At 68.8% G+C, this 57671-nt stretch carries 47 protein-coding genes and 5 pseudogenes (2 of these 52 running past the window's edge); 28 read left to right on the top strand and 24 right to left on the bottom strand.

Going from position 1 to position 57671, the window contains the following annotated elements:
• Positions 1-519, bottom strand: the 5' portion of a protein-coding gene (locus BIV24_RS08740; protein ID WP_071365620.1) for a hypothetical protein. The gene continues 324 nt to the left of window position 1, outside the view; 519 of the gene's 843 nt are visible here — the first part of the coding sequence; it begins with the start codon at positions 517-519; its stop codon lies off the left edge, out of view.
• A 137-nt stretch (positions 520-656) separates the two neighbouring features.
• Between BIV24_RS08740 and BIV24_RS08735 the strand changes: the two genes are divergently transcribed.
• Positions 657-1562 (top strand): oxygenase MpaB family protein, encoded by a 906-nt coding sequence (locus tag BIV24_RS08735; RefSeq protein ID WP_071365619.1) that lies wholly within the window; start codon positions 657-659, stop codon positions 1560-1562.
• Between the two features lie 86 nt (positions 1563-1648).
• On the opposite strand, the gene BIV24_RS08730 is transcribed toward BIV24_RS08735, so the two are convergent.
• Complete coding sequence (locus tag BIV24_RS08730) at positions 1649-2248, bottom strand: class I SAM-dependent methyltransferase (protein WP_071365618.1); 600 nt, start codon at positions 2246-2248, stop codon at positions 1649-1651.
• Between the two features lie 152 nt (positions 2249-2400).
• Here BIV24_RS08730 and BIV24_RS08725 point away from each other — a divergent pair, with 152 nt between their 5' ends.
• The 5 genes from BIV24_RS08725 (at position 2401) to BIV24_RS08705 (ending at position 7404) form a co-directional block, all read left to right on the top strand.
• Complete coding sequence (locus BIV24_RS08725; protein ID WP_071365617.1) at positions 2401-3174, top strand: MHYT domain-containing protein; 774 nt, start codon at positions 2401-2403, stop codon at positions 3172-3174.
• 46 nt (positions 3175-3220) lie between these two features.
• Positions 3221-5737, top strand: a complete 2517-nt coding sequence (locus tag BIV24_RS08720; RefSeq protein ID WP_071365616.1) for a sensor histidine kinase — start codon at positions 3221-3223, stop codon at positions 5735-5737.
• Positions 5734-6171, top strand: a complete 438-nt coding sequence (locus BIV24_RS08715) for a roadblock/LC7 domain-containing protein (protein ID WP_071365615.1) — start codon at positions 5734-5736, stop codon at positions 6169-6171. Before BIV24_RS08720 ends, BIV24_RS08715 begins: the two co-directional genes overlap by 4 nt.
• 19 nt (positions 6172-6190) lie before the next feature.
• The gene (locus BIV24_RS08710) at positions 6191-6604 is read left to right on the top strand and encodes a DUF742 domain-containing protein (RefSeq protein ID WP_071365614.1); all 414 of its coding nucleotides are present in this window, start codon (positions 6191-6193) and stop codon (positions 6602-6604) included.
• Between the two features lie 194 nt (positions 6605-6798).
• Complete coding sequence (locus BIV24_RS08705; protein ID WP_071365613.1) at positions 6799-7404, top strand: GTP-binding protein; 606 nt, start codon at positions 6799-6801, stop codon at positions 7402-7404.
• A 4-nt stretch (positions 7405-7408) separates the two neighbouring features.
• On the opposite strand, the gene BIV24_RS08700 is transcribed toward BIV24_RS08705, so the two are convergent.
• On the bottom strand, positions 7409-7837 hold the full coding sequence (locus BIV24_RS08700) for a PPOX class F420-dependent oxidoreductase (RefSeq protein ID WP_071365612.1): 429 nt from the start codon (positions 7835-7837) through the stop codon (positions 7409-7411).
• A gap of 114 nt (positions 7838-7951) precedes the next feature.
• Here BIV24_RS08700 and BIV24_RS08695 point away from each other — a divergent pair, with 114 nt between their 5' ends.
• On the top strand, positions 7952-8365 hold the full coding sequence (locus BIV24_RS08695) for a roadblock/LC7 domain-containing protein (protein ID WP_071365611.1): 414 nt from the start codon (positions 7952-7954) through the stop codon (positions 8363-8365).
• Between the two features lie 147 nt (positions 8366-8512).
• Positions 8513-8890 (top strand): annotated as a pseudogene (locus tag BIV24_RS35130) (DUF6397 family protein); the annotation flags it as partial.
• A gap of 300 nt (positions 8891-9190) precedes the next feature.
• On the opposite strand, the pseudogene BIV24_RS35125 reads toward BIV24_RS35130, so the two are convergent.
• From BIV24_RS35125 to BIV24_RS08675, 4 genes and pseudogenes are all read right to left on the bottom strand, one after another.
• Positions 9191-9295 (bottom strand): annotated as a pseudogene (locus BIV24_RS35125) (acyl-CoA thioesterase II); the annotation flags it as partial.
• 212 nt (positions 9296-9507) lie between these two features.
• The gene (locus tag BIV24_RS08685; protein WP_079168088.1) at positions 9508-10773 is read right to left on the bottom strand and encodes an RICIN domain-containing protein; all 1266 of its coding nucleotides are present in this window, start codon (positions 10771-10773) and stop codon (positions 9508-9510) included.
• A 309-nt stretch (positions 10774-11082) separates the two neighbouring features.
• Positions 11083-11676, bottom strand: a complete 594-nt coding sequence (locus BIV24_RS08680; protein WP_245766709.1) for a hypothetical protein — start codon at positions 11674-11676, stop codon at positions 11083-11085.
• 256 nt (positions 11677-11932) lie between these two features.
• Positions 11933-12526: a TetR/AcrR family transcriptional regulator gene (locus BIV24_RS08675; RefSeq protein ID WP_071365609.1), complete on the bottom strand. Its 594-nt coding sequence runs from the start codon at positions 12524-12526 to the stop codon at positions 11933-11935.
• Positions 12527-12974: 448 nt separating this feature from the next.
• On the opposite strand from BIV24_RS08675, the gene BIV24_RS08670 reads away from it, so the two are divergent.
• The 5 genes from BIV24_RS08670 to BIV24_RS08655 all read left to right on the top strand — a co-directional run bounded on the left by BIV24_RS08670 (position 12975) and on the right by BIV24_RS08655 (position 16673).
• Positions 12975-13715 carry an SDR family NAD(P)-dependent oxidoreductase gene (locus BIV24_RS08670; protein WP_071365608.1) on the top strand — a complete coding sequence of 247 codons (741 nt, stop codon included), beginning with the start codon at positions 12975-12977 and terminating at the stop codon, positions 13713-13715.
• The gene (locus BIV24_RS08665; protein WP_071365607.1) at positions 13712-14740 is read left to right on the top strand and encodes an FAD-dependent oxidoreductase; all 1029 of its coding nucleotides are present in this window, start codon (positions 13712-13714) and stop codon (positions 14738-14740) included. Before BIV24_RS08670 ends, BIV24_RS08665 begins: the two co-directional genes overlap by 4 nt.
• Before the next feature lie 338 nt (positions 14741-15078).
• The gene (locus BIV24_RS34225; protein WP_071365606.1) at positions 15079-15801 is read left to right on the top strand and encodes a DUF6461 domain-containing protein; all 723 of its coding nucleotides are present in this window, start codon (positions 15079-15081) and stop codon (positions 15799-15801) included.
• A 216-nt stretch (positions 15802-16017) separates the two neighbouring features.
• Positions 16018-16182 (top strand): hypothetical protein, encoded by a 165-nt coding sequence (locus BIV24_RS31485; protein WP_425442547.1) that lies wholly within the window; start codon positions 16018-16020, stop codon positions 16180-16182.
• A 305-nt stretch (positions 16183-16487) separates the two neighbouring features.
• Positions 16488-16673: a hypothetical protein gene (locus tag BIV24_RS08655; protein WP_143064574.1), complete on the top strand. Its 186-nt coding sequence runs from the start codon at positions 16488-16490 to the stop codon at positions 16671-16673.
• A 98-nt stretch (positions 16674-16771) separates the two neighbouring features.
• On the opposite strand, the pseudogene BIV24_RS31480 reads toward BIV24_RS08655, so the two are convergent.
• Both BIV24_RS31480 and BIV24_RS35120 read right to left on the bottom strand, forming a co-directional pair.
• Positions 16772-16955 (bottom strand): annotated as a pseudogene (locus BIV24_RS31480) (transposase); the annotation flags it as partial.
• An 85-nt stretch (positions 16956-17040) separates the two neighbouring features.
• Positions 17041-17223, bottom strand: a pseudogene (locus tag BIV24_RS35120) (cupin domain-containing protein); the annotation flags it as partial.
• Here BIV24_RS35120 and BIV24_RS35115 point away from each other — a divergent pair.
• Positions 17174-17362: a hypothetical protein gene (locus BIV24_RS35115; RefSeq protein WP_071365604.1), complete on the top strand. Its 189-nt coding sequence runs from the start codon at positions 17174-17176 to the stop codon at positions 17360-17362. The pseudogene BIV24_RS35120 and the gene BIV24_RS35115 overlap by 50 nt on opposite strands.
• On the opposite strand, the gene BIV24_RS08645 is transcribed toward BIV24_RS35115, so the two are convergent.
• On the bottom strand, positions 17341-18072 hold the full coding sequence (locus BIV24_RS08645; RefSeq protein ID WP_071365603.1) for an SDR family oxidoreductase: 732 nt from the start codon (positions 18070-18072) through the stop codon (positions 17341-17343). The genes BIV24_RS35115 and BIV24_RS08645 overlap by 22 nt on opposite strands.
• A 241-nt stretch (positions 18073-18313) precedes the next feature.
• On the opposite strand from BIV24_RS08645, the gene BIV24_RS08640 reads away from it, so the two are divergent.
• Complete coding sequence (locus tag BIV24_RS08640) at positions 18314-18529, top strand: hypothetical protein (RefSeq protein WP_177198652.1); 216 nt, start codon at positions 18314-18316, stop codon at positions 18527-18529.
• 188 nt (positions 18530-18717) lie between these two features.
• Here BIV24_RS08640 and BIV24_RS08635 read toward each other — a convergent pair whose 3' ends face one another.
• A complete protein-coding gene (locus tag BIV24_RS08635; protein WP_071365601.1) occupies positions 18718-19587 on the bottom strand; it encodes an acyl-CoA thioesterase in 870 nt (289 codons plus the stop codon).
• Positions 19588-19606: 19 nt separating this feature from the next.
• Positions 19607-22120 (bottom strand): DEAD/DEAH box helicase, encoded by a 2514-nt coding sequence (locus BIV24_RS08630; RefSeq protein WP_071365600.1) that lies wholly within the window; start codon positions 22118-22120, stop codon positions 19607-19609.
• Between the two features lie 144 nt (positions 22121-22264).
• Between BIV24_RS08630 and BIV24_RS08625 the strand changes: the two genes are divergently transcribed.
• A complete protein-coding gene (locus BIV24_RS08625; RefSeq protein ID WP_071365599.1) occupies positions 22265-23059 on the top strand; it encodes a metal-dependent hydrolase in 795 nt (264 codons plus the stop codon).
• Between the two features lie 81 nt (positions 23060-23140).
• Here the strand turns inward: BIV24_RS08625 and BIV24_RS08620 are convergent, their stop codons facing one another.
• The 3 genes from BIV24_RS08620 to BIV24_RS08610 all read right to left on the bottom strand — a co-directional run bounded on the left by BIV24_RS08620 (position 23141) and on the right by BIV24_RS08610 (position 27459).
• A complete protein-coding gene (locus BIV24_RS08620) occupies positions 23141-23611 on the bottom strand; it encodes a DUF5709 domain-containing protein (protein WP_071365598.1) in 471 nt (156 codons plus the stop codon).
• A gap of 243 nt (positions 23612-23854) precedes the next feature.
• Complete coding sequence (locus tag BIV24_RS08615; RefSeq protein WP_071365597.1) at positions 23855-25672, bottom strand: ABC transporter ATP-binding protein; 1818 nt, start codon at positions 25670-25672, stop codon at positions 23855-23857.
• Positions 25669-27459 carry an ABC transporter transmembrane domain-containing protein gene (locus tag BIV24_RS08610; RefSeq protein WP_071365596.1) on the bottom strand — a complete coding sequence of 597 codons (1791 nt, stop codon included), beginning with the start codon at positions 27457-27459 and terminating at the stop codon, positions 25669-25671. Before BIV24_RS08610 ends, BIV24_RS08615 begins: the two co-directional genes overlap by 4 nt.
• A gap of 242 nt (positions 27460-27701) precedes the next feature.
• Between BIV24_RS08610 and BIV24_RS08605 the strand changes: the two genes are divergently transcribed.
• Complete coding sequence (locus BIV24_RS08605) at positions 27702-28496, top strand: hypothetical protein (RefSeq protein WP_071365595.1); 795 nt, start codon at positions 27702-27704, stop codon at positions 28494-28496.
• Between the two features lie 134 nt (positions 28497-28630).
• Here the strand turns inward: BIV24_RS08605 and BIV24_RS08600 are convergent, their stop codons facing one another.
• On the bottom strand, positions 28631-29101 hold the full coding sequence (locus BIV24_RS08600) for a MarR family winged helix-turn-helix transcriptional regulator (protein WP_071365594.1): 471 nt from the start codon (positions 29099-29101) through the stop codon (positions 28631-28633).
• Positions 29102-29253: 152 nt separating this feature from the next.
• Between BIV24_RS08600 and BIV24_RS08595 the strand changes: the two genes are divergently transcribed.
• On the top strand, positions 29254-31056 hold the full coding sequence (locus tag BIV24_RS08595; protein WP_071365593.1) for an ABC transporter ATP-binding protein: 1803 nt from the start codon (positions 29254-29256) through the stop codon (positions 31054-31056).
• Positions 31057-31099: 43 nt separating this feature from the next.
• The gene (gene mltG / locus BIV24_RS08590) at positions 31100-31936 is read left to right on the top strand and encodes an endolytic transglycosylase MltG (protein ID WP_071365592.1); all 837 of its coding nucleotides are present in this window, start codon (positions 31100-31102) and stop codon (positions 31934-31936) included.
• Between the two features lie 80 nt (positions 31937-32016).
• Here the strand turns inward: mltG and BIV24_RS08585 are convergent, their stop codons facing one another.
• Positions 32017-33102, bottom strand: coding sequence for an NAD(P)-binding domain-containing protein (locus BIV24_RS08585; protein WP_071365591.1), 1086 nt, complete (start codon positions 33100-33102; stop codon positions 32017-32019).
• Positions 33103-33506: 404 nt separating this feature from the next.
• Here BIV24_RS08585 and BIV24_RS08580 point away from each other — a divergent pair, with 404 nt between their 5' ends.
• Together BIV24_RS08580 and BIV24_RS31470 are read left to right on the top strand one after the other, a co-directional pair.
• Entirely contained in the window at positions 33507-33929 is a 423-nt protein-coding gene (locus BIV24_RS08580; protein WP_071365590.1) for a secondary thiamine-phosphate synthase enzyme YjbQ, read from the top strand.
• Between the two features lie 66 nt (positions 33930-33995).
• Positions 33996-34385 (top strand): recombinase family protein, encoded by a 390-nt coding sequence (locus BIV24_RS31470; RefSeq protein WP_079168086.1) that lies wholly within the window; start codon positions 33996-33998, stop codon positions 34383-34385.
• A gap of 743 nt (positions 34386-35128) precedes the next feature.
• Here BIV24_RS31470 and BIV24_RS08570 read toward each other — a convergent pair.
• Positions 35129-39871 (bottom strand): annotated as a pseudogene (locus BIV24_RS08570) (DNRLRE domain-containing protein); the annotation flags it as partial.
• Between the two features lie 23 nt (positions 39872-39894).
• Positions 39895-40533 (bottom strand): TetR/AcrR family transcriptional regulator, encoded by a 639-nt coding sequence (locus tag BIV24_RS08565; RefSeq protein WP_071365640.1) that lies wholly within the window; start codon positions 40531-40533, stop codon positions 39895-39897.
• Between the two features lie 194 nt (positions 40534-40727).
• Between BIV24_RS08565 and BIV24_RS08560 the strand changes: the two genes are divergently transcribed.
• The 4 genes from BIV24_RS08560 to BIV24_RS34215 all read left to right on the top strand — a co-directional run bounded on the left by BIV24_RS08560 (position 40728) and on the right by BIV24_RS34215 (position 44464).
• A complete protein-coding gene (locus BIV24_RS08560; RefSeq protein ID WP_071365589.1) occupies positions 40728-41474 on the top strand; it encodes an ABC transporter ATP-binding protein in 747 nt (248 codons plus the stop codon).
• Between the two features lie 2 nt (positions 41475-41476).
• Entirely contained in the window at positions 41477-43957 is a 2481-nt protein-coding gene (locus BIV24_RS08555) for an FtsX-like permease family protein (protein ID WP_245766707.1), read from the top strand.
• Between the two features lie 158 nt (positions 43958-44115).
• A complete protein-coding gene (locus BIV24_RS34220; protein ID WP_177198651.1) occupies positions 44116-44286 on the top strand; it encodes a hypothetical protein in 171 nt (56 codons plus the stop codon).
• A gap of 40 nt (positions 44287-44326) precedes the next feature.
• On the top strand, positions 44327-44464 hold the full coding sequence (locus BIV24_RS34215; RefSeq protein WP_177198650.1) for a hypothetical protein: 138 nt from the start codon (positions 44327-44329) through the stop codon (positions 44462-44464).
• Positions 44465-44792: 328 nt separating this feature from the next.
• On the opposite strand, the gene BIV24_RS35110 is transcribed toward BIV24_RS34215, so the two are convergent.
• From BIV24_RS35110 to BIV24_RS08545, 3 genes are all read right to left on the bottom strand, one after another.
• Complete coding sequence (locus BIV24_RS35110; RefSeq protein WP_107459294.1) at positions 44793-45461, bottom strand: Fic family protein; 669 nt, start codon at positions 45459-45461, stop codon at positions 44793-44795.
• Entirely contained in the window at positions 45458-46168 is a 711-nt protein-coding gene (locus BIV24_RS35105; RefSeq protein WP_107459292.1) for a hypothetical protein, read from the bottom strand. Before BIV24_RS35105 ends, BIV24_RS35110 begins: the two co-directional genes overlap by 4 nt.
• A gap of 541 nt (positions 46169-46709) precedes the next feature.
• On the bottom strand, positions 46710-51233 hold the full coding sequence (locus BIV24_RS08545; RefSeq protein WP_177198649.1) for a carboxypeptidase regulatory-like domain-containing protein: 4524 nt from the start codon (positions 51231-51233) through the stop codon (positions 46710-46712).
• 813 nt (positions 51234-52046) lie between these two features.
• On the opposite strand from BIV24_RS08545, the gene BIV24_RS08540 reads away from it, so the two are divergent.
• Positions 52047-53552 (top strand): MDR family MFS transporter, encoded by a 1506-nt coding sequence (locus BIV24_RS08540; RefSeq protein ID WP_071365586.1) that lies wholly within the window; start codon positions 52047-52049, stop codon positions 53550-53552.
• Positions 53553-53730: 178 nt separating this feature from the next.
• Here BIV24_RS08540 and BIV24_RS08535 read toward each other — a convergent pair whose 3' ends face one another.
• Positions 53731-55674, bottom strand: coding sequence for a sensor histidine kinase (locus BIV24_RS08535; RefSeq protein WP_071365585.1), 1944 nt, complete (start codon positions 55672-55674; stop codon positions 53731-53733).
• The gene (locus BIV24_RS08530; RefSeq protein ID WP_071365584.1) at positions 55667-56431 is read right to left on the bottom strand and encodes a response regulator transcription factor; all 765 of its coding nucleotides are present in this window, start codon (positions 56429-56431) and stop codon (positions 55667-55669) included. The genes BIV24_RS08535 and BIV24_RS08530 overlap by 8 nt, the downstream gene beginning before the upstream one ends.
• Before the next feature lie 123 nt (positions 56432-56554).
• Between BIV24_RS08530 and BIV24_RS08525 the strand changes: the two genes are divergently transcribed.
• Entirely contained in the window at positions 56555-57217 is a 663-nt protein-coding gene (locus BIV24_RS08525; protein ID WP_079168095.1) for a hypothetical protein, read from the top strand.
• Between the two features lie 103 nt (positions 57218-57320).
• Positions 57321-57671: the start of an efflux RND transporter periplasmic adaptor subunit gene (locus tag BIV24_RS08520; RefSeq protein WP_079168094.1), read on the top strand. The gene runs 786 nt beyond the window's last position; only the first 351 of its 1137 coding nucleotides appear in the window; it begins with the start codon at positions 57321-57323; its stop codon lies off the right edge, out of view.

The raw sequence follows: 57671 nt of genomic DNA, 5'->3' as shown, positions 1-57671 counted from the left end.
GCTGCCTGCAGGTGCGAAGTCGGCATCGTCGATCTGCTCACGCCACTGGGCCCACTGGAGCGCGATCTCGTCCGCTCCCAGACGCCGTTGCGCGGGACCCCAGGTGTCCGTGTCGGGTGGGGCCAGCGGCGCACGGTCGGCGAGCTCGGGCGCGGGATCGTGCGGGGCGGGCACGCCGGGCGCCGCGACGGCCACGGCCAGCGGCCACCCCGGCAGTGTGGCGACGACCGTCCGCTCGTCGGGCGACAGGTCGTGCTCCAGCCCGCAGTCCCAGGACGCGATCGCCACGGCCACCAGCGAGACGTCGTCGGTGACCACCGTCCAGCGCGCACCGTCACCGTCCTGACCGAGCACGAGGCCGTATCCGTCGGCCACGGGTGGCAGGCCGAGCGCCGCGCAGGCCTCCGGATAGTCGTCGCCCAGCACGCTCGGAAACTGCGCCGGCGTCAACAGAACCGCCGTCAGCAGATACAGCGCCTCGTCCTCGGTGGTGACGGCGTCCTCGTCCGTCCCGGCCATGCCGTCCTCCCCATCCGTTCGCCCGTCGGCGCACCTTAATGTGCCTGCGAGCCGGTTGTCACCAGCCTGATCCTCACTCCTGCTTCAACGTAGAGTTGGATGTCCGGCGCCAGAAGGCGGCAGAAGGGGGACGGACAGTGAAGCGCTTCGAGCGTCTTGAGCGGATTCGACGCATGGACCCTGAGCAGGATGCCTCGGAGATCTACCGGCTCAGCTCTGCCTACGAGTTCCCCTGGGACTACACCCGCGCCCTTGAACTGTCCCTTTACCGCACGTACGCCGTCCCCGCCATCGGCCGACTGCTCGCGGAGACCGCTGAGCTCACGGACCGTACGCAGAGACGCTACGACGACACTGCGCTGCTCCTCGACACGGTCGTCGAGCACGGCTTTGACAGCGACGAGGGCCGCACCGCGATCCGCCGCATCAACCAGATGCACCGCAGCTACGACATCAGCAACGACGAGATGAGGTACGTGCTCTGCACCTTCGTGGTCGTGCCCAAGCGGTGGATCGACGCCTACGGATGGCGCAGGCTGTCCCGGCACGAGACCGTTGCCTCCGCCGTGTACTACCGCACCCTGGGGCGGCACATGGGCATCAAGGACATCCCCGCGACGTACGAGGAGTTCGAGGCCTGCCTCGACGCCTACGAGGAATCCCACTTCGCATGGGACCCGGAAGCCCGTCGCGTGTCCGACGCGACCCTGGACCTGATGGCCTCCTGGTACCCGCGCCCGCTCACCCCCCTCCTACGGCTCTCGACGCTCTCCCTGCTCGATGCCTCGCTGCTGAAGGCCTTCCGGTACGAGCCGCCGAGCGCTGCCACGCGCGCGTTGGTGCGCCGCGCGGTCCGCGCCCGTGGCCGTCTCGTCCGCCTCATGCCCCCGCGCCGCGCCCCGCACTTCGCACGGCAGAACTGGGAGATCAAGAGCTATCCGGACGGCTACCGCGTCGCCGACCTGGGCACCCGTCCGGTTCCCGGCGTCAAGGGCTGCCCCGTCCGCCGGGCGGGGATGTCACCCGCCTCCCTCGTCGAGTGAGTCGAGCGTCGACCGCGACCAGGCCACCTCCGCCCGGCTCGCGGCCCACGCGATCATGCGGATGCCGGGCCGGGCGTGGCTGAGGCTCAGCCCTCGCGGACGGCCAGGGTGAGGAAGCGGTCGTCCTCGTCGACGTATGACGTCATGCGCCATCCGGAACCCGACAGGAGAGCGCGGAGGTTGGACTCGGCACGCAGGTCGTCAGGGGTGATCTGCCGCCCCTGACGGGCCGCGAGGGCCGCCCGGCCGACCGGGTGGAAGAGTGCCAGCAGACCGCCGGACCGCACCACGCGCGCCAACTCCCGCAGATTCTCGGCCGGGTGCGGGAGGTGGGAGATCAGGCCCGCCGCGAACACCGCGTCGAGCGACTCCGTGCGCAGGGGAAGCGCGGCCACGTCGGTGAGCAGCAACCCACTGTCGCGGTTCCTTCCGGCCCGTACGGCGGCCTCCAGCATCGCCGGCGTCAGATCGGCCCCCAGAACCGCTCCTGAAGGCCCCACGGCCGTACGCAGCGACGTGAGGGCCCGGCCCGTGCCACACCCCGCGTCGAGCACGCGGTCGCCCTCGCGGAGCCCGAGCGCGGAGACGGCCGCTGCGTACGCCGGGCCGTCATCGGGAAACCGCGTGTCCCAGTCGGCCGGGCGCGAGGTGAAGAACTCCTGGACGTGTGCGGGGTCGTCGCTCATGCCCCGCATGATTCCTCATCCTCGCGAACGACACGATGGTGCACACGTTCGACCGTGACGCGATCGTTCCATGGCCCGACTGTGTCAGATTCCAGCACCTTTCGAAATGCGCCCCCCGTGCGCGCCCCTGCCCGGACTAGCGTCCCCGGGCCATGGGACACCTGGACCATGCCACATTCGGTTGGCTGACCCCCGTACTGTCGTACGCGATGGCGTGCATAGGCGCCGCCCTCGGGCTGCGCTGCACCGTCCGCGCGCTCGGTGCCACCGGCAGATCCCGCCGCAACTGGCTTCTGACCGCGGCGTCGGCGATCGGCACCGGCATCTGGACCATGCACTTCGTGGCGATGCTCGGCTTCGGCGTCACCGGCACCGAGATCCGCTATGACGTGCCACTGACCATCCTCAGCCTGATCGTCGCCATGGTCGTCGTCGGTATCGGCGTGTTCGCCGTCGGCTACGGCAGGGGCCGCGCCCGGGCGCTGTGCCTCGGCGGACTCACCACCGGCCTCGGCGTCGCCAGCATGCACTACATCGGCATGGCGGCGCTGCGGCTGCACGGGGCGGTGAGCTACGACCCGGCACTCGTCGGGCTCTCCGTCCTGATCGCCGTGATCGCGGCCACCGTGGCCCTGTGGGCGGGCCTCAACATCAAGTCGTCCGGCGCCGTCACACTCGCCTCGCTCGTGATGGGAGCGGCGGTCAGCAGCATGCACTACACCGGGATGTTCGCGGTGAGTGTTCACCTCGCGCCGTCCGGCGCGGCCCTGCCCGGTGTCACGGCGATGCAGTTCATCTTCCCCCTCGCCGTCGGCCTCGGCTCCTATCTCTTCCTGACCTCGGCGTTCGTCGCCCTGTCACCCACCGCCGACGAACGTGAGGCGTCCGCGTCGGCCCAGCGTCCGGCCGAGGGCGCCGCCTGCTGACACGGACCTGGACGGCACGCCCCGACACACTCCGAACGAGGAGGCCATGCCTACACCCCGTAGGACCCCCACGGCCGACACCGAGCCGCTCCCCCGGCCTTCGGCGCGCAGCCGCCGTGCGCACGCCGGCCCACCGGCCGACGAACGCACCGAGAGCAGCAGCGCGGAATCGTCCGGCACACCCCCGCGCGCCGACTCGCGGCGCATGCGTCCCCGCACCGTCCGGGCGAAGATCATCTGTCTGCTGATGGTCCCCGTGGTCTCCCTGCTCGCCCTGTGGGCGTACGCCACCGTCAGTACTGCCCAGGACGTGGCTCGGCTGCGCGAACTGCAACGGGTGGACTCCCTCATCCGTGCCCCTGTCGCCGAAGCCGTGGCCGCGCTCCAGAGCGAGCGCGTGGCTGCCGTGCGCTACGCGACCGACCCTGCCGCCGCACAGCGGGGCGACCTCAAGACCCTCACGGGACGCACCGACCGGGCGGTGGCCGAACTGCGGCTCGGCGACCACAACACCGTCGCGGACGGTGCCGGGCTCCCCGCCGGGGTGGCCGACCGCCTCGCGGCCTTCGTCACCGGAGCCGAGCACCTGCGGTCCCTGCGCGCGGACGTACTCGCCCACCGGGCCGGCTGGGACGAGACGTATGGGCAGTACACCAGCACCATCGCCGCGGCCTTCGGGGTGGGCGGCGCGCTCACCGGCATCCAGGACGCCGACCTCGGCTCCGAAGCGCGCGTCCTGCTCGAGTTCTCCCGTGCGGCGGAGTCGCTCGCCCAGGAGGACGCGGTCCTCTCCAGCGCTCGCCTGGCGGGCACCCTCGACGGCGCGCGCCTGAGGCTGTTCACCGGCGCCGTCGACACTCGCCGCACCCTGATCGCGTCCGCTGTCGAAGACCTGCGCGGTTTTGAACAGGCCGCTTGGCGCCGGCTCGCGGAGGGCGACGCCTACGCCGTCGTCGGCGTCGTCGAGGACAGGGTGCTGGCCGGTCGGCCCGGTGCCCCGGCCATCGGCGCCGCCCCGGAAGCCACCTGGAATCCGGCGCACGCGCGCGTGCAGGACGGCATGCGGACCGTCGAGGCGATCGCCGGCCGTGACGTCACGCAGCAAGCCGACCCGTTCACCAGCGGTCTGCTGACTCCAGCCGGGGCCGCCGTCCTCCTGGGCCTTTTCGCGGTCGCCGCGTCACTCGTCATCTCCGTCCGCATCGGACGCGGACTCGTCGTCGAACTGGTCAGCCTGCGCAACAGCGCCCTGGAGATCGCCCGCCGCAAACTCCCGCAGGCCATGCGCAAGCTGCGCGCGGGGGAGGAGATCGACGTCCGTGCCGAGGCGCCGCCCGGTCCGCCCGCCGAGGACGAGACCGGGCAGGTCGCCGAGGCCTTGGGCACCGTGCATCGTGCCGCGCTGAGGGCCGCCGTCGAACGCGCGGAACTTGCCAGCGGCATCTCCGGTGTCTTCGTCAACCTCGCCCGGCGCAGCCAGATCCTGGTGCACCGCCAGCTCAGCCTGCTCGACAGCATGGAGCGCCGCTCCGAGGACCCGAGCGAACTGAGCGACCTCTTCCGGCTCGACCACTTGACCACGCGCATGCGCCGTTACGCCGAGAGCCTCATCATCCTCTCCGGAGCCGCACCCGGCCGCGCCTGGCGCATGCCCGTCTCGCTGACCAACGTCGTACGCGCTGCCGTCTCCGAAGTCGAGGACTACGCGCGCGTAGAGGTACGACAACTCCCCGAGGCGCTGGTGATCGGCGCCGCGGTCGCCGACCTCACGCACCTCCTGGCTGAGATCGTCGAGAATGCCGCCCAGTTCTCACCGCCCCACACGCGCGTGCGCGTCACCGGCGAGCCCGTCGGCAACGGCTATGCCATCGAGGTCGAGGACCGGGGGCTCGGCATGGGGAAGAACACCCTCGCCGAGGCCAACCGGCGCATCGAGCAGGACGAGGCACTCGATCTGTTCGACAGCGACCGGCTCGGCCTCTTCGTGGTCAGCAGGCTCGCCTCCAGGCACGACGTCAAGGTGCATCTGCGCACCTCCCCCTACGGCGGCACGACCGCCGTCGTCCTCCTGCCGACCGCACTCCTGCACAGCGGTTCGGCGGAACGTTCGTCCCCTACGGCCGACACCGAGCCCCACGAAGAGCGTGCTTACGCGCGCGTGGCCGCCACCGCGGTGCAAAGGGAGCCCGTGGGACAGGTCGCGGAACGGCCCGCCCTTGCGGTCTCCGCGCAGGCCGCGGCGAAGCCCGCCGACGCCTCACCCAGGAGCCGGCCGCGCCGGGTCGCGCTCCTGCGGCTGCACCGCGCCGCGGACGCCACCGACAGCTCCGACGACCTTCCACGGCGCGTACGGCAGGCGAGTCTCGCCCCCCAACTGCGCGGTCAGCGCCTTCAGGAGCCCGAGAGGAACGCTCACAACTCCCGGGGCGGCGACGAACGCACCCCCGAACTGGTACGGGACCGCATGGCGGCCTACCGCGACGGCTGGGCACGCGGCGGTGGCCGCGCTCCCGGTCGCACGACCGAACCCGTCGGCGACAACAGCGAAGGAGATCCCGCATGATCCAGAACCCGAGCATGAAAGCCGACCAGCGGTCGGGCGAACTCGATTGGTTGCTGGACGACTTGGTGACACGCGTGGCCGAAGTGCGGCACGCCGTGGTGCTCTCGAACGACGGGCTCGCGGTCGGTACCTCCAGGGACCTCGGTCGCGCGGATGCGGAACACCTCGCAGCCGTTGCCTCCGGCTTCCACAGCCTCGCCAAGGGTGCGGGTCGGCACTTCGGCGTCGGCGGGGTGCGTCAGACCATGGTGGAGATGGACGACGGCTTCCTGTTCGTGGCGGCCGCCGGCGAGGGCTCCTGCCTCGCCGTCCTCACCGCCGTCACGGCCGACATCGGCCTGGTGGGCTACGAGATGGCGCGGTTGGTGAAACGTGTCGGTGAGCACCTCTACGCACCACCCCGTGCAGACGCGCGCCCGCCCGCCGCCGGATGACGGGCGAAGGCGGTCGCGGATGAGCGAGGACAGGAAAGGCGCCCCGTACCAGCCAGGCAGCCAGTGGTACGACCACGAGGCCGGACCGCTCGTCCGCCCCTACGCGATGACGGGCGGCCGCACCCGGCCAGGCCCCACCGGGGTGCGCTTCGACCTCATCGCCCTCGTCTCGCTCGACAGCGAGGCAGCAGACATCGACGACGAGACCTCGCTGGGCCCGGAACACCGTGCCCTCGTCGACCTGTGCCGCATCGAGACACAGTCCGTCGCCGAGCTCGCCGCGGGAGCTGACCTGCCCGTGGGTGTCGTCCGGGTGCTCCTGGGCGACCTCCTGGAACTGGGCAGTGTCGCGGTCAGCTGCCCCGTCCCGCCGGCGCAACTGCCCGGCGAACGGATTCTGCACGAGGTCATCGAGGGACTGAGGGCGCTGTAGTCGATGGAGCCGAACCACCGTGAGCCGGGACTGCGCTGCGATGTGCACCATTCGGACGCCGAATGGGCAGGAGCTGGTCGCATCGGTCCATATGCGGTCCAATCCTTCGAACTCGAAGCGTAGTTGCCATGATGCTGATCCCGCACGGATGTACTGACGTCGACCGCGGTCGGCACTCCCGAGAGAAGTGATCGATGGTCATTGAGCACTCCGACGAGCCCGAGGACGAGGCGGCCGACCTTGCGCTGAAGATACTGGTTGCCGGTGGATTCGGCGTGGGTAAAACCACCCTGGTCGGCGCGGTCAGCGAGATCAGGCCGCTGCGCACCGAGGAGCTGTTGAGCGAGGCCGGTCAGTCGGTGGACGACGTTGACGGAGTGGACCACAAGGTCACCACGACCGTCGCCATGGACTTCGGACGCATCACCATCCGGTCCGGGCTCTCGCTCTACCTCTTCGGCACACCTGGCCAGGACCGCTTCTGGTTCCTGTGGGACGAACTCTCCCAAGGCGCCCTGGGAGCCGTCGTCCTCGCCGACACCCGGCGGCTCGAGGGCTGCTTCCCCGCCGTGGACTACTTCGAGCACAGGGGCATCCCGTTCGTGGTGGCCGTCAACTGCTTCGCGGGAGCGCGCACCTATGGTGCCCACGACGTGCTGGACGCCCTCGACCTCGACCGCGGCACGCCCGTGGTGCAGTGCGACGCCCGGGACCGGGACTCCGGGAAGGAGGTGCTGATCCGCCTCGTCGAGTACGCCGGGCGGATGCACACCGCCCGGCTGCTGGACTCCGTGGGCTGACGTGCTATCCGGCGACCGCCGAGTAGGCCAGAACCTTCTCGACCCGTACACGGACGAGGAGTTCTCCCGGAACGCCGTTGCGGGCACCGAACTCCTCGGCCCGCTCCTCGCCCATGTACCGGGCGCCGAGCCGGGTCGCCCAGTGCCTTACCTCGTCGAGGTCCTCCGACAGTTCGGCCCGACCCTGCAGTACGACGAAGCCGTACGGGGGACGGTCGTCGTCCACGCAGAGGGCGACCCGGCCGTCCCTGGCCAGATTCCGCCCCTTCACGGTCTCCTTCCCGGTGTTGAAAACCACGTCGTCTCCGTCCAGCAGGAACCAGATCGGTGCCACATGCGGGCTGCCGTCGGCGCGGACCGTGGAAAGTTTCCCGGTCCGGGTGCCCTGCGAGACGAAAGAGCGCCATTCCTCGTCGGTCATCTTGTGTGCCATGCCTCCATCTTGCTCGCCTGGACGGCGGCCGTCTTGTCTGGACGGCGACGGTGGTGAAGGCTGGCTGACCGGGTCCTCCAGTCAGGGGGAGCGACATCACGGGGAGAACGGACCATGGCGCAAAACACGGGGCTTGGATGGCTCCTGGACGATCTGACCGAGCGCGTGGATCACATACGGCACGCGCTCGTGCTGTCCAGCGACGGGCTGGTGACCGGCACGAGCACCGGGCTGCGCCGCGAGGACGCGGAGCATCTCGCGGCGGTCTCATCCGGGATGCACAGCCTGGCCAAGGGGTCTGGGCGCCATTTCGGCGCCGGGCAGGTGCGCCAGACCATGATCGAGTTCGATGACGCGATCCTGTTCGTCACCGCGGCGGGTCCGGGCAGTTGCCTGTGCGTGCTCAGTGCCGCCGAGGCCGACATCGGACAGATCGCCTACGAGATGACGCTGCTCGTGAACAGGGTCGGGGAGCACCTGGCCGTGGACGCGCGACAGCGCGAGGACACATCGAACATGGAACTCTGACTGGGCGAGCATCATGCTCCTGACCAGCGGAAACGACGAGACGGGCAGAGTTTTCCACAGGTCCGCCCGGAGACCCGGTCCCCCGGCTACGGTGTTGTCCGAAGCGGGTGCGCACGACGCTCGCCACGGACTCCACGGGGCCGGGCCGTGGTCTGGCTGTATCTGGCCGAGGAGCTGAGGCAGTTCGCCGCCAGGGAGGAGAACGCACGGTTGCTCACCGGCAGGACGCCGCAGGGTCTACGCGACCAGTTGGGCGAGGGCCTGGACCTGCGGCCCCGTAACTGGCGTGGCCGCCACCTCGGATTCCAGTTGCGCCAGACAGAAGACCCCTGGGCGAAGGATGCTGTCGTGGCGTCCGTGCTGGATCCCGTGCAGGTGGCGGAGATCGTCCAGGATCCCTACGAGCGCGCCGAGTTGCGCCGCCTGGGGCCCGTGCAGTCCGTGCCCGGGGCACTCCGATCGCCCGCGGACCGGATCACCGCGCGGATCACGACGGCGGACGATCCCGACGAGATCGACTGGCTCCGGGCCGACTTGAGGCAGGCGCTCACGGAGGCCCGTCAATGCCGGTCGGCTCCGCGACCGGCACCGGGAATTCCGGACGAAGGGCGGCCTGAGACGATGACCGATCGCGGGTCCGTCACACCTGGTGAGACCGCGGTCGCTCGTGACACCGTGGCCTTCCCTCCTATCGAGGCCACCCCTCGGGCCTCGGCCGTGCGGCGGGGGCCGACACGAGCGCGGGGCATGTTCGGATGGCTGCGCCGCGGTAACCCTGATCGTTCCGGCCCGGTACGGCCCGCCCGCTGCCGCAGGCGCGCGCCGTCAGCGTTCGAGCCTGCGGAACAGGCCCTCCTGGACGACCGAGACGAGCAGACGTCCCTCGACGTCGTAGATGCGGCCCCGGGCCGGACCGCGGCCGCCCACCGCGGTCCAAGTTGCTGTAGGCACGCTGAGTGAATGCCGCAGGTTTCCTGCGTGGAGGGGCGACAGCAGGTTCATCGTCTGCTGGTGGTACACCGTCTGCATGGCTCTGACCAGTGCAACTGCACTGTGTGAAGGGATACAGGCAGCCGTACGGCCAGCGCGTGCGGGCGGGCGGCCGTGTCGGTGAAGCCGACCACGGCCGCGTCGGAGGGCGTTCAGACGGTCGGGTGGAGGTAGAAGGTTTCGTTGTCGACCGGGTACTGGCCGATCTGGTCGGGCCATTGGATGACCCAGGTGCCGTCGCCGGTGCGGCCGCCCTCGATGTTGGCGTACAGGCCGGTGGCGTTGTTGCGCAGCAGGGTCAGGTTGGGCATGGTCGGGATGGGGTGTTCCAGGGTGAAGTTCTGGGTGTCGCGCTGAGGGTCGGGCTCGCCGCCCACGTTGTGGCAGTCCCAGATGTTGAGGTAGCTGCCGGCCCGGCTGCGCAGGCCGTCCTGGACGTCCAGGCACTTGTTGTTGTCCGAGCTGACCACGCGGTACATGGCCTGGCCGTTGCTGCCGGTGCCGATGTGGAAGAGGCGCCAGCGCTGGTTCGAGCCGCCGTTGGGGTGGTAGATGATCACGTGCGTGCCGTTGCGGTCCTGGCCCTCGTACACGTCGAGAACCTGGGTGTCGGCGTTCTCCGGGTTGATGGTCAGCTCCCGGGGCTCGGCGCCGCCGCGCATCGAACCGAAGTGGACGGGCCAGTGGTCGCTGCCCGCGTTGACGCCGACGGTGGCCTGCCAGTTGTCCGTCTGCACGTTGGCGACCATGTAGTCGAGTTCGCCGCCGCTGCGCTGGGTGGCCTGGCCGGCGTTGTAGATGTAAGAGCCCAGCGGCAGACCGGAGTAACGCAGCCCGCCCGGGCTGCGATTGAAGTCACCTAGGACGGCCCAGCTGGGGTACACCTCGTTGTACGCCGCCTGTGCGACCCTGCGCACCAGGGACGCGGCGTCGGAGCCGCCGTCGGCCGAGGCGTGGATCGAGGCGAAGAGCACGCCGTCGGTGTCGGTGCCCACCGCGAGGGCGGAGCGGTAGACGCCGGGGATTTCGAGTACGTCGTCGGGCCACCAGGACGTGATGATCCCGAGGTTCTGCGAGTTCTGGTCCAGGACGTGCAGATAGCGCACCGGGTCACGGCTTGACTCCTGCCACCGGTACACCCGGACGTTGCCGCGCAGGCCGAGGTCGACGGCGCCGGCGGGCTGGGTATCGGGCACCTCTTGGAGCGCCACCACGGAGTTGGTCCGCGCGAGGGTGTAGGCGCCGGCCCAGCGGTCCCGTCCGTTCTGCATGTTCCATGTTGCGGTCCGGTGCGTGTCCGGGTTGGCGGCCTGGGCGGTGCCGCCGCCCGCCACCAGGAAGGTGCCGAGCAGCAGTGCGGTGGCCAGCACGGCCCCGAAGCGGCGTAGAAGTCTGTGCGACGTATGGGAAGTTCTCATGCACTCCTCCGGCTCTCCAACAAATACCTGACGCGATGGGCGGTTCCAGCGCGATCGACGCGAGTTCGCTCACCTCCGGGTCGGCGAAGCAGGGAGGGCCATTGACGCATCCGCGACCCGGCCGGACCACGGGCAGGGGCGGCATCCGGCCGTTCGTCGGGGCGGCGGAAGTGGCGCGGTACCGGCTCCGGGGCCCTTGGGGCGGGGCGTCCGCCGCCCCGTGGGGCGCCGGAGGCAGCACCGTGCCGCCCAGGTCGTGGTGTGCAACTGGGGCTCGTGGGCGGCCTGTTCGGATTACGGGGTGGCGCTCTAGTCGGCCTCGGCCTCCGGTGTGGGTGTCAGCGGCTGCTTGGTGGCCGCGAAGATGACCTCGGTGTCGGCGCGGTCACTCGCCTCGAGGTTCTTGGTCACTTGCTCCTGGAGCGAGGCGGGACGGCCGTGGTGCAGGCGCTGCGGGACGAGGGCCATGGTGGCCGGGGCGATGGGCATGCCGAGGGCCGTGCCGTTGTGGAAGAACGTGAACTCGTCGTAGTCGGCATTGCGATGGTACGGCGGGAAGGGCTCCGAGTCCGGCGCCGGTTCGAACGGGCGGGGCAGGAAGTTGCCCACCATGAACATCGACGTGGCGAAGACGGCGTACGCGGACGGCATCAGGTGGATGCGGTCGCTCGTGATCGGCCGGAAATCGTGGATGTTCAGCTTGAACGGGAACAGATGGCCGGACCAGCCCTCGACGTCGATCGGGTCGAAGTCGTAGACGATGGTGGCGTATTCGCCGCGGATGCGCAGCCGCACCGGCCAGCCGCCGTCCTCGTCGCGCCCGTCACCCAGTTCGTCCAGGTTCGGGGACGGTACGTAGAGCAGGGTTGGTGTCCCGGACCGCCTGGCCCGGCTGCGCCCCACCCCAGTTGGTCCAGACGCCGACACCGACACGATTCGCCGGCAGTCCGGCGCAAGGACCGATGCTTCCATACCCTCGGCCCGCCGCGGCACGGGCGAGCCCGCCAATGCGTTCCGCGCCGGCTCCGCAATCACCACCCCATCGGCCAGCTGTACCCCGGGGTCTGACCGGCAACTGTCGTGATCTCGGCCAACCTTGTTCCGGCCCGTGTACGCCCAGCACTCGTGGTGCGCCGCGTACGCGGGCACCCCTGCCCGGTCAGGTGGAGGGAGGGCTGTGCCGGAGGAGTACCGAGATCGCGTCGATCAGCTCGCGGGGTGATGTCTCTGTGTCGACAATGCTCTGGGAAAGGAAGACGCCCATGCCTATCGCCATCAGGGCCACGGTGAGTCGTTCGGGTTCAAGGGCGTCCGGATTCGCCCGCACGACGAGCCGGGTCAGCCCTGTACGCAGGGCCGTACCCAGTTCCTGCCGCGAACCATGAAAGGTCGGATCCCGGAGCAGCTCAGCCCAGAACTGACCCACCGTAAGCCGCGGTACGGAGCCCGGCGCACACTGCAACAGAGTGTTGTGCAGGAGGTCGATCACCTCCGCAGTGTCGAGGACGTCGGGGCCGTGCGCGGCGGCGTCGAGGACTTCGATGACTGGCGTGAGGATGGCCTCGGAGACTGCGTCGACCAGCTCGTCCTTGCCCGCGAAGTGGCGATAGATGCCGCCGACGGACATGTTCGCCGCCGCGCAGATCTCCGATATGGAGGTGGCGGCGAAGCCCTTGTTGGCGAAACAGTCTGCGGCGGCGTCGATGATGGCACGACGAACACGGTCGCGGCGGTCGTTCGAAATGCGAGGCATGGCGGGAGATGAAGGCGATGGTGGGCGGACTGCGGAGGCGACGATTCTCCCACGAGATCGCCTCTGATGGGAACGTTGGACGGCCGCGCCCCGCAATCGCCGGAGCGGTCCCGGGCTGATGACGTCCCCGCCCAGGGCCGGGACGCACGTGTCGCGGCGCTCGCCCGAGGAATCCCGCACATGCGTACATGGCAGCGCTTGGTAGCCGGCCTCTCCCCGCTGATGCGCTGTACCCGGGCGGGGAGTGTCACGCGCGGAAGAAGCTCGGCCCGTTGACGCCTGCTTGCCGGGCTCGGAACCCGGCAGGGAGGCGATCGTCCGGCTGCTTCCGAGCAAGCCTTCGCGGAGCCGGCAGGCAGCGGCCCTGGTTTGACTGGCGTGGTCGGCGGTAACTTTAATAGCGAGCGATCGTTTCCTATTAGCCCTGCGGGCTGCTGAGGAGGACAGGATGGCGACGCAACGAACTGCTCTCGTCACCGGTGGTGGCACGGGGATCGGGCGAGCGGTGGCTGAACAGTTGGCCGACCAGGGTTGGTCGGTAATGATCACCGGCCGCCGTGAGGGTCCGCTGCGCGAGGTTGCGAAGGGACGGGATGCGATCACGGTGCGCGTCGCGGACGTCTCCGCCGATGGCGCCGCTGGGGACATGGTCCAAGCGGCCCTCAATGAGTTCGGACGGCTGGACGCTCTGGTCAACAACGCGGGCATGATCTCCCCCGCCGGCACGGCTGAGATTGCCGCCGACCACCTGGAGGCGCTGTTCCGTACCAACGTGCACGGCCCGATCCAGCTGGTGGCCGCGGCTGCGGACGCACTGGCCGACGCCGGCGGCAGCATTGTCAACGTCTCCAGCGCGGTCGCGAGCAAACCCACCGGTCAGGCGCTCTACTACGGGGCGAGCAAGTCCGCGCTGGATTATCTGACGCGTAGCTGGGCGGCGGAATTGGCCCCGCGCAGGATCCGGGTCAACGCGGTCGCGCCCGGCCCGACCGAGTCCGACATTCTCTCCACGATCGCGCCCCCGGAGATGGTCGAGCAGATCAAGGCGGCCGAGGCCGCGAGTCTGCCGCTCGGGCGCCGTGGAACCGCCGACGAGGTGGCGCGGTGGATAGTCGCCCTGGCCGACCCGGGGGCATCCTGGGTCACCGGCCAGGTCCTGGCCGTCGACGGCGGTATGTCAGTCTCATGAGCCGTCGAGTCCTGGTAGTCGGCGCCGGGCTCGTCGGGCTCGGCCTCGCCCACGGTCTGCACATCCGGGGCGCCGAGGTGACGGTGGCAGAACGGGCCCCCGAGTTGTCCGAGGTCGGGTGGGCGATCACATTGTCCGACCTGCACCGCAACGCGCTGGACCGGCTCGGCTACCCCCCGAGCCTGTGGCAGCGGGAACCGATGGGGTACGAGTACATATTCGACGCGCACACCTCGCTTCCCGTGAACACCTTCGAGTTCGGCCCCACGGTAATGCTGGAGCGGTCGCTGCTGCAGATGCGACTCCTCGATCCGGTCCGTGACCTGGTGCGCACCGGCACCGCTCCGGTCTCAGTCGAGGACGACGCCCCCGTCGTCGGCGTCCGCTTCGACGACGGCACCACCGGCGAGTACGACGCCGTCATCGGAACCGACGGTGTCCACTCCTGGATCCGCCGCAACGCCCTCGGCGGCCCTGCACCGCTCGACATCGGCTGCGCCGTCATCCGTTTCCGCGTCCCGAACAGGATCGGCGTGACCTTCGCAGCCCGCACCACACCAATCCAGGGCTCACGACTGGGGTACTTCCTGAACGACGGGGGCGAGACCCTGCACTGCATGCTGTTCATCAACGATCCGGCCGGGCGCCACCACGACACCCCGCTGAGCACGCTGGCCGAACGGTTCGCTGGTCTGCAAGGTCCCCTTGGCCACGTGGTTGAGGCCATGCGGTCCGAACCCGACCGGCTCTGCGTCGACATCAAGCAGGTCACCACCAGTGTCTGGGCCCGTGGCCGCGTCGCGATCGCCGGCGACGCCGCCCACGCCATGAGCCCGGCTCTCGGCCAGGGCGCGGGAGCCGGATTCGAGGATGCGGCAGTGCTCTCGGATCTACTCACGGCGCCGGGGCTTCCGGTCGAGCACGCCCTCGCCGGTTACGAACAAATCCGCCGTCCCGCCGTGCACGACCTCCAGTACCGCTCCTTCAACGCCGCTCGCGAACTCGTACTCGACGAGAAGCCCTGAGGTAATCGCGCGACGAAGCCCGAAACCTCAATCCGCTCGCCATGTAACTGTCAACCAGCTCCGCCCGATCTGGGGTGCCACCTCGGCGTTCGCCTCGTCCTCCCAGGTTGTGGCCCAGGCCCACCGATACAGCCGGCCGTGGTGGGAAGCTGCAGCGTCTTGGTGGGCATGGGATCTCCTGTCGTGGTTGACGTGTCGAGCCTGTGGTCAACACGACGGAGGTGGAGCCCGCGCAGCAACGCCAGATCCTCGATCGGATGGCGGGACTGCACCGGCCCGATGGGCGCTCAGAGGAGCGCCGGGCCGCTATGTCAGTGGGCGCTGGCAGGATGCGTTGCATGACCTCAGCCACCGCAGCCGATTACGGCTGGATACGCTCCTCGTCCTCGCTGTTCAAGTACGCGCTGGAGGTCGGGTACACGCTGACGCTGGTGCGGGGAGTCTCGCCAGAGGAGCTGCTCCGAGTCGCGGGGGCGGAGCCAGGAGATGTGCGTGAGGGGCTCGACGAACTGATCGAGCAGCACACGGAGATCTTGTTCGGGTACGGGGACTGGCCCGAGTCCTTTCTCGCGGGGGCGTTCACGGTGCCCGGCGAGGGAGGGGACTGGACCCTCGCTCTGGAGTTCGGCGGCGACCTGGGAACACGGCCCAGCATCATGGAGGCGCTCTCCACCAAGACGCGGGCTGTCTCGCATTCGAGCAACGGGGGGAAGCCCATGGACTTCTTCCACTGGTACGAGGACGGAGAGCTGCGGACCACCTTCGAGTGGCCGGTGGACAGGAACGGCAGCACTCCCGATGACCTGAATGCCGTGATGAGCGAGATCGGTCTCAACCCAGCGGGTGATAAAAATCCCGACGTCGATACGAAGGCGGCGGTGTTCGCGCTGGCCGAGCGCCTCACAGGCGTACGGGTGACCGAGGAACTACTGGCGGAGGCCGAGTATCAAACAGGCGAGGTGCCGGAAGAACCCGCCGAGGAGTGGGAGAGCATCACCATCGACATCACGGATGCGCACGGCGACGGGACACACGTACAACTGCGACGGGATCAGCTCTGACACGAGGCGTGTCGCCAACCACTGACACTTCCATGTCGCCCGACATCGACAACCACCACGCACGCCGCCCAGGGACCCGAGCAGCCAGGGGATGCTACACAGCAGAACAACCCCTGCTCCACCCTTGCGGCAGCCTGCGACTCGGCGGCGCCGATGCAAGCCCAGGGGACTCGTCCATTCTTCCGCCGTACGAGCCCGCACGGCAGGATCCTCCCCATGAGGATCCTGGTCATGGGCGGAACGTGGTTCCTGGGCAAGCACATCGCAGAGGGCGCGCTGGCGAGAGGGTGGGCGGTCACCACCTTCAACCGGGGGCGTTCCGGCCGTGACGTGGACGGCGTGGAACCGGTCACGGCGACCGTGCGAACCGCGCCGACCTGAACCGGCTTGCCGGGCACGGGCCGTGGGACGCCGTGATCGCCACCTCGAGCTCCGACCTTGCGCCGCGGGATGTCCTCGCGGCCACCACCGCGGTAAATCCGGCATGTACTGCGGCAGCCCTCGGGAAGTGGGGTGTCACAGATTGCGGCGGCGATTACCGAAAGCTACTTGACGGGCGGCAGCTGTAGAACAGGGACGAGTCGCTCTGGGAGAGCTGGGAGGACGACCCGTCTCAGCGGCATTTTGACTACTCCATGCTTGCCTTCCCCCGAGCGCAGTTCGATCCTGAAGCGGTCTATGCGACGTTGACGTCCGTCGCTGCCGGAGAGGTCGACAGTTTCCGCAATCTGGTACCCACGTCGATGCTCGAAGAGACCAAGCGCCTCCAGCAGGTTCCCTGGGAGCGCAAGGTCACGGATGGCCTCGGGACCCGTCATCAGGCCATCCAGCACTCCTACGAGATGCAGCCTGAGACTCCCCTCGCCAGCTAACCGCCTCCCAACGGATTGCAAGCAGCCCGGCCTGAGATGCGCTTGAGCGAATCACTGCGGGACGACGGTGACCGCAGACGGCGGCTACCGAGGCATCGGAGGACCTTGCCCGGATCATGGACGGTCCGCGGCTTCCTCCACGGAGCGAGAGCAGCGGATATCGCCTGGCCGAGACCGGTCTTGCGGACCGTCTCGACGAGCAGGACCGAACCGGCCTGGGAGACGACCTGACGACCGTCGCCCCGGACACACACGGGGATAGGAACCTATAGGCTGCTTCACCTGGAAAGTGCCTCTGGTATCAGCGGGAACAAGGACCTCGAAAATCCTCACTCTTGCTGGGCAGAGGCACTTTCTGTTGAACAGACGTCTCCCCAGCCTTGATTACACGCTCGGGCTCGCCCTCCAGCTCGAAGAGCATCTCCCCCTCCAACATGTAGCCGAAAGCGGGTCCCGAGTGCCGGTGCGGAGGGGTACCGGGGTCGCCGGGAGGGAACTCGATGACGACCGTCATCACCTCTGCCCCATCCGGAATGGACGGCGGTTTCACCGACTGCAGCACAGTCAGCGCCGTCTTCCATGATTCTGAGCGCGGTTGGCTCTCAGCACTGTCTGCTGCCGACTCATTGTTCGACATCGTGAAGCCTCCGGTGGTGGGCTGGATGGTTCAGGAGAGCCAGTCGCTGTAGTGGGTGGGGGCGATGCGGGCGTCGCTCTTGGCGGTGAGGGCATTGCCGTGGACGGCGGCGAACATGCCGGCGGTGTCGTCGGTGACGACCGTGCGGCCATCGGGGTGGGCGTTCAGGGTGATCCGGCCGAGTTCGTCGAGAGGGAAGACGTCGGGCCCGGCGATGTTGAGGGTGCCGTTCAAAGGGGGGCCTGCGGCGACTTCGGCGACGATGTCGGCGATGTCCTGGGCGGCGATCGGCTGGAGCGGGGTGGTGGGCAGGCGGACGGTGTCGCCCTCGGTGGTCCAGGACATGACGGCGTCGATGAACTCCATGAACTGGGTGGCGCGGACAATCGAATAGGGGATCGGCCCGGCCTTGAGGACGCTTTCCTGTAGGACCTTGGCCTGGTAGTAGACGAGGTCGGACACCTGGTCCGCGCCTACGATCGAGAGAATAGCGACGTGCCCCACCCCGCCTTTGTGGCAGGCGGCCAGGAGGTTCTCCATCGAGGTCCGGAAGAACGTCCGGGACGCGTCGTCGAAGGTCGGGGAATTCGTCAGATTGACGACCACGTCGGCGCCGACCACCGCCTCCGCCAGGCCCTGGCCAGTGATCACATCGACACCTGTGGACAGCGAGTGCGGCACGGCCTCGTGCCCGGCCGCGTTCAGCTTCTTCACGACCTGCGACCCGATCAGGCCGGTACCGCCGATGACTGCGATTTCCATGGCGCTCCTCTCGTCGCGCACCGACAGGTCATACGTCCAGATTGCGACTGTGCAGTGCGCGGCGCACTCGACACGTGTGCTCCCGGGCGTCCTGGTGACGCTGCGTGCAGGCGGCAACGGGTCTGGCCCCGGACGGCCCGGCCGGGGCGGTAGTCGAGGCGGTGCGCCCGGGCGCCAGCTCGGGAGCCGGGTGGGGTTCGTTGCCGTCGGCACCTGGGCGCACGCGCGAGGGCGACTCCTCATGCCGTTCTTCGCCACCTTGTACGTCGCGGCCCTGCGGCCGGAAGAGGCGGTCGAGCTGAGACTTCAGGATTGCCAGCTCCCGAAGAAGGGGCCGGGCCTCCTCATGGACACGTACTACAAGTGCATCCATGGCCAACGGGAGCAGATGGTGCAGCGCATCATCGATGCCCTCGGTGAGGATCCGGAAGGCGGGACGTCAGACGAAGTGGACTAGACCACACGTCCTCGCTGGCACACTATTGGCACAATCGCTGTGGGATGCATCGAAACGCGATGAGACACGGTGGGGTGCGCCTCGGACCACGGCCCCTGCCTCGTTCTCGGCAAGAACGTCGTGACGACCGGTCCGCGGAGCGTCGCACGACGCGCCGCGGGCCGACCGACGTTCGGTGAAACCGCAGGTCAGCCCAGCTTGCGGAACAGCCCCTCCTGCACCACAGACACGATCAGTTGCCCCTCGAGGTTGTAGATGCGGCCCCGGGCAAGGCCCCGGCCGCCCACCGCGATCGGTGACTCCTGGTCGTACAGGAACCACTCGTCCGCGCGGAACGGCCGGTGGAACCACATGGCATGGTCGAGCGAGGCCATGTCGAAGCCGCGTGGCCCCCAGAGTGGTTCGACCGGGATGCGGACGGCGTCCAGGAGTGTCATGTCGCTCGCGTAGGTGAGCGCACAAGTGTGCACGAGCGGGTCGTTCCCCAGCGGGCCGACAGCCCGCATCCACACGGCGCTGCGCGGGTCGGCGTCCTTGGTCTCCTCGGCGCTCCAGCGCAGCCGGTCCACATAGCGGATGTCGAAGGGCTGACGCCGGGCCATCCGCTCCAGCGCCTCGGGCAGGACGCCGAGATGCTCCTTGACCTCTTGGGCCACCGTAGGCAGCGACTCCGGGTCCGGCACCTCGCGCACAAGCGGCAACTGGTGCTCGAAGCTTCCCACTTCGGGCTTGTGGAAGGAGGCGGTCAGGTTGAAGATCGTGCGGCCCCGCTGCACGGCCGTGACCCGGCGGGTCGTGAAGGACCTGCCGTCACGGACCCGTTCGACCTGGTACACGATGGGCACGCCCGGTATGCCCGGGCGCAGGAAGTACGCGTGGAGCGAATGCACCGGCCGTTCGCCGTCCGTGGTGCGGCCGGCGGCGACCAGCGCCTGGCCAGCCACCTGGCCCCCGAAGACCCGCTGCAGGGACTCCTGTGGACTGCGGCCACGGAAGATGTTGACCTCGATCTGCTCCAGGTCGAGCAGGTCGACGAGCCTCTCGGCTGGGTTCGTCATGTGTGCCGTTCTCCCGTGCTCACAGCTGGCCGACGTCGGTGACCCGGACGACGGCCCGGCCCTCCGTGTCGGAGGCCGCGAGGTCGATCTCAGCGCTGATACCCCAGTCGTGGTCGCCGTTCGGGTCGGCGAAGGTCTGCCGGACGCGCCACAGCCCGTTCTCCGGCTCCTCCTCGATCATCAGCAGCTTCGGGCCGCGGGCGTCGGGGCCGGTACCGAGTTCCTCGTACTCGTCCCAGTACCTGTCCATGGCCGCGCCCCAGGCCTCGGCGTCCCAGCCGGACTCGGCATCCATCTCGCCGAGTTCCTCGATCTGATCGAGGGCGGCGAGTTCCACACGGCGGAACATGGCGTTGCGGACCAGGACGCGGAAGGCGCGCGCGTTCGCCGTGACCGGTTTCACCTCGTCGGCCTTCTCCTGGGCCTCCTCGGCCGTCAGCTCCTCAGGGTTGGCCAGCTGCTCCCACTCGTCCAGCAGGCTGGAGTCGACCTGGCGCACCATCTCGCCGAGCCAGGCGATCAGATCCTCCAGGTCGTCCGACTTCAGGTCGTCCGGGACGGTGTGGTCGAGCGCCTTGTAGGCGCCGGCAAGGTAGCGCAGCACGATGCCCTCGGTGCGGGCCAGTTCGTAGAAGGACACGAACTCCGTGAAGGACAGCGCCCGCTCGTACATGTCGCGGATGACCGACTTCGGCGACAGTGGATGGTCGCCGACCCAGGGGTGGCTCTTGCGGTAGGTGTTGTACGCATGGAAGAGGAGCTCCTCCTGCGGCTTGGGGTACGTCACGTCCTGGAGACGTTCCATGCGCTCCTCGTACTCGACGCCGTCGGCCTTCATCGCGGCCACAGCCTCGCCGCGCGCCTTGTTCTGCTGGGCGACCAGGATCTGCCGCGGGTCGTCCAGGGTGGACTCGATGACCGAGACCATGTCGAGGGCGTAGGAAGGGGACTCCGGGTCGAGGAGTTCGAACGCGGCCAGCGCGAAGGTCGACAGCGGCTGGTTGAGCGCGAAGTCCTGCTGGAGATCGACGGTCAGGCGCACGATGCGTCCGGTGGCGTCCGGTGCGTCGAGCTTCTCGACGATCCCGCCGTCCAGCAGCGAACGGTAGATCGCGATCGCGCGTCGGATGTGCCGCAGCTGCTGCTTGCGCGGCTCGTGGTTGTCCTCCAGCAGATGGCGCATGGCCTTGAAGGCGTTGCCCGGCCGGGCGATCACCGACAGCAGCATCGTGTGGGTGACCCGGAAGCGGGAGGTGAGAGGCTCCGGCTCGGAGGCGATCAGCTTCTCGAAGGTGTTCTCCGTCCACCCGACGAAGCCCTCCGGTGCCTTCTTGCGCACCACCTTGCGGCGCTTCTTCGGATCGTCACCGGCCTTGGCGAGCGCCTTCTCGTTCTCGATGACGTGCTCGGGCGCCTGCGCCACGACGAGGCCCGCCGTGTCGAAACCGGCCCGCCCGGCCCGGCCGGCGATCTGGTGGAACTCACGGGCGCGCAGGGTGCGCACCCGGCTCCCGTCGTACTTGGTCAGTGCGGTGAACAGCACCGTGCGGATCGGGACGTTGACACCGACACCGAGGGTGTCCGTGCCGCAGATGACCTTCAGCAGACCGGCCTGGGCCAGCTTCTCCACCAGCCGGCGGTACTTGGGCAGCATGCCCGCGTGATGGACGCCGATGCCGTGGCGCACGTAACGGGAGAGGTTGCGGCCGAACTTGGTGGTGAAACGGAAATTGCCGATCAGCTCGGCGATCTCGGCCTTCTCCTCGCGCGAGCACATGTTGATGCTCATCAGTGCCTGGGCCCGCTCCACGGCCTGCGCCTGGGTGAAGTGGACGATGTAGACGGGGGCCTGCCGGGTCTGCAGGAGTTCGGTGAGGGTCTCGGTGAGCGGTGTGAGCCGGTATTCGTACGAGAGCGGCACCGGGCGGGTCGCCGAGCGCACCACCGCCGTCGGACGGCCGGTACGGCGGGTCAGGTCTTTCTCGAACATCGAGACGTCGCCGAGTGTCGCCGACATCAGGATGAACTGGGCCTGCGGCAGTTCCAGGATCGGGATCTGCCAGGCCCAGCCGCGGTCGCCCTCGGCGTAGAAGTGGAACTCGTCCATCACGACCTGGCCGACGTCCGCCTGCCTGCCGTCGCGCAGCGCGATGGACGCGAGGACCTCGGCTGTGCAGCAGATCACAGGCGCGTCGGCGTTGACGGAGGCGTCGCCGGTGAGCATCCCGACGTTCTCCGTACCGAAGAGCTTGCACAGCTCGAAGAACTTCTCCGAGACGAGCGCTTTGATCGGCGCGGTGTAGAAGGTGACCTCGTCCCGGGCGAGCGCCGCGAAGTGTGCGCCTGCGGCGATCATGCTCTTACCGGAGCCGGTGGGAGTGGAGACGATCACGTTCGCTCCCGAGACCACCTCGATCAGTGCCTCCTCCTGGTGCGGGTACAGGGTGAGGCCACGCTCCCCGGCCCACGACTCGAAGGCTTCGTAGAGGGCGTCGGGGTCTGCGGTCTGCGGGAGCTGATCGATGAGGGTCACGCCCCCATCTTGCCTGCCCTTGCACCCGATGGGGGAATCGGATGCCTTTCGGAAGATCACGAACGTTACGCTGTGGCGCCGACGAGGCGTCAGCGTGCGTCGGCAACTGAGCAGCGCTACAAGAGGAATGGGGCGGGAAGCGCCATGATGGGACCAGCACACTCACTGTCGGGGGCCGCGGCCTGGCTCGGAGTGGGAGCGGCCGCGGCCGCGGCGGGTCATCCGATGCCCTGGCCGGTCCTTCTCGTCGGCGCGCTGATCTGCGCGGGAGCCGCGCTGGCCCCGGACCTGGATCACCGGGCGGCCACGATCTCGACGGCCTTCGGGCCCCTGTCCCGCTGGCTGTGCGAGATCGTCGACAAGCTGTCGTACGTCGCCTACAAGTCCACCAGGAAGGCGGGCGACCCGCGCCGGTCGGGTGGTCACCGTACGTTGACGCACACTTGGCTGTGGGCGGTGCTGATCGGCGCGGGCACGTCGGCCCTGGCCATCACGGGCGGTCGCTGGGCGGTGCTGGCCATCCTCTTCGTCCATATGGTGCTCGCCATCGAGGGCCTGCTGTGGCGGGCGGCCCGCGGTTCGAGCAGTGACATCCTGGTGTGGCTGCTGGCCGCGACGACCGCCTGGATCATGGCGGACATATTGGATGAACCGGGCAATGGCTCGGACTGGCTGTTCACCGCGCCGGGGCAGGAGTACCTGTGGCTCGGTCTGCCGATCGTCCTGGGTGCCCTGGTGCACGACCTCGGGGACGCGCTGACTGTCTCGGGCTGCCCGATCCTTTGGCCGATACCGGTGGGCCGCAAACGCTGGTATCCGGTGGGTCCGCCGAAGGCGATGCGGTTCCGGGCAGGTAGCTGGGTCGAGCTCAAGGTGCTGATGCCGGTGTTCATGGTGCTCGGCGGGGTGGGCTGCGTGATGGCGCTCAACGTCATCTGAGAGCGCCCCGGTCCACCGTGGCCTGTGGGCGTAGCCAGGGCGATCACATGGCCCTCCTTGCGTGGCGCGGGACGGGCGCTGTCAACCGGACAGGGTGTCCTCGTCGACGATGTGCACGGCCGCCTCCTCGGCCGAGGCCGCCGCGCCGTCGACGCCTACGTCGCTGGCGATCAGACCGCTCTCCTCGTCCTCGTGTGCCCCCTCGTCGGGGGCGACGAGACGGCCGGAGCGGGCCGCGCCGACCTCGTTGTCCAGGGGTTCACCGTCGCTGTCAGGGCAGTCTCCGATGCCGTCGCCGGCCGGGACCGTGATGTCCGGGAGTTCCTCGGCGAGGCGCTGGTCCAAGGTTTCCCCGCGGTTCCCCTCGGCCGCGGTCACGCCCTGGCGCTCCACCGCCCACGGTCGCTCCGGAGGTGACCAGCCCCGGTCGAGCGGGTCGCTGACCCCGTCGGCGACCAGGGTGTCCTCGGCGTCGAGCAGCCCCGCGTCGTCCTGCACCTCGGATCCGTCAGGCTGGTAGACGTCGTCTCCCCATCCGTCGGTGCTGTCCACGGGTGCCTCCAGGTGGTGGGACGGAACCGGCTGCCGCTGTGCACGGCGGGGCGGGGTAACTAGGCGAGGGCCGGGCCGTCCCGAACCGGATGGTTCCAGGGCGTTTCCCCGCGCCGGTACCGACATCCAGCCTTCCACCCCCCTTTGCCCCCGCGCAACGGCAACGGAGGGACCGGGGCCCCGGACGCCGAGGACGTCCGCAGTCGGCGTCCGCCGCCGCGCTCCCGGAACCGCCCGCCGGCGTCACCCGTGCCAGGAGCGCCACAGAGCCGCGTAGGCCCCGTCGGCGGCGACCAGGTCGTCGTGGCTGCCCAGCTCGCTGATCCGCCCGTTCTCGACGACGGCGATGACGTCGGCGTCGTGGGCGGTGTGCAGCCGGTGGGCGATGGCGACGACCGTACGGCCGTTAAGAACGCGGGCCAGAGAGCGCTCCAGATGGCGGGCCGCGCGCGGGTCGAGGAGCGAGGTCGCCTCGTCCAGGACCAGCGTGTGCGGGTCGGCGAGCACCAGCCGGGCCAGTGCGATCTGCTGCGCCTGCGCAGGGGTGAGCGCCACACCGCCGGAGCCCACCTCGGTGTCCAGGCCGACGTCCAGGCCACGCGCCCAGCCGTCCGCGCCGACCGCGCCCAGGGCCGCCCACAGCTCGGTGTCGACGGCGTCCCCGGGGGTCTCCCCGTTCGAGCCGAGCCGGGAGTGGGGGAGGGCCAGCATCAGGTTGTCGCGCAGGGAGCCGACGAAGACATGGTGCTCCTGGTTGACCAGGGCCACGTGCGAGCGCACCCGCTCGGCGGGCATCCGGGACAGTTCCGCACCGCCGAGGGTGATCCGGCCGTCCCGAGGTGCGTAGATCCCGGCGAGCAGCCGGCCCAGCGTGGACTTGCCCGCGCCGGACGGCCCGACCAGGGCGAGCCGGGTGCCGGGCGCCACCTCGAGGGAGACCTCCCGCAACACGTCGATGCCCGCGCGGTAGCCGAAGTGCACCCGGTCGGCCTCGACGTCGCGCCCGTCGGGGATCAGCGACGCGTCGCCCGCGTCCGGCTCGATGTCGCGGACGCCCACCAGCCGGGCCAGCGACACCTGGGCGACCTGCAGCTCGTCGTACCAGCGCAGGATCAGGCCCACCGGGTCCACGAGCATCTGCGCGAGGAGTGCCGCCGTCGTCAGCTGGCCGATGCCGATCCAGCCCTGAAGGACGAACACCCCGCCGATCATCAGGACCGAGGACAGGACCGTGACATGCGTGAGATTGACGACCGGGAAGAGCACCGACCGCAGCCACAGGGTGTACCGCTCCCATGCGGTCCACTCCTTGATCCGCCGGTCCGACAGGTCGACGCGCCGGTCACCGAGGCGATGAGCCTCGACCGTGCGCCCCGCGTCCACGGTCTCCGCGAGGACGGCGGCCACGGCGGCGTATCCGGCGGCCTCGGAGCGGTACGCCGACGGGGCACGCCTGAAGTACCACCGGCAGCCGACCACCAGCAGCGGCACCGCGACGAGCACGGCCGGCGCGAGCGGTGGGGCCGTGACGGTCAGGCCGCCGAGCAGCAGCAGCGCCCACACCGCACCGATGGCGAGTTGCGGAACGGCCTCCCGCATGGCGTTGGCGAGCCGGTCGATGTCGGTGGTGATCCGGGACAGCAGATCGCCGGTCCCGGCCCGCTCCAGAACGCCGGGCGGCAGCCCCACCGACCGTACGAGGAAATCCTCCCGCAGATCGGCCAGCATCCGCTCGCCAAGCACGGCGCCCCGCAGTCGCACAAGCCGTACGAACACGGCCTGCACGACGAGCGCGAGGACGAAGAACGCGGCGGTGCGCTCCAAGCGGAGTTCCCGCGCGCCGTCCGATACGCGTTCCACCAGCCCGCCCAGCAGGTACGGGCCCGCCATCGAGGCGACGACGGAGACCGTGTTCACGGCGATGAGCAGCAGGAAGGCCCGGTGGTGCCGGCGGAACAGTTCGCTCACATAGGCGCGTACGGTCGCGGGGGCGCCCACCGGCAGCGTGTTCGCCGCCGTCGGGGCCGCCGGGTCGTACTCCGGTGGCGCCACGCCGATCATGCGCTCTCCTCGATCTCTTCCAGTTCGGCCAGTACGCCGTTCAGGGCAGTGGCCTCGTCGTCGGTCTCACGGGTGACGACCGCGCGATACCGGGGTTCGCTGTGCATCAGGTCGTGGTGCAGGCCCACCGCGGCGACCTCGCCCTCGTGCACCAGCACGACCCGGTCGGCGCGGTCGAGCAGGAGCGGCGACGAGGTGAACACGACCGTCGTACGGCCCGCGCGCACCTTCCGGATCCCCTCGGCGATCCGAGCCTCCGTGTGTGAGTCGACGGCGGAGGTCGGCTCGTCCAGGACCAGTACCTCCGGATCCGTGATCAGGGACCGGGCCAGGGCGAGCCGCTGGCGCTGGCCGCCGGACAGGGACCGGCCGCGCTCGGTGATCCGCGCGTCCAACGGGTCCCCTGCATGCGGGGACCCCTGCACGAGCGCGTCCAGGACGTCGGCGCACTGCGCGGCGGCGAGCGCCTCCTCGGCGCTGACCTTGCCCGAGGCGGGCACGTCGAACAGGTCGCGCAGCGAGCCGGACAGCAGAACCGGCTCCTTGTCCTGGACGAGTACAGCGGTACGAGCGGAGTCGAGCGGCAGTTCGTCCAGCGGGACGCCCCCCAGGAGTACCGGGGTGCTCTTTTCGGCCGGGTGACCGCCCAGCCGTTCGGCCAGTAGGCCGGCCATGTCCGGGTCGCCGCAGACCACGGCGGTGAGCCGCCCGGTCGGCGCGAGCAGCCTGGTCCGGGGGTCGTACAGGTCCCCGGCCGGTTGACAGGCCGCGCGGGAGCCGTCGGAATCCGTGGCGCGCTCCAGTGACAGCACCCGGGCCGCACGCCGGGCGGACGGCCGCGAGAAGGAGTACGCCATCGCGATCTCCTGGAAGTGCTGCAGCGGATAGGTGAGCAGCATGATCGAGCTGTACACGGCGACCAGTTCACCGACGGTGATCCGGCCCTCGTGAGCCAACTGCACGCCGCGCCAGACGACCGCGATCATCAGCAGCCCCGGCAGCAGCACCTGGATTGCCGCGATCAGCGACCACATCCGGGCGCTGCGCACGGCCGCCGTGCGGACCTCCTGCGAGGCCCTGCGGTAGCGGTCCAAGAACAGTTCCTCGCCGCCGATGCCGCGCAGCACCCTGAGGCCCGCGACGGTGTCCGAGGCCAACTCGGTGGCCCGGCCCGCCTTTTCGCGCTGGACGTCGGCGCGCCGGGTGGCACGGGGCAGCAACGGCAGCACCGCGAGCGCCAGCACCGGTACGCCCACGGCCACGATCACGCCGAGCGCGGGCTGGTACACGACGAGGCCGACGCAGACCACCACGATGGTGACGGCGGCCGCGCTGACACGCGAGACGGCCTCGACGAACCAGCCGATCTTCTCGACGTCGCCTGTGGAGACCGCGACGACTTCGCCGGCGGCGACCCGCCGGGTCAGAGCGGAGCCGAGGTGGGCCGTCCTGCGGGCCAGAAGCTGCTGGACCCGTGCGGCCGCGGTGATCCAGTTGGTGACCGCGGTGCGGTGCAGCATGACATCGCCCAGTGCGATGCCCGCGCCGCACAGCAGGAGCAGACCGCCCGTCAGGGCGAGGCGTGCTCCGGAGCGTTCGACGACGGCCTGGACGGCCAGGCCGACACAGAACGGCAGCCCGCACACCGACAGGAAGTGCAGCAGCCCCCATGCGAGGGACTTGAGCTGCCCGGCCAACTGGTTCCGGCCGAGCCACCACAGGAATCGGGGCCCCGAACGGGTGTCTGGCGCACCCGGGTCGGGATAGGGAAGGTCTTGAATCTGCATGACGTCCCAGTGGCTCGTGTCAGGGGTGGACTCGGGTCGGGGGACAGGCGTTGGAGCAGCTTCTCCGGCGGCCGTGAAGTCCCGCATCAAGCCGTGAAAGGTTCGCGTCGGAACGTGGCCGGACGCAAACGGTTTTCCGTCCCGGGCGGTGAGATCCGGCCCCGCCGCGCGCCGCGCGACACGCGACCGATAACAAGGTATATACACTCAAATCTGCGGAAGATCATGTGACTATATGATTTATGCGATCAAGTGATCTGCGTGGTGCGGTGCGCTCGGGGTCCGTGGCGGCGATCTGCGGCGCGCTACTGATGTCCTTGCCCGCGTGCGCCGGACCGGACGGAGATGGGCACCGGGCGAAGAGTGAAGGTGCGGGAGGCAGCGTCGAGGGTGCGCCCGCCCCTGGCGCCGGCCCGGGCAGCGAGGGTGCGAGAGCGCCCACTCCCGAGGTCGACCCGAGTCGCGTCCCGGGCATCGGCAACTGGCTGTACGGGCAGATTCCCGACGATTCGCGCCAGATCGTGGCGGTCTATGGCGACGGCGAGGACTCGCCGGACTCCACGATCGTGCTCTACACGAGGCGTGGCTCCATCTGGAGCGAGGCCGGGCGCTGGCGGGGGCACAACGGCCGCAAGGGGTGGACGACGGACCATCATGAAGATGACATGCGCAGCCCGGTGGGCGTGTTCTCGCTCAGCGACGCGGGCGGCGTCCTCGAAGACCCGGGCGCCAGACTCCCTTACGACCAGAGCCGGTCATATGAGGTGCCGACGAGTTGGGGCGCAGTGCATCGGCGCGACTTCTACTACGTCATCGCCGTCGACTACAACCGGGTCCGGGGCGCTCCGCCGAGCGATCCGACCCGCCCCGAGGGCAAGGGGAAGGGCGGCGGTATCTGGATGCATCTGGACCACGGTGACGGTACGTCGGCCTGCGTCACCCTGCCCGAGGCGGGCATCAAGCACCTGCTGCGCACGCTCGACCCGGATCGGGATCCCGTCGTGGTGATGGGGGACAGGCGGACCCTGGAGTCCTGAGCCCTGTCGTCGAACTCTCGTGTCACGATGTCCTGGCCGCGATCTGTCGGCACTCCTCGCCCATCGGGTGCGTGGAGAGGTGCGCCTCGAAGGTCCGCGCGGTCGTGAACGCCGGTCGCGCCGGTGATCGGATGTCAGCAGCGTCGTTCCTGTCCGGGGGGGCCGGGGAGTTCGCCGCCGTCGATCAACGTGCCGAGCAGGTCGCCGAGTACCTCGCGCTGCTCGTTCGTCAGCGGAGCCAGGATCTCCTCGGCAGCGGATCTGCGTGCTCCATGCAGCGTGCGCAGAGCCTCGCGGCCCTCGTCTGTGACCTCGATCCGGATCACCCTGCGATTGGTGGGATCGGGCACCCGGCGCACCTTACCGCTCGCCTCCAGGCCGTCGACCAGCGTCGTCACCGCCCGCGGCACCACCTCCAGCCGCTCGGCGAGGTCCGCCATGCGGGGTGGGGAGCCGAAGTGCGTGAGGGTGCGCAGCAGTCGGGACTGCGCCGGTGTGATGCCCAACTGGCTCTGCTCCAGATGGCGCTTCTGGATGCGGTGCACTCGGCGGGTGAGTCGCAGCAACTGTTCCGCGAGCAGGCCCTCGGGGTCGGGGGAGGTCATGCGGGAATAATATCAGGACTTTATTCATTGTGAACATAGGTAACAATGAGCTAGGATCTGTTACCTATCGTCCCGCTGCAGCCTCGCCGTCGTACCGTCCGAAGTGTCTGTCGATCCCTTTCCGTCCGTTGAATCCACCTCCGTAGGAGCCCATGCATCCCGACCGGCCCATGTGGACCCCGCCACCTGACCGCTCGCCCGAGCAGCCGCGGCAGGTGCGCCGCATCCTGAAGCTCTTCAAGCCGTACACCGGCCGGCTCATGATCGTCGGCGTGCTCGTCGGCGCCTCGTCGCTGGTCTCCGTCGCCACGCCGTTTCTGCTGAAGGAGACCCTGGACGTCGCGATCCCGCAGGGCCGCACCGGACTGCTGAGCCTGCTCGCGCTCGGCATGATCCTGAGCGCCGTTGTCACGAGCGTCTTCGGCGTGCTGCAGACCCTGATCTCCACGACAGTCGGCCAGCGCGTCATGCACGACCTGCGCACCGCTGTGTACGGTCGACTGCAGCGCATGTCGCTCGCCTTCTTCACCCGAACCCGTACGGGCGAAGTCCAGTCCCGCATCGCCAACGACATCGGCGGCATGCAGGCGACAGTCACCTCTACCGCCACGTCCCTGGTCTCCAATCTCACCAGCGTGGTCGCCACGGTCGTCGCGATGGTCGCCCTCGACTGGCGACTCACCGTCGTCTCATTGCTCCTGCTACCGCTGTTCGTCTGGATCAGCCGGCGTGTCGGCAACGAACGCAAGAGGATCGCCACCCAGCGTCAGAAGCAGATGGCCGCGATGGCCGCCACGGTCACCGAGTCGCTCTCCGTCAGCGGCATTCTGCTCGGCCGCACCATGGGTCGCGCCGACTCCCTCACCAAGTCCTTCGAGGGCGAGTCCGAGAGCCTCGTCGACCTCGAGGTGAAGTCGAACATGGCAGGGCGCTGGCGCATGGCCGTCATCACGATCGTCATGGCGGCCATGCCCGCCGTCATCTACTGGACCGCGGGTATCGCGCTCCATCTCGGCGGCTCGTCCATCTCGATCGGTACGCTCGTCGCGTTCGTCTCGCTCCAGCAAGGCCTGTTCCGGCCGACCGTCAGCCTGCTGTCCACCGGCGTTCAGATCCAGACCTCGCTCGCGCTCTTCCAGCGCATCTTCGAGTACCTCGACCTGCCCATCGACATCACCGAGTCCGACGATCCGGTCCGCCTCGACCAGGTCAAGGGCGAGATCCGCTTCGAGGGGGTCGAGTTCCACTACGACGACAAGAGCGGCCCGATCCTGGAGGGCATCGACATCACCGTCCCGCCGGGCGGCAGCCTGGCCGTGGTGGGGCCCACCGGCTCGGGCAAGTCCACGCTCAGCTATCTGGTGCCGCGGCTGTACGACGTGACGGGCGGGCGGGTCACGCTCGACGGCGTCGACGTGCGCGATCTGGACTTCGACACGCTCGCCCGCGCCGTTGGAGTGGTCTCCCAGGAGACGTATCTCTTCCACGCCTCGGTCGCCGACAACCTCCGCTTCGCCAAGCCGGACGCCACCGACGAGGAGCTGCAGGCGGCGGCGAAGGCGGCTCAGATCCACGAGCACATCGCGTCCCTGCCCGACGGGTACGACACGATCGTCGGCGAGCGCGGCCACCGTTTCTCGGGCGGCGAGAAACAGCGGCTCGCCATCGCCCGCACCATCCTGCGTGACCCGCCGGTCCTCATCCTTGACGAGGCGACCAGCGCGCTGGACACGCGTACCGAACATGCGGTCCAGGAGGCCATCGACGCTCTGTCGGCCAACCGCACCACGCTGACCATCGCTCATCGGCTGTCAACCGTTCGCGGTGCCGCCCAGATCATCGTCCTCGACTCCGGGCGCGCGGTCGAACGGGGTACGCACGAGGAGTTGCTGGAACTGGGCGGCCGGTATGCGGCGCTGGTCAGGCGGGACGCCCAACTGGAGCGAATTGCATGACGATATGCCAGGATTATGATGTTATGCGGGTTACCGTGCCCGCATGCAGACGAATACTCCACCACCGAAGAGGACCCGGCTGACGCGCCGGGGCCGGGTAGCCCTGGTCGCGACCGGAGCCGTCGTGGCGGTCACCGCCGTGGCGGCGCCGCTCATGATCCTGCAGAGCGCCGAGGGGGGTGGGGCGTTCCTCGTCATCCCGGAGGGGTGGCGCGCCGGCCAGATCTACACGGCCGTCGACAAGGCCCTCCGGCTGCCGCCGGGCTCCACGAAGAAGTCCCTGGCCAAGGCACGTCTCCAGCTACCGGGGGAGGCGCAGGGCAACCCGGAGGGCTACCTCTTCCCGGCCACGTATCCGATCGACGAGGAGGCGACTCCGCAGTCCTTGCTGCGGTACATGGTGAACACCGCGAACAAGAGGTTCAGCGGTGTCGCGGTCGCGGCGGGTGCCCAGCGTCATGCGATGAGCGGCTACCAGGCCGTCACCGTCGCGAGCATCGTGCAGTCCGAGGCGGCGACTCCGGCCGATATGCGCAAGGTCGCCCGGGTCGTCTTCAACCGCCTGGAGCGGGGCATGCCGCTGCAGATGGACTCCACCCTCAACTACGCGATGAAGCGCTTCACGCTGAACACCACCATCGCCGACACGAACATCGACAGTCTCTACAACTCGTATCAGCGCATGGGCCTGCCGCCGACTCCGATCGCCAACCCGGGCGAGGAGGCGATGCGCGCCGTGCTCAACCCGACACCGGGCGACTGGCTGTACTTCGTCACGGTCAAGCCGGGCGACACCCGTTTCACGGGGAGCTACGAGGAGCAGCAGCGGAACGTGTCCGAGTTCAACCGACTGCGCGGCAGCGCGTCGCTGTCGCCGTGAGCGCACGCGATGCGCGTCCGTACGGGAACGTTTCGTCGCGACAACCTCATGGCCGGTTCTTCCGCGCTCATGGCCGGTCCTCACGCAAAGACGACCGGTTCTCCCGCCAGTAGCCGCCTGATGTCCCGCACGGCGGCGCGGCCCGCCCGGTTGGCGCCGATCGTACTGGCCGACGGCCCGTATCCGACCAGATGGATCCGTGGGTCGGAGACCACCCGCGTGCCCTCGACCCGGATACCGCCACCCGGCTCGCGCAGCCGCAGCGGGGCAAGATGCCCGATCGCGGCCCGGAAGCCGGTCGCCCACAGGATCACATCGGCGTCCAGGTGGCGCCCGTCGTCCCACTCCACCCCGTCCGGCACGATCCGGTCGAACATCGGCTTCCGGTCCAACACGCCGTCCGTGATGGCCTGCCGCAGCGTGTCGTTGAGCGGCAACCCGGTGACGGACACCACGCTCCGCGGCGGCAGCCCCTGCCGCACCCGCTCTTCCACGAGCGCCACGGCAGCCCGCCCCACTTCCTCGGTGAACGGGCCCTTGCGGAAGACCGGCGGCCGCCGGGTCACCCATGTGGTCGCGGCGGCGTACGGGGCGATCTCCAGCAGATGCTGGGTGCCGGAGGCGCCACCACCGACGACGACCACCCGCCGCCCTGCGAACTCCTGGGGCCCGGGGTATTGCGCCGTGTGCAACTGCCGCCCACGGAAGGTCTCCTGACCGGGATAGTGCGGCCAGAACGGCTTGTCCCAGGTGCCCGTGGCGTTGATCAGTGCCCGGGTCGACCACGCTCCCGCAGACGTCTCGACGAGCAACCGCCCGTCCACGCCCTCGCGCACCGCCCGCACGTCGACCGGTCGGCGTACGCGCAGGTCGAAGGTGTGTTCGTAGGTGCTGAAGTACTCGGCGACGACCTCGGACGACGGCCGACCGGGATCCGCGTCCGCCAGTGTCATGCCCGGCAGGGCGTGCATCCCGTGCACCTTGCCGTACGTCAGTGAGGGCCAGCGGAACTGCCAGGCGCCGCCAGGGCCGGGGGCGTGGTCGAGCACCACGAAGTCGCGATCCGGCTCGAAACCCGTGCGCCGCAAGTGATAGGCGCTGGACAGTCCGGCCTGCCCGGCGCCTATGACGACTACCTCGACCTCACGCACCCCGATGTTGTTCACGTTTCCACCAACCGTGCCGGGGCCGTGCATCTTCCCGGACACTCAGGGGCCCGGCCGGTGGGGCCCTGCCCGTCAACTGGGCGCCCGGGGGGAAGGGGCACAGGTGAGGGCTGCCCTTTGCGTTCGGGTGCGCCACTCCGAGCGGCGCGGCATGGGCAGATTACGTTCCCTGACGTCGGCGATGTCCTGGGCTTGTACGCGGACGCGAGAGCATCTACGAGACGCGCAGTAAACAGTGAGCAGAAGAGCAGGAGAATCGCTGCGGAAGTTCGTACGGACAGCGCTGGAGCGGAGTTGTTCCACCGCAGGCAAGAGGGTTTCGGTATTCATCGCTCATCCGTTCGCATTGAGCAGCGCGTCGAGAGAAGGTGCCGCACCGTTGGTTGATGGGTGACGATGGAGCCATGTCCGATGCCTTCAGCACCCGTGTCCTGAACGTCGCCTCCGGCTCCGCGGAAGCGGTCGTGGACCTCACTCGAGACTGCGAGGCCTTCCTTCGGGAGGCGGCGGGCGACCGGGACGGCCTCCTGAACGTCTTCGTGCCGCACGCCACGGCCGGCGTGGCGATCATCGAGACGGGCGCCGGCAGTGACGACGATCTCCTCGCGACGCTCCACACGCTGCTTCCGGCGGACGACCGCTGGCAGCACCGTCACGGCAGCCCTGGCCACGGCCGTGACCACGTCCTTCCGGCTCTTGTCCCGCCTCATGCGACTCTGCCGGTCATCGGCGGACGGCTGGAGCTGGGGACATGGCAGTCGGTGTGCCTGGTGGACACCAACATTTCTAATGCCAACCGTGAGGTTCGTCTGAGCTTCCTCGGCTGACCAAGATCACTCGCGGGGGCCGTGCCGCCAATTCTCCGTACCATGCGTGCGCGAACGGAGAGAGACTTGCGCGGTACGGACCTAAGTGTGATCGAACGCCCCTATGACGGATGCGGCAAATGCCTGCTCGGTGTGAGGCGGCTGTCGCGCGTGAAGCTGGCGACGTCGTCCCCCGAGCGTCAGCGGGAGAACGTGCTCACTGCCGCCGCCTCGGTCGGCGCGCACATTATCGGCTGGGCGGACGACTGGGAGGTCTCAGGCGCCACCGACCCCGTGACACGCCCGAAGCTCGGCCCCTGGCTCCGCGACGAGAGGGGACCTTACGACGGCTTGGTGGCGGCCGCGGTGGACCGGCTCGGCCGCAACGTCGTCGACTGCCTGAACACCGGGTACAAGATGCGGGACTGTCCTGCACACGGGTGCTCCGTGCAACATCTCTGTGACGCGTGCCGATGAACGGCTTCGGGTCGAAGTCACGGATGTGGATGCATCGTTGCCGAGCGCTGTTGATGCCGGACCGAACGACGAGAGCGGCCGGGGCCTCCTGCTCGTGAATTCCTTGGCAGATGCCTGGGGGACGCAACCGGAACCTCCGGGAAAGACCACATGGTTTGAAATCACGCCGGAGCCTTCGGTCGATGGCTTGGGCAAAACTTCTGCGGATGCGTCGCCCTCACCTCGTTCGGGTGAAGCTGCCGTGCGACGAACTGAGCGTCAGGCCCGCATGGCGCCGCCGACCAATATGCGGGCATCGCTCGTGTCAGCTACTTCCGGGAACCAGTGTCAAGCTGCCTGAGGCTGTTGTCCGGGGGAGCCAACCCCTATGGGCCCACTCGGATGTCGCCCACCCCGGCCGGGCGTCGGCCGTTGCCGTCCAGCCAGGTCGGCCAAGGCAGCAGCGACGCGATGGCCTACCACTCCGCGTCCGTCATGTCCGTGCTGTAGCGGCACGGACGGACAGGTCGGTCGGCGCCGTGGCCGAACCGGCACGCCGCGTAGGAACAGCCGCCTTCCTCAACTGCAGAGACACACGGGGCGGCGTGGTGGCGTACAACGGCATGACAGGACCTCTTGGAGCAGCGGCCGGCTTTGACACCGCTGTTGTTACCAAGAGGTCCTGCTGGTCCGGACGACTCGACCGCTTCCGCTCCGCAGCCTCGACGCTCAGTTCATGGAAACGAACTGAGCGCGGCTCGGCGGTCGTTGGCGTAGTAGCCGATGGTGCTGCCCGGCAGGGCGGTCGTACGGCCGAACGCGTCGTAGGTGTACCCGGAGTTCACCAGCTGGTCGGCGCTGTCGTACGTGGAGTTGGCGGCGGTGCCTCCGCTGGTGGGGCAGTCGGCGCCGGGCGCTCCTGTCGCCGTGGTCAGGGACTTGCGGTTGGTGCGCGCGTCGAAGGCGTAGCTGCGGCGCGTGCAGACCGTCTCGTTGGTGTCCTCGACCGTGGTGAGGCGGCCCGTGACGTCGTAGCCGTAAGCCTGGTCGGACCAGCCGGCATGGCTGGTGACCTGGCCGTGGATGGACTCGGTCACCGTGTCCGAGTAGACGATGGTGCCGTCGTTGTCACGGGTGTACGTACGGTCGACGGCGTAACCCGAGGGGTCGTTCGTCTGCTTGACGGTGTAGCCGCCGGGCAGCTTCTCGGTCACCACCGCCCCGCCCGCGTCGTACGTTGCCTGGAACGTACCGGCGATCGAGTCGGTGGTCTTTGTGGCCAGGCCGCGCGGTTCGATGGCCGTGTCGTAGGTGTACGTGACCGTCGACGGCACCGTGTCCGTCGCCTTGACCTGCCGGTCGAGCAGGTCGTACTCGGTCGTGGTTTTGCCGCCGTCCGCGTCGGTGTATGCGATCTGGCGGCCGAGCCTGTCGTACGCCTTGGTGATCGTGCCGCCGGTAGGCGAGGTGGTCTTGGCCACCTTGCCGTTGAGCGGGTCGTACTCCGTGGTGGCCTCCGGCACCGTCTGGCCGAGCCCGCCGCTGACGACGGTCTTGATCGACCGGCCCGCGCCGTCGTACGTCGTGGTCGTCGTACGGGTGCTGCCGTTGGCGGTCTCGATGACCTTGGCCTTGTTGCCCCACCAGTCGTACTCGGTGGTGCTGCTCGGCAGCCCCGTCGGGTTGGAGCCGCCACCGGTGATCGCGCCGGCGGGTCCGACCGAGCAGACCAGATCGGCCCACTCCGGTCGGCCGGCGCAGGCGCCGGTCCCGGTCGCGGACCAGTACGTGGTCACGCGGGTCGCCGCGTCCGTGCCTGTCGCACCAGGCAGCAGCTGCTTGACAGTGCGGCCTTGGGTGTCGTACTCCGTGGTCTCGGTGATCGCCAGACCACCCGGGTCCTTGATCGTCTTGGTCGGCAGGCCCTTGGCCCAGTCGTAGACGGTCTGGGTGACCCGGGCCTCGCCCTGGACGGAGGGGTGCTCGCGCACCTGGGCGCCAACGGTGACCTTGGTGATCTGGTCCTTGACCTTAGCGGTGCCGTCCGTGGGCCGGCCCGCGTCGTACTCGTTGACCGTCCACGGACGCGCGGTGACCGAAGTGCCCGTAGACGCCAGCGAGGTGGTGCCCTGCTTGAGATCGGCGGTGAGGTCGATCCTGCGCAGCGGGCCGAACTCCTCCAGTACGCGGGTTCCGGTCTCGTTGTAGACAGACCGGGTCGCCAGCAGGTCGCCACGCTCAGCGCCGGGGAGCTGGGTGATGCCAAGGTCGGCCTGGGTGGCCTTGTCGTCGGCGGTCAGCCCGAGGGCGACGGCGCGGTTGGCGGCGGTCAGTCCACGGACGGTGTTGCCGAAGCGGTCGTATTCGGTGGTGGAGATATGGCCGCCGGGGGTGGCGGAGTTGACCTCACGGCCGGATACGCCCAGGTAGTGCACGTCGGCCCGCTTGTAGGCGGCCGCGGTCAGCGAGCCGCCGGAGTGCGAGGACGGCACGACATCGGCCGGGAAGACCGCGGTCGCGTCCGTCGGTGCGTCGAGCTGGCCCCATGCCTTCACATCCGAGGCACCCATCTTGTTCGGTGCGGCGGTGCCGGTCAGCGGCACGTCGTAGACGATGCTGGTGGCGGCCGTGCCCTCCTCGACATCGGCGTTGCCCTGCTTCAGCCCCGCGCGGGTGGCCTTGAGCAGCATGCCGTCACCGGCGGTGGCGGCGTTGCCCGCCTTGCCGTAGGTGAAGGTCCAGGGCAGTTCGCCGGGCGGGGTGAACTTGGTGACGCGCCCCGCGCTGTCGTACTCGTACTGCGTCTTCAGCGCAGGCGAGATGCGAGGGTTCCACGTCTCGCGGAGCCGCCCCTGCGTGTCGTACACGTACGACGCGATCGAGAGGACCTTGGAGCTGTCAGCCCCCGGCTCGGTGGCCCACAGCCGGATGTTCTTGACCCGGCCCACCACGTCACCGAACTCGGTGTCCGTGGCGGTGGTGGTCAAGGGGTACAGGTATTCCAGGACCCGGCAGCCCTTGGTGGACGGATCGGCGGCGCACTCCGCAGCGGTCGCGGCCGAAGTGGGTGCGATGACCCACTTGGGCCGAGCGACGTCCTTGCCGTTGTAGGTGGTCTTCTGCGAGATCACCGTGGTCGTGGAGTTGGACAGCCCGTCCAGCAGTGTGCTGGAGACCTGCCAGGTCGGCACGGCCGGATCGGGCTTGGTGAACTGCGTGACCGTGCCGTCGGTGTCGGAGAGCGTGAAGGTGCTGCTCACGCTTCCCTTGAGGGTGAGGTCCTCCGAACCCGGTTCCGGAATCCAGCCCGTCTTGGCCGCGTTCGCGGTGAAGTGGGTCTCCTCACCGTCGTTGTCGACCAGAGCCACGGCCGTGTCGGAGATCCTGCGGATGTGGGAATAGTCGGAGTCCGTCAGCTCGGCGGTCGCGCCCGACACCCACTCCTTGCCGAAGATCGGGGCCTGTCCCTCCTGGGTGGCGCCCTTGTCCGGTGTGCGGGACGAGGCCGTACGCGTGACGGTCATGTCGAACGCGTTGGCGTCGGTGGCCGACAGGCCGAAGTCGCCGGTCAGCATGTTCACCGTACCGGGGCCCACCTCCTGGGTGGTGGCGCCGTCGGCATTGCGATCGACGACCACGGTAAGCGGCTCGGTGGTGCCCGAGGCGCTGTTCGGTCCGGTGAAGTCGGCCTTGATCTGCACCGTGCCGTCGGGGTCGACGGTGTCAGGGGCGTTCCACACCAGCGGGGCGTTCTTGCCGTTGGTCAGCGCTACGGGCCATGCCGTCAGCGGGGTACCGCCGGAGGTCACGTGGCCGGCGGGGATCGCCACCCACTTGTCAGCCTCGGAGCTGCGCCATGAGAAGGACACCGCGTTGTACTTCGCGCTCTCGGCCTCCGCCACGAGCGGAAGTCGGCGTGCGGTGCGTTCACCGTCGTTGGGCTGGACGAAGCCGCCGGGGCCCGCGTGGAACGTGTACTCGACGGAGTCGGACTTGTTGTCCGCCTTGTCCACGGCCCGCACCTGCAGGGTGTGGGTTCCGTCCTTGGGCGGGGCGATGCTGATGGCCTTGTTCGCGCTGGAGCCGCTGGTGGTCACCTTGGTCCAGGTCACGGCGTCCAGCGACCACTCCAGCCAGTTGTGGTCACCTCCGGCCGGCGGGGTGACCGTGAAAGTACCGGCCTGACCTGCGCCCTTGACCCACTTGTCCGACGGGTAGTCCGTGGAGACGACCTTCGTCGGTGCAGAGGGCGCCTTGGTGTCGACGGTGAACGTCTTCCAGGCCGACCAGCCGGTGTTGTAGTGCGTACCGTCGTACGGGCTGGTGCGGAACTTGTACGTCTTGCCGTCCGCGAGCACGCCGGAGGGCACGGTCACCGAGGCCACCTGCCCCGACGGCACGAACTTGGACACCAGGACGTTGCCGACCTGGGCGTTGGTGGCGGAATCGAAGATCTGGAAGGTGCCGTTCACCTTGTCGCCGTCAGCGTCGACGAAGGTGTCCCGCAGGGTCGGCGTGGTGGTGTTCACCACGTAGTCGCCGCCGTAGGAGAAGTACGGCGGGCCGGCCTCCTGCTTGGTGCCGGTCCGCGGCCGGTAGTTGTAGTTGACCACCAGCTTCGGCGGGTTCGAGGCCGCGTTGGCGGAGTTGACGCGCTTCCACTGCGCCACCACCGACTCGTCCGTGGCGCGGATCCCCATGTGGCCGCGGGTGGTCTTGGCCGAGGCCCACTCCTGGGCCAGCGTGGTGGCGTCCGCGTTGATCCAGCCCTTGGGCTGGGTGCTGGTGCACGACGCGTTGCCGCGGGTCTCGGTGGAGGTGGCCTTCTTCGCTGTCATCGTCGGGCGGTTGGTCCACCGGCTGGAGGTGGAGGCCGCAGGGGAGGACCACACCTCCCACGGGTACGCCTTGCAGTCGGTGTTGCCCGAGTGGAAGTTGTACAGCGACAGCTTCGCGTCGAGCACCAGCGCGTCCTGGATCGGCGTGGTGTTCCAGGAGATGAAGGTCTGCGCGGTGCGCGGGGTGCCGTCCGCGTTCTTGGTGCCCGGGTTGCCCCAGTCCAGCTCGACATCGGTCGACTGGTCGACCGTCACCCCCTGCTGTACAAAGGTATCGAAGACGTTCGACAGCGAAGAGGTGGACGGGTCGATGGTGACCGGGAACTTCGTCGCCTTGTCGGCGAGGAAGTCCGCGTCCGGGGTGATCACCAGGTCGACGGACGACCCCTTCTGGACCACCTTCAGACCGACTCTGGCCTTGCGGGTGTGCTCACCGGATCGCTCATCCACGGTGGCGTCCCACATCACCGGCGCGGGCATCACGGCCCGCTTCTTGTTCTTCTTGTCGGTGAAGAGCACACTGCCATCGGCGAGTTGCTTCGCCTTCAGGCCCTTGGCCTTAAGCGGCAGCGTGTAGGAGTAGCCGCTCGCGGCACCGGTTCCGGGGCGCTGTTTGAGCTCGACGTACTGCTCGAAGCCGGTCCGGGTGGCCTCCACGACCACGTCCGCTTCTTGCGTCCCGCAGGTCCGGATCAGATGCCTCGTTCGATCGATTCCATGAGCCGTTGTCCGGCTTCGTGGGCTTGTATGGGAAGCAGACCTCGCAGGGGGCCGTCGATGAGGAGTACGGCCAGGCCGTGCACGGCGGACCAGACGAAGTATTCGGCGCCGGGGCGGCGGTCGGGGGGCAGGGCACCGCTCTCGACGAGGTCGTCCAGGGCCGCGCCCAGAAGCTGGAACGCGGTCAAGCCGCCTGGGCCGTCGGCGGATTCGTTTTCGGTGTCGGCCATGTCGGTGGTGGAGAACGCGGCGCGGAACAGCCCCGGTTCGGCCCGGGCGAAGCGCAGGTAGCTGGTGGCGAGGGCGCGGATGCGGGCGCGGGCGGACTCGACCGGGTCGTCGGCTGGCGGCAGGGCCGCCAGCTCCGTCTCCATGGCGGCGGCCAGTTGGGCCAGCGAGGCCTGGCGGATGGCGCGCAAAAGGGCGTTGCGGTCGGCGAAGTGGCGGTAGGCGGCGTTGGGGACCACGCCCACCCGCCGGGTGACCTCGCGCAGGACCACCGCGTCCGGCCCGCCGCTGCGGACCAGTTCGAGTCCGGCCTGGACCAGTGCGTTCCGTAGGTTGCCGTGTCGGTAGGTGTCGCGCTTCCTTGCGCCGGCCCTGGAAGTCATCGCCACTCCTTTTGTGGACGGCGTCCACATAACTGTGTAACCTACGAAACGCCCGCCCCACATTGTGGCGCCCACTGCGGCGCGGCAATGTGGACATCGTACACAAGGTGCATTGAGCAGCCTGGATCGTCCGTCGCGCAGCACTGTGCGGACCGGCAGAGATCCCGCCATCACACTTCAATGACGAGGAATCCATGGACGATGCGGTACGGCTTGAGTCACTGGCCAAGACCTACGGATCGGGCGACAGCGTGGTGACCGCGCTTCGCGACATCCGGGTCTCCTTTCCGAAGGGGAACTTCACCGCCGTCATGGGGCCGTCCGGCTCAGGGAAGTCAACGCTGCTGCAGTGTGCCGCCGGCCTGGACCGGCCCTCGTCGGGCCGGGTATTCATCGACGGGACGGACATCGCGGAACTGAGCGAGACCCAACTCACCAAATTTCGACGGGAGTCGACCGGTTTTGCCTTTCAGGCGTTCAACCTGCTGCCCTCGCTGACCGCCGAGCAGAATGTGGCGCTGCCGGTGCGGCTGGCCGGGCGCAAGCCCGATCGGCGGACGGTGCAGCAGGTACTCGCCCAGGTGGGGCTGGAGAAGAAGGCAGGGAGCCGTCCCGGTCAGCTCTCCGGCGGCCAGCAGCAGCGTGTCGCCATCGCCCGCGCGCTGGTGACCCGCCCGGCCGTGCTTTTTGCCGACGAACCCACCGGTGCGCTCGACCTCACCACAGGACGCGAACTGCTGGATGTACTGCGGAAACTGGTCGACAGCCCGGCGGACGACGGACTGAGCACGGTGGTGATGGTCACGCACGATCCGAACGTGGCTTCGTTCGCGGACCGGGTGCTGTTCCTCGCCGACGGCAGCCTGGTCGGCGAACTGATCTCTCCCACCTCCGAAGCGGTCGCCGCGCGGATGGCCGAGCTGGCGGTGCCGAAGTGCTAGCAGTGGCTTTCCAGACCCTGCGGGGTCGCTGGGTGTCGTTCCTCGGCACCGTTGTGGCGTTGGTACTCGGGGTCGCCCAGGTCGCGGCCATGGGCTTGCTGCTGACGACCACGCTCGATCTGCCGGACCGGCCTGTGGAGCGGTTCGCCGACGCCCCGGCCGTAGTGATGCCCTCTGACTCGGCGTGGAATCCCGCTCACCACGACCTCGGCGTCCGCTCGTTGCCGCAGGCCAAAGGCGTATCGCAGGATCTGCTGCGGAAGGTCTCCGGTACCGGCGGCACCGTGGTGGACCGGGCCTTCTACGCCCAGCTCGAAGGCGGCTCCAAGGACCAGGTCGGGCATCCCTGGCCGGTGGCACGGTTCGGCGGGTACACGTTGCGGGACGGCCGCGCGCCCGCCTCCGACAGGGAGATCGTCGTCGCCTCCGGCCAGGCGCGGACCGGAGACACGGTGACCGTGCTGACCGCCGCGGGCGTCGGATCGTACACAGTGAGCGGCACCGTCACTCCGGTCGACTGGGAGGACGCGGTCTTCTTCACCGACGCCGAAGCGGCCCGCCTGGCGCCACGGATCGAGGCTCTGGTGGCACTCGGTGCGATCGACAAGGTGCGCGAGGCAGTCGGTGAGGACGCCGAGGTGCTCACCGGGCAGGACCGTCACAAGGCCGACGCCAGCGAGGACCGCGACCGCGAGGCGCTGGACAACACCATCACCTTGGTGCCGGTGATGGCCAGTGTGGCGGGCACCACAGCGGTGTTCGTGGTGGCCTCCACCTTCGCCTTCGCCGTGATTCAGCGCCGCCGCGAGGTCGCCCTGCTCCGCACCGTGGGTGCCACCCCCCGACAGGTGCGCCGGATCATACGGAACGAGGCGTTGCTGGTCAGCGGCTTCGCGTCGGTGGTGGGTACGGTACTCGGCCTGTTCGGCGCGCAGTTGCTCGCCGACATGCTCATCGGGATGGGTGTTTCCCCACCCTGGTTCCGCATCGAACCCTCGCTGCATTGGACTGTGCTGGCGCCACTCGCCGCCGCCTTCCTGGTCGGCGTCCTGGTGGCGCTCTGCGGTGTGACCGTCGCCGCACGGCGGGCCAGCAACATCCGTCCCGTCGAGGCACTGCGCGAGGCGGCGGTCGACGACTCCGGGATGACCCCGGGGCGACTCCTGCTCGGCGCCATCGGGCTGGTCTGCGGAGCCGGGCTGACTGCCTGGATCGCGCTCGGCGACCCGGCCATGGTCCTCTCGCCCAGCGCCTACGCTCTCTCGCTGCTGGTACCGGTACTGGCCGCCGCTGTGCTCGCACCGCTCGCCGTCGGACCGTTCACCCGGCTGCTGATGTGGCCGCTACGCCGCTTCTCGGGACCCATCGCCATGCTCGTACGGGAGAGCGTGCTGACCTCGCGGCGGCGCACCGCTTCCACAGCCGCGCCCATCCTGCTCACCGTCGGGCTGACATTTTCACTGCTGGCCGCCACCGACGCGCTCGGTGCGGCACGCGAGAACGGACTGCAGAACCAGGTGAGGTCGGAGTATGCGCTCGCCCCCGACGGCACTTCGGGCATCAGCCCGCAGGTTGTCGAGAAGGTCTCCCGTATCGACGGCGTGCAGGTCGCGGCCCCCATCCTCACCACCATCTACACCCACGACGAGGATCGGCTGGAGGTGAACGACGGGCTCGTCGTCGACAGCGCCGCGCTGAAGCGGATGATGGACCTGAAGGTGGTCGACGGCTCGTTGGACGCCCTGGACGACAACAGCACGGTCCTGGCCGATCTGTGGGGCATGAAGGTCGGCTCGACGCTCAAGGTCCTGATGGCCGACGGCGAAGAGGCCAACCTGCGCATCGCGGCCACCTACCGCGCGCTGCGCGGCGAGGACGTCGCCTATCTGCCCCAGCGGTTCGCCAAGACCGCCGTCTACGCCCGCGACGGACTCGCGCCGCGCGCCTACATCTCACTTGAGTCCGGCACCGACCGCACCGCCGCGACCACGGCAATCCGCCAGGCGGTCGCCGGAACCGGAGCCCGCCTCATCACCAGGGACCAGCTGGTCGCCTCGGAGAGCGCCTACGCACGCCACCTGACCGAGGTACGGCAGCGCTCCATCACCGTGATCGTCGTGATGTTCTGCTTCATCGCGATCCTCAACACCCTGCTCATGGCGACCGCCGACCGGCGGCGCGATCTGGCGGTGCTCCGGATGGCCGGAGCCACCCCGAAACAGGTCATGCGGTTCTTCATTGCTGAATCGCTCCTGGTGACCGCCATTGGCGTGGCACTGGCACTGATCGCGACCGCGCTCAACCTCACCGGTTTGTGGAGCGCACTGCACCAGCTGTTCGGCACGGCACCCATCACGGTGCCATACGCCGTTATCACCGGCATCACCGTCATGTCCACGCTGCTCGCCGTGACAGGAACCGTGCTGCCCGTCAGCGCGGCACTGCGCGCCAGGACGGTTCAGCTCGTCGGCACCCGCGAATAGCCACCACAGAACCGTGGCCGCAAGAGGCTCGCGCAGTATGCGGTCTGCTCCCTGCCGGGAGCGGACCGCATACTGGCGTCGCCTACTTGGCGCAGACAGTGCCGCGCTCGGGCCCGAGGCTGTGCGCAGCGACAGCGGCATCCCAGGTGCCCTCCCTGATGGCTCAGGCCGACCAGAACTCGGAGGACATCATGTACACGCTCGAGGCGGACACCGGCACCGCCGTGCGTAGGGAACTCGCACACAACCCGCGGCTGTCCCTTGACCTGCTCGGCCGGCTGGCAAGTTGCGTCAAGGTCGGCACGACCCTGTTACCGCGCATCCGCTGACGACGAGCGGGTGCGCCCTCTGGCCGCTGAGCATCCGAAATTGTCCACTCGGACGATCGTCAGGCTTCTGGCCGACGACGACTGGCAGGTGGTAAAGACCGGGGCCGCCAACCCGTCGCTGCCAGTGGGGGAGATGGAGAAGCAGTTGCGTGGCGCCTCGGCAAGCTGGCGGTCCTGACGTTGGCGCATTTCGTTCGGGACGCTGGGCGGTGTGGTCGCGGAGGCCGAACGCCTGGTGCATCAGGGCGAGTCGGAGAAGGTGATCGCTTACTTGCGAGACTGCCTGGACGGTACGAGGAGACCGCGCATCGAAGATCTCTGAACTGCTTCTCCGGACTGCTTCTCCGGACGCTCAGGCCGGTCACGGATCCCGGCCGAAGGCCTCGCTCGCCTCCCGGAAAGCCACAGCTTTGGTGGTGGGGCGTGGTACGTACGTGCGCTCGCCTGGGGGCCGCTTCCGAGAGGGTGATTTTCCGGAGTGCCGGGTTGACGCCAGCCTGGCTTTTTCAGCCATCCGAGGCCGGCGCCCGGCCCTCCGGTGGCAGTACGCGTCGCATGAGCACGCCGACCACCCGCGCCAGGCCGAGTGCTCCTTCCGCGTCGTCCGCCCTGCGGAGCACGCGCCGGACGGGGGCGACCTGGTCGAGGGCGATGCCCTCGCGGGCCAGCAGGTAGGTCAACGTCAGGAACGCACATCGTGCGTTGCCGTCCTCGAACGGGTGGAAGAAGCAGATGTCGAGGTAGGCGCGGGCTGCGCGGGCGTTGAGGGGGAGGTCAGAGTCGGTGGCCTGGGCCAGGCACTTGTCGAGGAGCGCTGGGAGGTTGGCGGTGACGCCGTAGCGTTCGCGGCCGGACTTGGCGTAGGCGGGTCGGGTGCGGAAGGGGACGGAGTCCGTGGCGAGGACGTGACGGTGCCACCGCTGGAGCAAGGCGAAGGCCAGAGGGCGGTCGGCGGCGGCGTCGGCGCGGGCCAGACGGAGGGCGTCCAGGAGGCGTGTCGAGCGTTCCGGCGAGCGGGCTGCGTCGAAGGTGAGGATGTCCTGGAGCGCGCCGTCCCGGGTCGGCGAGGGAGGATGCGCCGGTGTTTTGCCGAGCTGCGGTTTGACGACCGGAGCCGTGTGCCACGGGACCGCTTCGCGTATCTCGAGCCAGGTGCGCAGATGGTCGGCGGTCATGCGGTGTCGGGCTCCAGGGAGGCGGAGAGACGCTCGGCGACGTCGCGGACCACGGTCTGCTCGGGCTCCATCCAGCTTTCGAAACGGCCGCCGACGGCCTCGGCGACCAACGCCGCCGCCCGGGCGGGGGTGACGTCCCAGCGCGTCAGGAACCAGGTCAGCACCTGCTGGCAGTGCCCGTACCAGGCATCGCCGGCGTTGGTCCGGTCCACGACGTGGGTGACCAGGTGCGCGGTGGCACGTTCCCAGGCGTCCTGGCGGTCCTCGGGAGGCAGATTGCCCAGCGGATAACGGTCGAACCGCTCGGCCAGGTCCTCGAGCCACTCCCGCCACTCGCACAGAGCGGAGGCGACGCGGGCGAGCGTCTTACGCGGCTCGGTGATCGAGTGCGCCGCGCAGCACCAACTGCCGACCGGGCCGCCACCGATGTCTCCCTCGTCATGAGCCCAACGCCAGCCGAGGACCCAGCGGCCGTAGCGTTCGACAAGAGCTCGGGTCATGGCCTCCGTCCAAGGTGCCCCCACGTCCCAACTCCAGTCGCTGAGCTTTTGCAGCGATGCCGGATCGTCCTTTCCGTACCTGGGGCGGGCCGGTACGGCAGGAGCGAGAGCCGGTATCTCCATGCGGGCGGCGGCCGGGTCGAAGGGGTGGGCGCGGGGGTCGACCTCGGGCCAGGTAAGGGCAGACGGCAGGAACTCGTACGTCACCAGGGGAGCCTCACGGATGCTGGATGGACATGCAACGGCGTTTCTGAGGCGATCCTCAAGACCTTGCTGGGGGCGCATCGGCTTCGCCCAGACCAGGTGGGCCGACCTGCTGGTCCGTCAGCAAGTGGAAGTGAGCCGTGGACCTGGGTAGGTTCGGGGTTGCCTTAACGGAGCTTGGTGGACACGAACGTCTCGAATCACAACCGCCAGGTCCGGCTGTCGTTCCTTGGCTGAATCCGAGACAGCCACGACTGTACGACCGATGTCCGGCCGCACCAACTGACCGGGTGAGGGGCGACGTCGGAGCCTTGGCGGTTGAGGGGTCACGCTGTTCGGCGTATCGGGTCGTGCACAATCGACAGCAGCGCCAGTTCGACGGGCCCAATCCGCTGGCGTGATCCGTAGAAGCCCTGGAGGTTGTGTCGAAGCGGCGATGCTCTTCGATCCGCTGCCGTCCGGTGGGTGGCGCCCGCCTGCCGGGTATGGCACACGGGCCGGTCCCGAGGGACCGGCCCGTGCTGTCCTCACGCGGACAGGGTCACTAGCTCTTCTTCAGCGTGAAGTTGCCGATCGTCGTCTCTCCCTTCTTGAGCTTCACCGTGGTGGTCACCGGCTTGTAGCCGTCCTTGGACACGATCACGTTGACCGGGTTGAGGCGGGTGTCGAACCACAGGGCGTAGGTGCCGTCCTTGGCCGTCCGCAGGGTGTAGCTCGACGTCGCGGCATTGATCTGGATGGTCGCTCCGGCCAGCTGATCGGTGCCGCCCTTGCCGTCCTCGCCGAGCACGGTGCCGGTGTACTTGCCCCAGTCCTTGGGCGGCTGCACGGTCATCGTCACGTCGATCGGTGCCACAGGCGGAGTGTCCGACTTGATGCCGAGCTGGGCGGTGTACTTGCCGGGCTGCTGCACGCCCGCCGCCGTGGAGGCCTCAAACGCCACCTTCACCGTGATGCTCTCCCCGGGCTGCAGCGTCGCCGAGGTCGGGGACGCGGACAGCCACGGTACGTCGGTGGCAGTGGCGCACTGGTCGAAACCGGGCAGCAGTTCGCTGTCCGACGTCGGGGTGAAGCCGCCGGTCGAGCCACCGACCTTGACGAACCCGCACGCCGCACCCGCCCGGTAGCGGGCGAAGTTGGCGTTGGGCAGCGCCGACCAGGAGTTTGCCGCCGGGTCGTACGCCCAGCCCTGGTTGGTGACCGTGGTGGAGTTGTTGATGACACCGGTGGAGAGCACCAGCAGGCCGTTCGCGCTGTCCGCGGCCACCCCCCAGAAGTCGACCGGCAGGTCGGCCATCTGAGTCCAGGCGTTCGCGCCCGGGTTGTAGGCGTACGTGCTCTTCAGCGTCGTCGGCCCGTTGCCGCCGGCGCAGTAGAGCGCGCCGTCGATCCCGCCGCAGCCCTGCCACGCCACCGCGACCGGGTACGCGGCGACCGTGGTGAACGTGTCGGCCCCCGGGTTGTACCGGACGGTCACATTGGACTTGCTGCAGTTTCCGTCCACGCAGCCGCCGACCAGGTAGATCTGGCCGTCGACCACCCCGATGCCGGGCGCGGCCCGCGGGGCCGGGTTGGTGCCGGCCCGGGTCTCCCACGTGTTGGTACCGGGGTCGTAGGCGTAGACCTTTGCCGACGGGTTGCCCGCCGAGTCCCAGCCACCGAAGACGTAGAGCTTGCCGTCGACGAACGTCGCTGCCGGCTTCTCCAGGGCCGCCGGCATGTCGGCGATCTTCGTCCAGGTGTTCGCCGGCGGGTCGTACACGTAGCTGTTGGCGAGGTTGGCGGCGCCGTCGGTTCCGCCAACCGAGTACACCTTCCCGTCGTACGCGGCCACGGCGTTGTCCATGACCTTGACCGGGTAGTTGGCCGTGTCGATCCACGGCGGCGCGTACGGGGTCGGCTCCAGGACGTCACCGGGCTTGCTGTCGCCCCGCCAGGCGGGCGACACGCCGCCCCCCTTGACCCGGAGGTTCTGCAGGCGCGCGCCGTGCTTACCGAGGATCTCGGAGTTGCCGGCCCGCTCGGACAGCTCAAACGTGGCAGCTGCGGTGCCGTCGTTGCGGATTGTCGTCGTCGCTGTCTTGGTCTCGCCCAGCGTCAGGCTGCTCTCCACCGATGGCGGGGTGATGTTCAGCCGGCCCGACTTGAGTGCGAAGTCCTCCCGCGTGGCCCGGTCAGCCGCCACTTCTACCGTGGATGTAACCGATTTGTACTGGTTTTTCGCCCCGGTGAACGGGTGCTTTCCGGTCAGGGTCGAGAACATCCAGTAGAAGCCGTCGCCGAGTTTGGCGTCGTCCGGAGTCGGTCCGGTCACCGCCTTCTCCGCCGGCTTGTCCTCGCTGATCACTGTCGCATCGTTGAGCCCGGCGTTGGTGTTGCCGTCCAGCACCCGGCCGACCAGCAGGCCACCCGGGATCGGGTCGCAGGACCGGTTGACGATCGACATGTTGTCCAGCTCCCACCACCATGCGTAGGTGGCCTGGTAGTGGAACCGGATCCGCACGTCGGACTTCCCGGCCGCCTGCGGCACCGGGATCTCCTCCAGCACCGGACCACGCCGGCTGGTGCTGGTCCAGTGCGACACGTTCTTCCAGGTCGTGCCGTTGTCAACGCTCACGTCGACGTCGGCGAACCCGCTGAGTGCCCGGTAGTCGCTGTTGAACCGCAGCACCGGTGCCGGTACAGCGGACAGGTCCATCGCCGGGGTGATCAGCGTGGTGTCCATCGGCTTGCCGGAACCGGCGGCGTCGCTGTCCGCGATGGCGTACTTGCCGCTGCCTCCGGTGAGGTTGCCCCGGTTCTTCGGGTCGGTGAAGTTCCAGCCGCCGTTGGGGGTGGTGTTCTCCACGCTCCAGCCGGACGGCGTGTCCCCGGACTCGAACTGCTCGGAGACGACCGGTTCGCCGTAGCGGGTCTTGTACCCGGTGGCTTTGCAGGAGGTCTCGACCGCCAGGTCGAAGTTCCGCACCAGGTCGCTGTCGCTGACGGTGACTTGTGCCGTTCCTTGCTGGTACGACGGGTACACCGGCTTGACCGTCAGGCCGTACTCGGCACCCTGCGGGAGGTCGACGTTGTACGCGCCGGTCGCCGGGTCGGTGAAGACCGGGCCGCCCGGCTTGCCGGCCACGTCGATGCGTGCGTAGAGCGGCCAGCCATGCCCGGAGTCGTCCTTCACCACGCCGCTGACCTTGCGCAGCGGAACCGGGTCGAGTGCGAAGCTCGCCGTCACGGCGCCACCGTCGGGCACGGTCACCGTCTCGGACTTCGACGCGTAGCCGAATGCCGAAGCGGTCACCTCGTGCTGACCAGTCGGCAGGGTCAGCTTGTACTCGCCCTGGTCGTTGGTGACGGTTCCGCTGCCGCCGACGCGTACCGTCGCACCGGGGATTGCTCCGCCACCGGACTTGGTGACCTTGCCGGTCACCTCACCGCGCGGGCCGTTGACGCAGTTGGGGAACTTCATCGAACCGATGCGGGTCTGCCAGTTGGCGGAGCTGGTCTGGGACAGGTACTCGGAGGTGTACCAGAACGTGCAGCCGTCCGTCGGGTCCACCGACATCGAGCTGTAGTCACCCCAGCGGGCCGCCGAGTGGGTCTGTGCGCCGGTCCCGGCGATCAGGGTCCGCTCGCTCTGCCCCAGTTCGCCCAGCGGGTCACCGGAGAGTCGCCCGGCCACGCGGATCGACGGGAAGGACGTGCTGCCCGATGACGAGTAGCCGATGGCCATGTTGCCGGTGACGTCCATGGCCGCGCTGGCCATCCACCGGTTCTCGCCGTCCGGCGCATAGGTGCCCTGCTGATGGATAGCCCAATCGGTGGGCGAGTTGCTGCGCAGTTCGTACCACCGTACGCCGGCGTGGTCGCCGCCGACATCCACGGTGTGGTTGAGCACCATGGAGGCGTGGTCGCCGAAGTTGCGGTAGGCCGCCCGGTACATCAACCGGTCGGCGATCGCGTCCAGTCGCGCCGAGGTGCCCTGCTGCGGGATGCAGGACCGGGCGCCGTTGCACATGTTCGAGTCGAACGGTGCGGTCTCCAGGGACCGGTTCGGCGCCAGGTTGTTGCCGAAGGTGGAGTTCGCCGGGTTGGTCCAGTCGACGTGGAAGTCCCACATCAGCAGCCGGTCGGTGGGCGAGGTGCCCCAGGCGTCGTCGTCGAACATGGAGAACGGGTTGGGTGCCCCGGCCGGCGGCGCCTGACCCTCTGCGTCGGCGGGCAGCAGGCCGCCGAAGTCCGGACCGAGGTGGAAGTACACCATCCGGGCCGGCTGGCCGGCGAGCATCTTCTCCCGCTCGAAGGCCACCGCTCCGGCGCCGACGAAGGACGGCGCGAACTCGTTGGTGGTCATGTAGTAGGCGTCCGGCCAGATCCCGTACTTCGGGTAGTCGTTCATTCGGGTCTGGTGGTAGAGGAAGTCGTACCGGTAGAAGGCCCCGGTCGGGTCCCCGGTCTGTGAGATCGCCATGCACTGGTGGTTGCCGGCGGATCCGCCCGGCAGGGCGAACTGGGTGATCATCCAACGATCGGCGGTCTCGTCGTAGAGGACCACCGGGTCGCCGTCGTTCCTGGTCTCGCACGGTCCGCCGAAGCCGGCGAAGACCGCATTACCCGGCAGTGGCCCGAGCAGCTTGTTGCCGCTCTTGTCGAACACGGCGTAGTGGCTGTTGACCATCTGGACGTAGTGGTTGGGGCCGACATCGCCGTTGGTGTCCGGCGGAAGCACGCCGTCGACGTTGCCGACGCCCTCGAAGTTGGCCTTGAACTCGGGTACCTGGCTGGCGGTGAATTCACGCTGAACCCGACTGCTGCTCTCCTTCGCGGACGGGTTGACGGCGGTGCGTTCCAGCGAACGGGCCGGCTGCACGGAGGGCTTGGCGCTGCTGCGCTTGGTACCGCCGGGCTTCGCGGCGATGTCACGCAGCTTCGGGGAGAGGTCGTGTTGCAGCGCGTCGCGTACCTTCGCCTTCGCGGCCGGCTGGGCTGCGGGTGCGGCGGGCGCCGTGTCGGCGGGCTTCGCCGTGGCTGGTAGGCCACCGACGAGCAGGGCCAACATGGCCAGGACTGCCACCAACCCCGCTCGTAGGGTTCTTCGTCGTGCACGTTGCATGGGACATTGCCTCCTTGTCGAAGCAAACTGAGGATGTCTCAGACCACGTGGGGGGTTTGGGCTACCGGGGTTCGTATTCGTCGTCCGGGCCGGTCCCGGTGACGTGTCCACGAAAGTAAAGAGAATGTAAGGCATGTTGAGTAGAGTGATTTCCGGACATACATGGAGCCAGAGCTGTAGCGGATGACGGGATCGCGCGAGGTGGTGAAGCGGAGGGCGGTGCGGGCTTGCCGCCAGGATCGGTCGGGGCTTTCGGTGCGATCTGTCGGCTTCGTGGCAGTGGGCATGGCAGTGACGGTTGATCAGGAGAGGCGTGTTCCTGGTGGTGGGCCGATGCCCGGCCGCACCAAGTGAACCGGGGAGCGGCTCTGGGCGGGCAACGTTCAGCACTTGGAGTACGTCGTCCGATGCCTGCCCAGCAGTTGACCCGCCGGGGGCACCCGGGACAGGTCGAAGAGCGGTGCCAGTGCCCTGTCGCTCGCCAGGACCCGCCATGCCGGAACCCGCACTGCGACCCACCGGGCACGCCTTCGATCGGTACCCCGTGTTCTCACTGGCCCGGTGAACAGCAGGTCCACCTGATGCAACCGCCCTCTCAGGGCACGATGTGCGCCACGCATATTCGGGAGCGATCCACTCGGCGATGAGGCACACTCAGGCGGCCGATGAGTTCTGGTGTGCCTGCCGGTCTGTATCGGTGCAACGTCCGACCATCCAGTCCGGTTCCCCTCGGCTACGGGCGACTGCGACCAGGAACCCCAGTGAGGTGCTGTCATGTCAGCTGCGATAACGGAACGACCAACCGCCGCAGAGGCAGGCGGCGGCACACCTATTGTGGTGCGGCTGCTGGTGCTGGCCACGTTCGTAGTGATCCTCAACGAGACCATCATGATCAACGCGATTCCGCGGCTGATGGAGTCCTTGCACATCACCGAGCAGTCAGCGCAGTGGGTGTCCACCGCGTTCATGCTCACCATGGCCGCGGTGATTCCGGTCACCGGATGGTTCCTGCAGCGGGTCACCACCCGCCGGGCCTATGCGCTCGCGATGGGCACCTTCCTCGTGGGTACCGTCGTGTCGGCCGTTGCCCCGGCCTTCGCGGTGCTGCTGGTGGGCCGTATCGTGCAGGCCGCGGGTACGGCCGTGATGATGCCGCTGCTGATGACCACATTGATGACCGTGGTGCCCGCGCAGAACCGCGGCAAGGTGATGGGCAACGTCACCCTGGCGATGTCGGTGGCGCCTGCGCTCGGGCCCGCCATATCCGGGGTCATCCTGCAGGCCGGCTCCTGGCGACTGCTGTTCGTGGTCGTGCTGCCGATCGCGGCCGGGGTGACCCTCTTCGGGCTGCGCAAGCTGGAGAACATCGGTGAGCAGCAGGCGAGTTCCATCGACTGGTTCAGCGTCTGCATCGCGGCGCTCGGCTTCGGCGGCCTGGTGTACGGCCTGAGCCTGGTCGGTGAGAGCGACCGCAGGACGCTCGGCATCGGCATCGCCGCCGCCGGCATCGTGGCCATCGCGGTCTTCGCGCTCCGTCAGTTCCGGCTGCAGCGCGACGGTACACCGCTGATGGACCTGCGCACCCTCCGGTACGGCACCTTCACCCTGTCCCTGGCCCTGATGGCCATCGGCTTCCTGACGATGCTCGGCTCGATGATGCTGCTGCCGCTGTATCTGCAGAACGTGCGCGACCTCAGCCCGCTCGAAACCGGTCTGCTGGTCATGCCGGGTGGTCTGGCCATGGGCCTGCTGGGACCGGCTGTCGGAAAGGCATTCGACCGGTTCGGCAGCCGGACGCTGGTGCTGCCCGGCTCGATCGGTATCGCGCTCGCCCTCGCGGGATACACGCAGATCGCGGTGACGACGCCGTACTGGCAGATTCTGGGTCTGCACGTGCTGCTGATGGTGAGCCTGGCGGCGACGTTCACCCCCGTCTTCGCCCTGGGCATGGGCGCGCTGCCCCCGCACCTGTACTCCCATGGCAGCTCGATTCTGGGAACGCTGCAGCAGGTCGCCGCGGCGTTCGGTACCGCGCTGATAGTGACCGTGATGGCGTCGCGCACCACCAGTCAGATCGCCGATGGTGTCGCCGTCGTGCCCGCCCAGGTGAGTGGGATGAAACTCGGCTTCGGCGTCGCGGCCGCCCTCGCCGTTGTGACGATCGTGATCGCGGCGAAGCTGCCGCAGCGGGTCGCGGGCACCGACACCCCCGCTGATGCCGACGGCCCGCCCGCGGACGGGAATCCCGACCTCGGCGAGCGGGTCACCGACAAGGCGTAGAGGTCCTGACCCACCCACCGACCGCGCTCCCGTCCGGCGAACACGTCCGGGGCGGGAGCGCGGTCGTTCAGTGCCGGCCAGTGACTGGGAGCCGGCCATTCGAGCTTGTCGACTGGCGGACGCGGGCTCTGCGACGCGAGTGACGCCCTGATGGTCACGCCGTGCGAAGGAATGCCAATCATGTCGTACTGGCTTGGTCCATCGGTGAGTTCGGTCCGACGGCGGGCCGGCGCTGCGGCAGGCGGAGGGTGAAGGTCGAACCGGCGCCCGGTGTGCTCGTTGCGGTGACGGTCCCATGGTGCGCTTCGGCCAGGCGGCGGACGATGGCCAGTCCGAGGCCGCTGCCGCCGCTCTGCCGGTTGCGGGATTTGTCCGCGCGCCAGAACCGGTCGAAGACATGCGGCAGGTCGTCGGCCGGGATTCCGGTGCCGGTGTCCGCCACGTCGATCACGGCTGTGGCGACCTCGTCGGGATCGGCCCCGCCGAGGTCGGCCTCGACGCGGGCGCTCAGCGTGACGGAGCCTCCGGCGGGCGTGTGGCGGATCGCGTTCGATACGAGATTGCTCACCATCTGCCGTATCCGTACCGGGTCGGCCATGACCTGGACGGGTCCGGTTGTCACGGTGCGGACGGTGACACCGGCTGCGGCGGCCGTGGCCTGGTTGGACGTGGCGGTGGCCGACAGGAGTTCGGTGACCTGGACGGACTCGGGCGACAGACGGAGCTCGCCGGCCTCTGCCGCCGAGAGGTCCCGCAGGTCGTCGATGATGTGCTGGAGCTGGCGGGCCTGCCCCAGCAGGGAGGTCACCAACTCGGCGTCGGGACGCGCGAGGCCGTCCTCCACCGCCTCCAGCCAGCCCCGGATGTTGCTCACCGGCGTACGCAGCTCATGAGCAATGTCGTTGGTCATGTCCCGCCGTACGGATTCCAGCCGTTCGCGGCGCAGCGACATCGCGTTGAAGGCGGCCGAGAGCCTCGCGATCTCGTCGTCTCCCCGTACCGGCACGCGCGTGGACAGCTCGCCGGCCTTCATGCGCATGGCCGCTGCGGTCAGTGTCCTGAGTGGCTTCACCAGGCGGATGCCCGCCAGCGTGGTCACGGCAACCGTCAGCACCAGCACGGCCGCGGCCCAGCCGGCGATACGGAGCCGGTTGGCGGGAGAGAGGTCGAAGAAGGTTGTCGCCGTGCGTCCGGGGCCGCTGACGTACATGAGTGCGGCGGGGGCCACGTACGGCGCCAGCTGCTGACTGCGGCTCGTCGTCAGGCACGGGGTGACGGTCGAGGCAGGGGGCGCGTTGTGGGTCCGCGCCTCCCAGCTGCCGTCGAGGGCCAGTGTCACCGCGTCCGCCTGCCGGCGGGCCAGACATGCGTTGACGAGCGTGGTGAGCGATTTCAGGGCTTCGGCTTCCGACGGTGTCGGATCGGTGAGCGCCGTCGTGGGGCAGCGCTGGTCGCCGAAGATCGGCGCACCACCAGGACTCGGCACCACCACTCTCGGACGTCCGCTGGGCATTGTGCGCATATGTGCCTGGACGCCGCCGTGGTCGCGCAGACACGTGGCCACCCGGGTCGCGATGACTTTCAGGTACTCGCTGTCTTCCCCGGACAGCTTGAAGGGGCCCACGGCCCGCGAGTCGATCAGCTCGGTCCCGGAGCCGTCGTCCGTGTCCGCGTCCTTGTTCTTGCTCAGTTCCGGGTCGACGGCCAGCGGGTCGACGACCGCGGTCGCCTTCTGCGGCCGCTGGAACGGGTGGTCCCGGTCGACGGCCGAGTCTGCGAGGGGGCGGCCGTCCTTGCCGAGTAGGACGATGCGGTGGCCGGTCGACCGCGCGAGCCGGTCCACGGTGGGCCGGACACCGCTCCAGGTCGGATGAGTCGCGGCGTAACCAAGGAGGGTGTCGTAGACCCGGGCGTCGTCGGCCAGTGCCTGGCCTCGCTCACGGCTGAGCGCGACGGCGGTGCTCTGCACCACCACCCATGCGGTGACGGTGATCGAGCAGACCGAGACGAGGGCCGAGACCGCCAGCAGACGCAGCAGCAGACTGTGCCGCGGAGGCGAGGTTGAGGCGGCTGGAATGGTTGGGGAGGTGGAGGTGGCGGCCGTGGTCCGGGCTCTACGCATGAGGGCGAACCTGCTGGTCGTCCACGAGCTTGTACCCCACCCCGTACACGGTGACCAGGGGCGAAAGGTGCCGTGCCATAGCGGGCTGTGCGTCCGCTTGGGCGTCCTTGAACTTGCGGCGCAGGTTCATGACGTGGACGTCGACCGTCCTGGGGGTGATGAACGGGTCGGAGCCGTGCAGACGCTCGAGGATCTGAGCTCTGGACAGGACCTGCCCCGGGTGCTCGGCGAGCAGGTCGAGGAGGCGGAATTCGCCCGGCGTACAGCGGATCGTGCGTCCGTACGCCCACACTTCGTGCCGGGCGCGGTCGACCGTCACCGGGCCGGCCTCCAGTACGGAGGAAGAGGGATCCGTTCCCCGGCCGGAAACGGTGTCCGCGCCCCGGTCGCTCCGCCGTAGCAGGGCCCGTATGCGCGCCATGAGTTCGCGCGGACTGAACGGCTTGGTCATGTAGTCGTCCGCGCCAAGATCCAGACCGAGCAGGAGATCGTCCTCGGACGATCTGGCCGTCAGCATGAGCACAGGAAGGTCCGCAAGACGGGGTTCCGCACGCACGATGCGGCACACGTCGAGCCCGTCGACCCGCGGCATCATCACATCGAGGACCAGCAGGTCGGGGCGTCTGCTGCGCAGCAGGTCGAGAGCGGAGCGGCCGTCGTGCACGAGGGTCACCGCGTGCCCCTCGTGCTCCAGGTACCGACGGACCAGTTCGGCCTGGTCGGCATCGTCCTCGGCTATCAACACTTCTGCGCACATGGCGTCAGTCTAGGAACAGGAACAGCGGTGTTCTGTTCGTCCAGAAGCCCTTCCCCGGCAGGAATACCGGACCACTATTAGTTCCTGACGTTTGCCTGACATTCGTTGCGCACGCTGTCCGGCATGCAGCACAAGCACACAGCCACGCACTCGTCCACGTACTCATCCCGAATCCTTGCCGTCGTCGGCCTGGGTGTCGCCGCCGGAATGACGCTGACCGCATGCGGCGGCGGTGACGGCGCCGGGAGCAGCTCGGGCAAGGGTGTGGACACCTTGCAGTCCGGCGCGCCGGCGGGCAAGAGCACGGCGTCGAAGGGCGGCGCGCACGACTCGGCCGTGGACGCCAAACGGCCCCAACTGAGGCTGGACACTTCCCTGGAGGAGGAGCAGCGGCTCTCGGACGCCTACAACGCGTGCCTCCAGGCGCACGGTGTGCCGATGAACACCGAGCGGGCGGCCGCGGCCGGCGCCAAGCAGGCAGCCCCCAAGGTGAGCGAGAAGGACAACTCCAAGTACCAGGCCGCTTACGACGCCTGCCTGGTCAAGCTGCCGCTCCGACCTCCCGAGACCAGTCCCGAGACCAACGCGCACTACGCGGACGACTACCGCGCGTACGTCAAGTGCCTTCAGCACAGAGGCATGAAGATCCACCTGATCTCCGACACAAGTGTGTACCCGGACGGCCTGGGCTGGACCTACGACGACGACACCACGGGCAGCCTCCCCGAGTCCAAGGAAACCGAGGCCGACCGGGCCTGTTTGCTGGAGGCGTTCAGTGACAAGTAGCGGCTCGGCGGCCGGCAGTGGCGCGCCCGGCAGCGACAGTTCGCCGACGAGTGGGGAATCGTCCCGGAAGCGGCCGCGGCGGGCTCTGCGCAGGGTGAGTGTGGTGGCGGCCGTGCTCGCGGTCGCCACGGGTGGCATCTACGGGGCGACGGCGCTCTCGGACCACGGCAAGCGGCAGCAACCCGGCCCCGCCGCCGCTCCCTCCGCCCAGACCACCAAGGTGAAGCGAGCTGACCTGGCCGACTCCCGGACCCTGTCCGGCGTGCTCGGCTTCGGCGGCCACGTCACGGTCAAGGGCACCGGGAAGGGCGTCATCAGCAGACTTCCCGCCTCCGGCTCCGTCGTCTCCCGGGGAAAGCCCCTGTACTGGATCGACGACGAGCCGGTCACGTCGTTCTTCGGCGACACCCCGTTCTTCCGCCCGCTGGACAAGGCGGGGACGAACGGACGGGAC

This window comes from Streptomyces colonosanans (genome assembly GCF_001866645.1).
GTDB lineage: Bacteria > Actinomycetota > Actinomycetes > Streptomycetales > Streptomycetaceae > Streptomyces > Streptomyces colonosanans.
The sequence above is the reverse complement of the archived record's forward strand: the minus strand, read 5'-3'. Positions and strand labels throughout refer to the sequence as shown.

Excerpts from the sequence above, each read along its gene's own strand:
- mltG (WP_071365592.1), top strand. The coding sequence starts at position 31,100 with ATGCAGACGAATACTCCACCACCGAAGAGGACCCGGCTGACGCGCCGG.
- BIV24_RS08615 (WP_071365597.1), bottom strand. The coding sequence starts at position 25,672 with ATGATCGGCGTGGCGCCACCGGAGTACGACCCGGCGGCCCCGACGGCG.
- BIV24_RS08600 (WP_071365594.1), bottom strand. The coding sequence starts at position 29,101 with ATGACCTCCCCCGACCCCGAGGGCCTGCTCGCGGAACAGTTGCTGCGA.
- BIV24_RS08725 (WP_071365617.1), top strand. The coding sequence starts at position 2,401 with ATGGGACACCTGGACCATGCCACATTCGGTTGGCTGACCCCCGTACTG.
- BIV24_RS08595 (WP_071365593.1), top strand. The coding sequence starts at position 29,254 with ATGCATCCCGACCGGCCCATGTGGACCCCGCCACCTGACCGCTCGCCC.
- BIV24_RS34225 (WP_071365606.1), top strand. The coding sequence starts at position 15,079 with ATGACCTCAGCCACCGCAGCCGATTACGGCTGGATACGCTCCTCGTCC.
- BIV24_RS08645 (WP_071365603.1), bottom strand. The coding sequence starts at position 18,072 with ATGGAAATCGCAGTCATCGGCGGTACCGGCCTGATCGGGTCGCAGGTC.
- BIV24_RS08535 (WP_071365585.1), bottom strand. The coding sequence starts at position 55,674 with ATGCGTAGAGCCCGGACCACGGCCGCCACCTCCACCTCCCCAACCATT.
- BIV24_RS08695 (WP_071365611.1), top strand. The coding sequence starts at position 7,952 with ATGGCGCAAAACACGGGGCTTGGATGGCTCCTGGACGATCTGACCGAG.
- BIV24_RS08540 (WP_071365586.1), top strand. The coding sequence starts at position 52,047 with ATGTCAGCTGCGATAACGGAACGACCAACCGCCGCAGAGGCAGGCGGC.
- BIV24_RS08605 (WP_071365595.1), top strand. The coding sequence starts at position 27,702 with ATGCGATCAAGTGATCTGCGTGGTGCGGTGCGCTCGGGGTCCGTGGCG.
- BIV24_RS08705 (WP_071365613.1), top strand. The coding sequence starts at position 6,799 with ATGGTCATTGAGCACTCCGACGAGCCCGAGGACGAGGCGGCCGACCTT.
- BIV24_RS08685 (WP_079168088.1), bottom strand. The coding sequence starts at position 10,773 with ATGAGAACTTCCCATACGTCGCACAGACTTCTACGCCGCTTCGGGGCC.
- BIV24_RS35115 (WP_071365604.1), top strand. The coding sequence starts at position 17,174 with ATGACGACCGTCATCACCTCTGCCCCATCCGGAATGGACGGCGGTTTC.
- BIV24_RS08625 (WP_071365599.1), top strand. The coding sequence starts at position 22,265 with ATGATGGGACCAGCACACTCACTGTCGGGGGCCGCGGCCTGGCTCGGA.
- BIV24_RS08525 (WP_079168095.1), top strand. The coding sequence starts at position 56,555 with ATGCAGCACAAGCACACAGCCACGCACTCGTCCACGTACTCATCCCGA.
- BIV24_RS08730 (WP_071365618.1), bottom strand. The coding sequence starts at position 2,248 with ATGAGCGACGACCCCGCACACGTCCAGGAGTTCTTCACCTCGCGCCCG.
- BIV24_RS08700 (WP_071365612.1), bottom strand. The coding sequence starts at position 7,837 with ATGGCACACAAGATGACCGACGAGGAATGGCGCTCTTTCGTCTCGCAG.
- BIV24_RS31485 (WP_425442547.1), top strand. The coding sequence starts at position 16,018 with ATGAGGATCCTGGTCATGGGCGGAACGTGGTTCCTGGGCAAGCACATC.
- BIV24_RS35110 (WP_107459294.1), bottom strand. The coding sequence starts at position 45,461 with ATGACCGCCGACCATCTGCGCACCTGGCTCGAGATACGCGAAGCGGTC.
- BIV24_RS08665 (WP_071365607.1), top strand. The coding sequence starts at position 13,712 with ATGAGCCGTCGAGTCCTGGTAGTCGGCGCCGGGCTCGTCGGGCTCGGC.
- BIV24_RS08710 (WP_071365614.1), top strand. The coding sequence starts at position 6,191 with ATGAGCGAGGACAGGAAAGGCGCCCCGTACCAGCCAGGCAGCCAGTGG.
- BIV24_RS34220 (WP_177198651.1), top strand. The coding sequence starts at position 44,116 with ATGGCTCAGGCCGACCAGAACTCGGAGGACATCATGTACACGCTCGAG.
- BIV24_RS08640 (WP_177198652.1), top strand. The coding sequence starts at position 18,314 with ATGCCGTTCTTCGCCACCTTGTACGTCGCGGCCCTGCGGCCGGAAGAG.
- BIV24_RS08580 (WP_071365590.1), top strand. The coding sequence starts at position 33,507 with ATGTCCGATGCCTTCAGCACCCGTGTCCTGAACGTCGCCTCCGGCTCC.
- BIV24_RS08715 (WP_071365615.1), top strand. The coding sequence starts at position 5,734 with ATGATCCAGAACCCGAGCATGAAAGCCGACCAGCGGTCGGGCGAACTC.
- BIV24_RS08670 (WP_071365608.1), top strand. The coding sequence starts at position 12,975 with ATGGCGACGCAACGAACTGCTCTCGTCACCGGTGGTGGCACGGGGATC.
- BIV24_RS08635 (WP_071365601.1), bottom strand. The coding sequence starts at position 19,587 with ATGACGAACCCAGCCGAGAGGCTCGTCGACCTGCTCGACCTGGAGCAG.
- BIV24_RS08675 (WP_071365609.1), bottom strand. The coding sequence starts at position 12,526 with ATGCCTCGCATTTCGAACGACCGCCGCGACCGTGTTCGTCGTGCCATC.
- BIV24_RS08610 (WP_071365596.1), bottom strand. The coding sequence starts at position 27,459 with ATGCAGATTCAAGACCTTCCCTATCCCGACCCGGGTGCGCCAGACACC.
- BIV24_RS08530 (WP_071365584.1), bottom strand. The coding sequence starts at position 56,431 with ATGTGCGCAGAAGTGTTGATAGCCGAGGACGATGCCGACCAGGCCGAA.
- BIV24_RS08720 (WP_071365616.1), top strand. The coding sequence starts at position 3,221 with ATGCCTACACCCCGTAGGACCCCCACGGCCGACACCGAGCCGCTCCCC.
- BIV24_RS08565 (WP_071365640.1), bottom strand. The coding sequence starts at position 40,533 with ATGACTTCCAGGGCCGGCGCAAGGAAGCGCGACACCTACCGACACGGC.
- BIV24_RS08560 (WP_071365589.1), top strand. The coding sequence starts at position 40,728 with ATGGACGATGCGGTACGGCTTGAGTCACTGGCCAAGACCTACGGATCG.